Below are 48,161 nucleotides of genomic sequence, written 5' to 3'. Positions count from 1 at the left end.
TTCAAGCCAGTTAAAGCGCGCAGCAAGCGGTCTTGTGTCAGCACCCGTTCAATATCCAGCATTTGCTTATCCCATTTCTGCCTTCTATTCTTGCTTATTTCCCGACAAGTCTAATCTCAACATTGTGATCAATGATTTGATTTATCATGACAACAATTTTTTCACTATTGGTCTTTGTTTTATCGGGTCTGTGTGAGATTGGGGGCGGCTACCTGATTTGGTTATGGCTACGTGAAGGAAAAAGCATCTGGTTAGCAATGGTTGGCGCTATTTTGCTGACAACCTACGGATTTGTTGCAACGCTTCAACCCGCGAATTTTGGACGAGCCTATGCCGCTTATGGTGGTATCTTTATCATGCTGTCAATCCTTTGGGGATGGCGAATCGATAATGTTGCTCCCGATCGCTTGGATTGGGTTGGAGCGACCATTATCCTAGTGGGTGTCCTGATCATGATGTACGCTCCAAGAGTTTAAGACAGAAGATGGAAGAGTCACTAGGAGGGTAGTTTGAGGGGTAGTTCAACTTGAAACGTTGAACCTTGACCGATGACGCTCTTTACATGAAGATGCCCACTGTGAGCCTGAACAATCTGTTGAGCGATCGCTAACCCCAGTCCAGAGCCACCGCTGTCGACCGATCGCGCCGTATCAACCCGGTAAAAGCGATCGAAGATATAGGGTAAGTCCACTTCTGGAATTCCGATTCCGGTATCAATGACTTGAATCACGGCCCAACCTGGATGGGGAACAAGTCGCAACCGCACTGACCCACCTGTAGAAGTGTATTTACAAGCATTACTGAGCAAGTTTTCAATCACCTGCCTCAACAAATCAGGATCAGCCCAGACCTTAATCGCTTGTTCTGGCTGCTCATATTCAAGTTGAATGTCTTGTGCTTCTGCCAGTACCCGAAATTGGGGAACGATTTCCGCTAGAAATTGATTGAGGGTGAGCAGTTTGAACGACTCAGGCGCGAGCTTTCCCTGATGACGCGCTAGGAGCAACAGATTATTCACCAGAGAACCCATTGATTTAGCACTATCTACGATATTTTCTAGGGATGGCTGGAACCGGGAATCATCTGATGCAAGCATCAACCCTACCTGAGCATTGGTCAAGATGGCAGAAAGGGGCGATCGCAACTCGTGGGAGGCATCGGCTGTAAAGCGTTGAAGCTGTTGATAAGACTGCCGAATGGGCTGCATGGCAATTCCACTCAATAGCCAACCCGCTAAGCCAATCAACCCCAATGCGATCGGCACTGCCAGGGTTAGTGCAATCTGAAGCTCTTGCAACTGATTGTGGGTTTCTGTTAGGGGCGTTGCAACCTGAAGGTAGCCCAGCGTCCCTGTTCGCCCCTCAACAGGTAGCGTAATCTGGCGCAACCAGCGATGCTGCAACAAGGGATCAGCCGGTTGAATCGTTTGATAACCCGGAGAAGTATTGAGCTGATTGGCAGGGGCAGCCCCAAAGAAACGAACCAAGCGTCCTTGGGCGTTGTACCAACGCACATAGATCAAATCCTCAGCCAGTGGGTGAGAACCACTCCCTAGTAGAGGAACATTGGTTAAATCGACCGCAGTTTGATTCTGGCGAACATCGTAATGAACGCTCGCCGCCATAATCCGGGTTTTGTCGAGCAGCAAGCGATCGAGTGCCTCTCGTTTGTCTTTCGCCTCAATCTGGTAAATGACTCCTGCAAACAACACAAGAATACTACCCATTGAGAGGGTAAACCAGCGGGCTAGATTGCGACGACTCTGATTAAACACATTCTGCTGTGAATAGGATGGTGATTCCGATAAAAATTAATTCTCCGGAGGAGACAGCCGATACCCCATTCCATAAATACTCTCAACCCAATCACTGGCTTCTACAGATTGTAAGCGTTGACGAAGTTTACGAACTAAAACGGTAATCGCATTGCTATCAGGCTCTGTCCCCCATTCCCATACGGCTTGCTCAATCTGGTTGCGGCTCAAGATCTGGCGAGGGTGACGCATAAAGTGTTCTAGCAATTGAAACTCACGGCTGGAGAGGGTGATAGATTTACCCTGTCTTTCTACAGTTAGCGAATCAAGATGGAGGTACAGATCTTCTAAATTCAGCGTGTCTCCAACCCATAAGGGAGATCGCCGCCTCAACGCCCGCACGCGTGCCATAAACTCAATTAAGTCAATGGGCTTTACTAAGTAGTCATCGGCTCCTGCATCTAACCCAGTCACTTTTTCAGAAGTTGTATCTCTTGCCGTAATCATCAAAACGGGAGCCGTTTTTCCCAGGGCACGATAATGCTGACAAAGATTTACCCCGCTGACATGGGGCAACATCCAGTCCAGAACCAAAAGATCATAGTCCTTCTCAGATAAAAGCCACTGAGCCGTTTTTCCGTCTTTGATACCATCTACGCTATGCCCTGCTTGAGACAAAGCAATCTGGAGTGGAAGTAGTTGTTTCGGGTCGTCCTCTACTAGCAATATTTTCATTTTTCCGCCCAGCCTTTCGATGGCTTGCAGTTCTAGCATTGAGTTCTGAGATGAGATTACACATCTCCTTAAAGCTAGATTTTAAGCAGCAGAAGGCTGTATTACAGTCAGGGAAAACGCTATTGAGGAGCATCGATCGAGGGTGATCAAACGCTGGTTACAGGCATCAGGTGCAGAATTTTGGTTGCCCCTCCCAGTGGTAGCAATAGCATTCTGGCTTGGCTCCAGCATTTTGACGGCTCAAGAATTGCAGCAATCTCAGCCAACTGCAACGAAGCTTCAGGCAGATACTCAGCTTAAAGCAGTTGTGTCTGTGAATATCCTGCTGATCAATGCCGTCATTAACCGAAACCAGAATATTACTCAGGTGAAGGTCGAAACAGCCGATTCGGTTTTGAAACGGATGGAATTAGAACTCGCCACAACAGACCCTAGCCAAATTGAAGCAGCGATCGCCAATGAGCTTCAGTTGTCGCGTCAAGATGTGCGCCAGCTAGTCCGTTACGAGATCATTGAGTAAATCTACTTCTGCCTCAATAAAGGATTTTAGGGCTTGTCGCTGTAGACCGTGTTCTCAAACGGCGTAGACCATTCAAATCTAGATAGCTGAACCCAACCTTAGAGAAAAAGGGAAGTACACAAAACAGCAATGTCTCAATTGTTTGGTTGACCCAGCCCAAACCAGAAGGACCAATTAACCAGGCGATCGGGTAGCTAATCCAAAATACCGTGAAATAGGCAACGAGCTTTGTATAAAGGGTGGAAAACTCCATCCCCTGACCCCGAGTTTTTGCCCGCAACGGCACCCAAATTCCCCAAAGAACCACGAGAAACGCAACAACACCGCAGGTATACCAAACAAAGCGTGTTTCATCTGTGGTAGATAAATCTGCGATTAGCCCGCTCCCAATCACAATCACTTGCGTTCCCATCAGCCCAGCAATCAGAGTCCAATCTTTGGCAATGTGATGCATCGCTGTCCACGATAACGACAGCAGCAGTAGGGGAGTGGTTACGAACCAATCGATGTAGCGGGCATAGTGCGTGATTTGTCCTGCTATCTCAACTTTTCCCTGCCCCATTGCCATTGCCATGTAGGCGAGTCCCGACCAGATGGGAATAAAGGTCGCAACTAAATACTCATATTTGGGCACCCCGCATGGATTGCGACTGAGAGCCATGAAATAAAGTGCCCCGATCACCATCGCGGTGACATAGACCCAGTGAAATATTGCTTGCCAGTCCATACGCTACTCCAATTCGCTTGCCTCTTACTTTGAAAGCCAAATGTGATCGAAAAGTGAGTGGTTAGAATCGAGTGATCATATTTAGTTCACTTTTCTCATCGACGCTAGAGGTAATGAGAAACAGTCTTGGGGCTGTGTGATTACCGAGTTCGAGTAGAGAAAACACAATGGTTGAAACACTGGCGAAACATCCAACACAGGATCAATGGCACCATCTGTCGGTGAAAGAGGTTGTTCAATCTTTAGAAACTGACCCTGATACAGGTCTTTCCACTCAGGAAGCAAAGGAACGGCGCGATCGCTTTGGTGCTAACGAACTGACTGCCCAGAAAAGCCAGAGTGCCTGGGTTCGTTTTCTCCAGCAATTCAACCAACCGTTGCTCTACATACTTCTAGCAGCAGGCATCGTCACCGCTTTTCTGCACGAATGGATTGATGCTGGAGTGATCTTCGGAGTCACGATCATCAATGCCGTGATTGGCTTTATCCAGGAGTCAAAAGCTGAGAATGCGATCGCCGCTCTCGCAGAATCCGTCACAACGGAAGCAACCATCCTGCGGGATGGACAAAAACAGGTCATTTCTTCCAGTGAACTGGTGCCGGGAGATTTGGTGCTGCTGGCATCAGGGGATAAAGTCCCGGCAGATTTGCGTTTGATTGAAGTTTTTGACCTCCAAATCGATGAGTCAGGCTTAACCGGAGAGTCTGTTCCTGTTGAGAAAAGCCTCACCCCACTGCCGCCAGACACTCCTCTGGCAGAACAGGCAAACATGGCTTACACCGGAAGCTTAGTCACTTTTGGACGGGGGCAGGGATTGGTTGTCGCCATTGGTGACAAGACTGAAACTGGGCATTTGTCCCAGATGATGCAGCAGAGCCACAGCCTGGAAACCCCTTTAACCCGAAAAATCGATCGATTTAGCAAAACCCTGCTATACGTCGTTCTGGCTCTGGCAACATTAACCTTTGCGGTGGGAGTCGCCCAAGGTTTCTCCTGGGTTGAGGTCTTTAAAGCAGCCGTTGCGCTCGCCGTGAGTGCCATTCCTGAGGGTTTACCCGCAATCCTGACAGTAACCCTGGCGATTGGGGTTTCCCAGATGGCAAAGCATCATGCCATTATTCGCAAACTGCCAGCCGTTGAAACTTTGGGCAGTACCACCGTCATTTGTTCCGACAAAACCGGAACGCTCACCGAAAATCAGATGACGGTGCAGGAAATTTATGCCGGAGGGAAACTTTATCAGGTCAGTGGTGGCGGTTACGCGCCAGAGGGAGAGATCACACTCAAAGGACAGCCCATTGATTTAGCAGAAACGCCTGCTCTCTCTCAATGCCTGCAAGCAGGGCTACTATGCAACGACGCCCAAATTAAAGAGCAAGAGGGCAACTGGACAGTGGTGGGTAGCCCAACCGAGGGAGCCTTGGTAACGGCGGCTCGTAAGGCAGAGCTAATCCCAGAATCCCTGGCAGAAACCTTGCCGCGCAGGGCTACCCTATCGTTTGAATCTCAATTTCAGTACATGGCGACCTTACACAATCGCGGTTCCGAGCAGTTGATTTACGTCAAGGGTTCCATTGAGGCGATCCTCAAACGGTGTTACCAAATGGTCGATGCTGCGGGAAATTCAACCACCCTTGATGCAACTGCAATCGAACAAATGGTCGATCGCCTGGCAAACCAGGGGTTAAGAGTGCTGGCTTTGGCAGAGAAAACTGCTGTCCGATCCAAATCCTCCCTTGAACATTCCGACATTGAGCGAAACCTGGTCTTCCTCGGACTTCAAGGCATGATTGATCCACCTCGCTCAGAAGCGATTCAAGCCATTCGCTCCTGCCAGTCTGCCGGAATCCAGGTGAAGATGATCACGGGCGACCATGCCAAAACAGCTGCTGCAATTGCTCAGCGCATGGGAATCAATCAAACACCGGATGCACCCATCTTCACCGGACGAGAACTAGCGGATATGAGCGAGATGGAACTGGCAAACGCTGTTGAACAAAGCAATGTGTTTGCCAGGGTTGCCCCGGAACAAAAGCTCCGCCTGGTCAAAGCACTTCAGTCGAAAGGCGAAATTGTCGCCATGACCGGAGATGGCGTGAATGATGCGCCTGCCTTGAAACAGGCAGACATCGGAACTGCGATGGGAATTACCGGAACCGAAGTCTCGAAAGAAGCGGCAGATATGATCCTGACGAATGATAACTTCGCCTCCATTGAACGAGCCGTAGAAGAGGGGCGCACCGTTTATAAGAATTTGTTGCGGGCGATCGCCTTCATCCTACCGGTCAACGGGGGCGAATCGATGACGATTTTAATCGCGGTATTTTTAGCAAGCCCCCTGCCCATTCTTCCGGTGCAAATCCTCTGGCTGAACATGGTGGGTTCGATCGCGCTATCTGTGCCACTGGCATTCGAGCCCCCCTCCCCCGACGTGATGCAAAACCTGCCTCGCCCAACGAATGAACCGTTACTCTCTCGTCGTCTGATTACCCGCATTCTGGCAGTTTCCGTATTCAACTGGATTGTTATTTTTGGCACCTTTGAATGGATCATTCGGACAACGGGCAACGAAGCTCTGGCGCGGACAATGGCAATTCAGGCATTGGTAGCAGCCGAAGCGTTTTACCTCTTAAGCATCAGCCGATTTGTCCCAGCTATCATTGCCAAAATGCGTGGTCGAACAGAATCCTTTGGTTATGCAGTCCTATTTGGCATTGGCGCAGCATTCCTATTTCAAACGCTGTTTAGCCAATGGAACGTAATGAATCAACTATTTGACACAGCAACGTTGAATTTAAGTCAGGCTCTCCTGTGCATTGCGATCGGCTTACCCATGATTGGTTTAGCCACACTGCTAAGGCGATTCGCTCCCCTCAAGTAGTTGCCCCAAGAGAGACAGCAACGGGTTTCCGATACTCCCCTGACATTAGAAAAATTACGACTGAACCCTTATCGATTGAATAAATCATGAAGACTAACAACCTCAAACAAGCAATTGGTGTTTTTCCAAATCAGGAAAAAGCAGAACAAGCACTGCTTGAGCTACAAAGCGTCAATTTTCCAATGCACCAAATCTCCGTAGTGACCAAAAATTTAAACGCGACCAAGAATTTAGTAGACAAAGCAAATCAGCTATCCATCACTCGTATAGAGGGGACAAAAGCAGGAGCCGTACTAGGAAGTGTAGGAGTTGGATTAACGACACTAATGATTGGATTAGGAGTTTTATTAGTTCCTGGAGTAGGTCCAGCACTCGCACTTGATAGCATCCTGACAGCATTTTTAGGCAGCAGTGTTGCCTCTGCCGCAGGTGGGTTATACGGCGCATTTTTGGGATGCTTAGACCCTGAAAAGCAGGTCAAACTCTACAAAGAACAAGTTAAGCAGGGAGATTGTTTAGTCATCATAAAGGCAACAGAAACCCAAATTCTTTCTGTTGAACCAGTTCTTCGCCGTTGTAGCGTTCGATCGTGGCAGGTCTATGACCTTCCCTAAAAAAATAAAAGCCGTGTATTTTCTCCTTCAACTCGGGTCATGTAGGTCTTGCTCACCATCGGGGCTCCCTTTGGAATAAATCCTGGATAAACAGACCAACCAGCAGTGACATAGAAGGAGCACGGCTAACTCACCACGATCATCCAGAACGGTCGGAATGTCTCAGCACTAGGGTCGCCCAACACCCACCCTAGAATCCCTTTTCTACAGTGGTCAACAGCAGTCTACAACCAGATTTTGTTTTTTTAGCCAACAAAGGCCTCCAGTGCATCCAATTCACCGACTTCAGGAAGAGCTGGAAAGAACAGCAATCTGGCGCCTCCTGACCCCGACCTTCATTGTTGAACTAAGCCAAAGTCTAAGCGAAGAGAGCAATTCAAAGCATTCATTCATTCTTGCTCTCTCCCCACCTCGAGAATTTGTAGTATGCCCTTGACAGCCTGTATTACAAATATTACATTTGTAGCATAAGATGAGACACAGAACAGCCGAAAGGAGCTAACCCATGAATTCTCGCTCCCTCCCCAGCATCGGTCTTTTCTCGAAGTGGCTAGCGTTCCTCAAACCATCCTCCCCTGGTGCAGTTGCACCCCTTCGAGACAAAACCCTTGATCTAGAACATCTTGATCTGGAACATCAATCCGATCGCAGCTTAAAACACGATCGCGGCTTGAAACAGATTGAAGCCTTTCGCCATCTAGAGCAAATCTATCGTCTGGAACGGCGCAACTTCTTCTAATTTCTGCAATCACTGCTGCTAAAACCCAGCTCCGCGACCAAATGCTGATGTAGCTTAGTGGGTAGAGCAATCGCCTTATAAGCGATGCGGTACGGATCAGCTTCGCTGCGCGTAGGCAGGTTCGAGTCCTGTCATTAGCTTGGGTTTATCCCAGTTCACAATCATCGATAAGGACACGAAACTATGCCTTACGACAAGCTCAATTTATCAACTCCAGTGCCCGTTCTGTCTTGGGCAGGACATGAGTTGGGACATGATGAAATGAAAATGGCAAAGAACGTTGCCTCCTTGCCGTTTGTTCACAAGCACGTTGCCCTCATGCCCGATGTTCATCTGGGTAAGGGTGCATTGGTGGGGTCAGTGATCGCCACCAAAGATGCGATCGTCCCTGCTGCTGTGGGCGTGGATATTGGCTGCGGGATGTGTGCTGTAAAAACGCCTTATCATGCTGACCAGCTCGACGGGAAGCTGAAGCAGATTCGTCTGGACGTTGAAAAGCTGATTCCGGTTGGCTTTAACGAGAACAAGGACACTGACAAAGACGTGACCAACTGGCAGGGCTGGGGTGACTTCAAGGATTTGCATTCTGGGGTTCAACACCTGGATGGCAAAGCTTTGAAGCAGATGGGTAGCCTTGGCGGGGGCAACCACTTTATTGAACTGTGTCTGGATACCGAGGGACAGGTGTGGCTGATGCTGCATTCCGGTAGCCGCAACATCGGCAACATGCTGGCGCAGCGTCACATTGAAACGGCAAAAGAGCTGGCAAAGCTGGCTGGATTAAAGCTGCCTGATCCGGATCTGTCTCACTTTGTTCAGGGCACTTCTGAATTCGAGGCATACTGGCGCGATCTGCAATGGGCGCAAAACTATGCCCTGCGGAACCGGGAAGTGATGATGGCACGATTCAAGCGCGTTGTTGAAACGCATCTGGCAGGCGGTAAACCGTTTAAGCCCTCCATTCAGGTCAACTGCCACCACAACTACGCCGAGCGGGAAACTCATTTTGGCGAATCGGTGTATGTCACCCGTAAAGGGGCAGTGCGGGCGCGCCAAGAAGACTATGGCATTATCCCTGGCTCAATGGGTGCAAAGTCCTTCATCGTGAAGGGCAAGGGCTGTGCAGATGCTTTCTGCTCCTGCTCGCATGGGGCAGGTCGCCAAATGTCACGCAATAAGGCAAAACTGCACTTTACGCTGGACGATCTGATTCAGCAGACCGATGGGGTAGAGTGCCGCAAGGACGAAGGCGTGCTGGATGAAATTCCGAGTGCCTACAAACCGATCGAGCAGGTGATGGCGAACCAGAACGATCTGGTCGAAGTCGTTGCCACGCTGAAGCAGGTGATGTGCGTTAAAGGCTAGAGGTTGGAGGAGTCATAAAACTGCGATCTGCAGGATTGATTGGCTCTTCAATCCCTTCCTTGCAATCTTAGATACTCTTGCCTCCACCCCGTTTGAGCAGTGTCTTCCCATTACCCGATCGTTCAAAGATGTAACTGCAAATGCCAGCATCCATGCCGTTCGACACCGGGAGCTTGGACTACTCTACGTAGGCAAACATGCTATAGCCGCGAGCGGTTCTGGGATAGACACAAGGCTTTTCTCTGGTCTTAGAAGCTATTATCATCGCTGCTGCACAACCGCCCTATAATGCCAGATACCCTGTGAGGGGTAATGCAAACCGTTGGCACACCCCTACCTTCTAAGCAAAGCGACGAGCATCTTAGCCCGATCGCTGCCAAAATGTTCCTGGCAGCCCTACCCGAACACGTTCAGCAAGCATTGTTAGGTCATGCCTAGGAAACACAGTATCCGATCGAAATGGTACTGGAAATGGCGATCGCAGGCTTTCTGGACAGTGAAGCGATTACGTTTGCAGGCTGCCGCTCTGAATATACAGATCGCTAAAGGGCTAATTTGGCAATCCCACTTTGCGTAGGAGCTAATCGATCACTTGAGTCGGGTGACAGCCCAGATAATCTCAACAGTCCTGCCAAACTAGATCCAGGAGGCTTATTGTCCAAAAAGCCGTGGAGATAGCTTATTCAGTCGAGGCCTTACTGGAAACGACGTTAGCTAACTTCCTCGATCGCGAGGCTTTCAACTTCTCGGATTGCCAGCCCTACTATCGAGGAGAAATTGATATGCTGCTCAGCACCTATCAGCTTCGGTACCAGCGGCTTACCTTTTCCAACCGGGATCTATTGCCTACGTCTAGCCCTGATAAGACAGCTTAACTCCCTGCCCTATTCAGAATCAGGTATCTGGATGAGCGGCAGTTGCAGTTGCTCCATGTCCAGCACTCCTGGATTAATCTCTGCCCATGCCCTTGCTTCTGCTATAAGAATTGGATCACCAGACGCAAGATATTGCTGCATCTGGTCAATCTGCTGCTTCTGTTGAGCTTCAGAGCGGATGTGCTGCAGCCGCAATTGAGCCGATCGCCTTGCCTGCTGATACGCTTCCTGCTGTGCCTTCACCTGAAACAGAGCTTGCTGAATATACTCCACCCCAGTTGAACCGGAAGGAGCAAGAGCATTACCATCAGCCGATCGCCCTTCAGAACTAAAACAATGGCTAGAAGCCTTGTCCTGTCTATTATCACCGCCACCGTTAGGAAATAAGCTTGGAGAACTGAGCCAGTTAGATGCTGCTTCAGTGCAATCTAACTGGCTGTTCTCACTGAAGCAAGGGGGGTGCGGGGGGTTTTCCACAGGTTGATGACCTGCTCCCTCTTCCTGAGCAGATCCCAGTCCAAAATAATTGGGATGCCACAGGTCACGGTGGCGATAGAGCGATCCACCTCCAATGCCATATTGGAGCAGTGCCTGAAAACGAGCTGTTGGTCGAACAGGTAAACTACCCTTTTCAAGCAAATCTGCAATTGCTTGCTTAATACGGTCCCTTGTCACTGCTGACTGTCGCTGGTTCCAAGAAGGCAACTGGTCAATTGCGGTCGCCAGTTCTGGGGCTTGAAGTTCTAGCTTAGATTTGGAAATTCGAGAACCAAAATGAAAGTAATGGCTGTTTTCAATACATCGTGCCCATTCCTCAGCGCGGTGTTCAATCTCATGCTGATGCTGGCACCAATCTGTGTACCCAGGTAGGGATCGTGCAGTTACTACAATGTTATCCACTAATGCCTGTCCTTCTAACGGCTGACCACCTACTAGAAGGTGATGAAAAATATAGGACCGCATGGTAATGCGTCCTAGAAGGCGATTTGTTTGCCCTACTCCAGTCCAACCTTGCTCAATCTCAGCGTTTAGATCATTGATAAACTTTTCCACTTTGCCAGAAATTCCGTATTGGCGTCGCCTCGCCTGCTTCAGCACTCGCTTGATTGTGCTGGTATCCAAAGTATTCCGCTCTTGAACAAACTGCCACTGTCGAACGAAAGTTTGTGTATTACCCCAAACAGGCTGCCACTCAGTATTTAAGAGATAGGAACCAGCCTGTAGAGGCAGACGGTGAGCATTAAAGAGGCTATAGGTTCCATCCGTTGTGAAAGGCCTGGGATTCGGAAAAAGTTCAAGCTGCCCAGGCTGAAGTTTGAATCCAGCATTTTCCAGAAGACAAGCCAGGACAATAGCGACCTGCCAGGAACTCTGAGATCGCTGAAATGGGAAATAAAGGTGAAGTCCCCCGCTATAGCTAGAGGTACAGGCAAGATAACCGACAAGTCCCAGTGGTTCCAAGGCAGCAACAATGCGAGAAATAGCAAAGGGATCTCGACTGGGGTGATAAAGACTGGTCACGTCAATATCAACCAGAGCATACCGAGTTTCCGCACCAAAGCGCACACCATACAAAGAAGATCCTTGTCGAATCAGGCGATCGCTTAAGGGATGTCGACTCTCCGTCTTCCACTGGGGCTTTACACCTGGATCTGAATGCTCTGCCCAGATGTAGTCAAAACGATGTGGGAAAAGCATAAGAAATGCATCGTCCCACTCCTGAACATATTGAAATTCACGAGCTGCACTGACCATGATGACTCTCTTGAGAGCCAGGGCAAGCAGCAAATGCCTCTATTGATTCTCCAGCCTATAGCCAACACAAAACTCAGACTGCCACACCAAAGAAAAATGTGGTAGCCTTAGCAAGAAGGTAAATCAAAAGAATCTGAAACGATGGCAGTCGTTCCAGACTCGAACTAGAGAACCGGGTGTAGAGAGGCTTTGCGAGAGGCTCCGCCCCGGTTTTTTAGGTTTTCCAAGACAAAGCGTACCACTGCACTATAAGGATCTCAAGAGGCGAAATCTCAGTGTACGCGGGAGTTACAGGCCAACAATACGCGGGAGTTACAGGTCTTTTTAGGCAAAACCATACGCCGGAGTTACAGGGTAAAACCATACGCCGGAGTTACAGAGTCCTTCCAAAACCATACGCCGGAGTTACAGGGTAAAACCATACGCCGGAGTTACAGGCTTAAAAATAAGACTTTAATAAACTCAGTGCTTTCATAAGCTGTTTTCTACGACTTATACGTCGGAGTTACAGGGTAAAACCATACGCTGGAATTACAGACTGATTAAATCGTAGTACGGCGGATTTACAGGCGAAACCATACGCCGGAGTTACAGGCCTTTTCAGGCGAAACCATACGCCGGAGTTACAGGTTACTCCTGCAAAATCATACGCCGGAGTTACAGAGTAATTCCAGATTTAGCGGATTTTGTTTTCCTTCAGGCAAGAAACGCTAGTTCTGGGATATTGACAGATGCTTAAAAAATATGCCTTGCTGGACTACTTCGCTGGTAAAATTGCCAAACAACCCCAGACCGATCAGCAGGAGCTTATGGTAGAGAAGCAGGAAAACGGATCGTTCGCTGTTGATGGGCAACTCTTGATGGTGCTGCCTCGCGCAGGGGCATCTCTTAGAAACCCCGATGTCCAGCTACCAATCCTACGAGCCGATGAGGATGGGTACTACCTGGAGATGCGGGTTGAATCAGATTCTAATGACCCTAGTGAAGTGATACTGACTCGACGGGTACAGTTAGAAAACCTATCAGTGGAGGAATGGGAAGAACTAAAGCAGCAGTATGCCGATCTCGATCTACAGTCCTGTAGTGATGAAGGGATCAGTAATGGATTGGAGAAGATCCAGGATCGCAGAATCCAACGGTTATTCATGGCGCTGCTGACTTTCCTCAATCCCAGACAGGTCGCAATCGTGCTTTACCTATATCGATTAGCAGCTCACCAGGGTAACGGACGACTGGTTACGTTTCGATCGAATGACCTGCTAGAGTGCCTTGGCTACAAGCGTACCAAAGACGGTGGGTTCGCTTCAAAGGTGCGATCGCAGCTCAACCGCGATCTCGTCGCTCTGCACCGCACAGAACTTGTACTTGCCCAATCCCTTCGGAAGGGTAATCAGGTTGGTGCAAAGGTCATGATCAAGAGCGTGTTGCGAATCAAAGATTATGAAATTGATAACGTTCCACGCGACTTTGACTTATTGAAGGCTGCTGACTATACCTATGAATTAGCAGATGCCTACACAGTTGCTCTAGAATTCTTCGAGGGTCCAGGACGCACTGGAGATTATGTATTGTTTGCTAGCGATATTGACCTAAAGCAGAAGCTAGGAAACAATGCGAAGAACGACTATAAGACAAAGCTGTTGATTTACCTAGCTAGCCGGTTGAAGTGGGACTCCCCGCAGGACGGACAGTACCTCACGATTTCTAAACAATATCTGTTCAAGAATCTTGACCTGTTCGGGAGCAATACTGCACGCAACAACCAAATCTTCTGGCGTACTGTAGAGGAGTTGCAGCAGGAAGGCTATATCTTAGGGGCACAGGAGCTTCCTGGCAAAAGAAAGGCTGCAACAATTCAGTTTCAAATTAATCCTGAGAAGTTGAAAGCAAATGCAATTTGAGCTTAAGCTCAGTTCGGCAGAGCTGCGACAACGGCTTCACCTCCTCCTGTTCGCTAATTCAACTAGGAACTGATTCCTACAGGACTTGTGTTATGACTATCTGCTTATTCTTAAATTTGTCCAGTTAAGTTAACAGTACCTAAGGAAGTTGCGATCTCCACTGGAGCAAGGTTGGATAAAGAGTCTGAAAGCGTATCCAAGCATTGTCTAACTTGGGAGAAAAGGTATCTGGAAGGGTTGGGGGAGCCGTAATCCTTAATTGAGGAATCATGTGTTTATCGCCATAGGCTCCAATTCCTAGACCTGCTAGAATCGCGGCTCCTCGGGCTGAGGCTGCTGATACCGCAATGCTATAGAGTGGCACTTGTAGCACTGTCGCGAGCAGTTGTCTCCAAGCAGGTTCAAGGGTACCACCACCCGCCAGGCGAACGTGCGGAATAGACATATCAGGAGTCGTGGTTTGCGGGTAGCGCAACTCAGAAGGAAGCGCTTCCATTCCCTGCTTGATCGCAAAAGCAACTCCTTCCAGAGCAGCCCACATCAGGTGCGATCGCGTATGGTGTAATCCCAATCCGACCCAGGTACCCCGTGCGTGAGGATCAAGATGAGGCGTACGCTCCCCAGTAAGATAGGGCAAAAACGTCAGTCCTTCGCACCCAGGAGGAATGGAATCAGCGGCTTCATAGACCTCTGTCCAGCTTAAGCCCAGAATTCCTCGTACCCATTCCAGAGCCAGCCCGGCATTTTGAATCGCTGCTAACCGATACCATTGTCCGGGCAAAGCTGTACGAAAGAGATGGGTACGAAGGGAATCATCGGCATGGGGCTGAGCGAGCGGCGTAATAATTTGAGCTCCTGAACCAATTGTGAGCTGCACTGCTCTGGGGTCGAGCAGGCCACTACCCAGCATCGCTGCTGCGGTATCAGCAGCCCCCGCAACCACAGGAATTCCTGTCTCTAAACCCAAATGATGAGCAGCTTGAGCCGTTAGATGCCCTGTAATACGGTTGGAGGGAAAGAGGTCTGGAAGCCAGTCGGTGCGAAGATGCAATGCTTCCATCACCTCAAAAGCCCACTGATCCGATCGCACATTAAACAGTAAGGTTCCAGAGGCATCTGAGGGTTCTGCCCCGACTTCCGCTGTCATTCGGAAACGTAGCCAGTCTTTCGGCTGCAAAACCCAACGAGCGGCAGCATAGATGTTTGGTTCTTCTCGCTGCAACCACACGAGCGTTGGGCCAGCCATTCCCGCCGTAATCGGGTTGGCGAGTCGGTGCAGCAAGTCGGCAGGAAGCTGCTGATAGACTTCGAGCACATCGCTTGACCGCATATCTGCCCAAAGAATAGCAGGGCGCAAGGGTCGCCCCTCTTTATCGGCTAGCACAACCCCATGCATCTGGCCCGAAAGCCCGATCGCCTCAACAGGATACGAAGAATTCGCCATCGCCTGCCGCACTGCGATCGCTACAGCCTCCCACCATGCTTCCGGGTCTGTCTCTGCCCAACCTGGTTTTGGAGATTGCACCCCATAAGTCTGCGAAGATTCAGCCAATACAGTTCCAGCCTTATCCAATAACAAAGCTTTAACGGAACCTGTACCCAAATCAATTCCCAGCAGCATGGTAATTCTAAAGGTTTGTTGAAAGGGTTGAAGAACGGTTATGGGTTCGCTTCAGCAAGCGATCGCGATGCGGTTCGCAATCCTTGATCAATGAACTGACGCGCATGGCGAGCCAAATGCATCCCATCGCTCCAAAGATTGCGCCAGATCGCTAGCGTTGTGGAAAGATTGGGGGAAACTACTGCTGAGGAGAAGCTTTCAAAGGTAATGGTGCCCTGGTAATTGATCTCAGCTAGCGCATCAAACAGCGTCGGAAAGTCTATCGTGCCCGTGCCGAGGTAACCCCGGTGGCTTTCCCCGACATGCACGTAGCCTAGACGATCGCCAGCAGTTAATACCGGAGTGCGAAAACCCGACTCTTCAATGTTCATGTGATACGTGTCAAGGTGTACCACCACATTGTCCTCGCCGATCGCGTCAATCATTTCGATTGTTTGCTCGGCTGTATTGAGGAGGTTACTTTCATACCGATTGACGGTTTCTAAACCCAGCGTGATGCCATCTGCAGCAGCCTCCCTCGCTAAGCCACGCAACACATTAACGCAGTTTGCACGCCCTTCCCTTGTGGGCATTTGAGAATATTTGCCCAAAGCGCTATAGAGAATGCCCCCCAAATAGTTAGCACCAATGCCGCGAGCAACCTCCAAAGCTTGATGGAGAAGGCGATCGCCTGCCGCCACAATTGCTGGATCTACGCTTGAAATATCGGTATCAAAACTGAGACCTAGAGAGCAACCTGCCTGCAGCCCAACCGACTGGAGGACTTGCCGGGTCATGTCGATGTCGATCGTGGAAGGGTCGAGAACTGGGATTTCGATCAGATCAAACCCCGCAGCCTTGCTACTTTCGATCGCCCTTCGGCATTCCGCCTCGCTCCATCCTCCAACCCACACCAGCGCGTGGACACCAATTTGATTCATGATTGTTCCTCCTGTTGGGCTCCTGTAATCATCGCCACCAGCTCTTTGCCGCTAGTATTCTCAGTGCGTCGTCCCCCGACTAAATGACCACTGCGCATCACCCAAATCTGGTTTGAAAGGCGCATTACCTGATCGAAGTTATGGCTGATGAGCAACACTGCCAAACCATCATCTCGAAGCCGCAAAATCAATTCTTCAACGCGAGCGGTTTCGCGTACACCAAGGGCTGCGGTCGGTTCATCCATAATCACCAGGTGCGACCCCCAACTTGCAGCGCGGGAGATAGCAACTGCCTGTCGCTGGCCACCCGATAGACGCCGTACTCTGGCATTAATGCTGGGAATGTTAACCTCTAATCGACTGAGCATTTCAGCAGATCGACGCCGCATTGTCCGCTGGTCAAGAAATGCGAGCGGTCCAAACCGTTTAACCAACTCACGGTTCAAAAACAGATTCTGCCAAATGCTTAGGTCATTGCAAAGCGCCAGGTTTTGATAAACCGTTTCAATCCCTGTCCGTCGAGCATCTTCTGGGGAGGCAAAATGAACGGGTTTGCCATCGATGAGAATTTGTCCTGCGGTCGGCGTATGCACTCCTGAAATGCATTTGATTAATGTAGATTTTCCTGCCCCGTTGTCACCGACGATCGCCGTAATCTCGCCTTTGTAAGCCCAAATCGTAATATCTGTGATGGCATGAACATTGCCGAACCATTTGCTAACCCGATCGACATGCAAGAGTACGTTTGAAGAATTGGGTATTGTTGCGCTTGAGCTATTTCTAGTAGACGGGGAAAAGCCCCCATTTCTAGAAGGGGATGAGATGGAATTGGAAGGGTTCGAACCATCGCCTGATGGATGAATCGGTTCATCTAAACTCATTGTTGATACCTCATAAGCAAGGCGGCAAGAACAACGACAATCCCGACCGCCAGTGGCTGATAAAACTGGGAAACCGACAGCAACGTTAAACCATTAACAAGCGCTGTGAGCAACAACGCACCGATGACTGGACCCGCAACTGTGCCTCGTCCACCAAACAAACTGACACCCCCCAGCACCACAGCCGCCACAGAATTGAGCAGAAAGCTGGTATTCGAGGCAGGCTCTGCTGCGCCCACACGAGCAGTTAGCATAATACTGGCGATTCCTGCTAAGCAGCCGGAGATCATATAAGCCATAATTTTCATGCGATCGGTGTTAATTCCCGTTGCCCGTGCTGCTTCTGTATCTCCCCCTGTCGCCAGCAGATGAGTACCAAATCGGTTATGGAACAGCACAATATGCGCGATGATGGCAATAATGGCCGCCAAAATCACAAAATAGCTAATAACACCCAGACCGCCCGTCGCGAACCTCAATAGAAAAGGACTGGCAATTTGGACGGGCTTCCCATCGGATAGCACTAAGGCTGCGCCTGCCGCTGCACTAAGGGAGCCAAGGGTTACAATAAAATCGGTAATTTTGCCTTTAGCAATGACGAACCCATTAATTAGTCCTAGGAGAGCACCTGCCGCGATTGCCAACAAGCACGCCACTCCAATTCCCCAGCCGCGACTATAGGCTTGCCCAAGCACAACACTTCCTAGCGTCAAGATCGAAGCGACAGATAGATCGATTCCTCCAGTCAAAATGACGTAAGTTTGTCCAATCGTCAGCACGACGAGAATTGCTGCTGCGAGCAGAAGGGCTTGCACATTCCCCACCGTCAGGAATACGGGGGAAGCAATGCTAAAAACGATAATTAACAGAACTAGCGCGACGGCTGCTGTCCAATCTGCCCAGAAGCTAGGGTCTCGCAGTCGCCCCAAGGTTGGAGATATATGAGCCTGTGTCATGGCATACCTTCTACGATGTAGGGAAATCGCATCAATGGGCAATCGCAGGGGCATTTGAAGAAACACCCCTACGGCAAGAAATGGCGATCGCTGCTTCAGGCTTTACTGCCCCAGCAGATCGGCAAAGGGGTTTTCATAGTCAGAGAAGGGTTTGGGGAAACTTTGCAGCGCTTGATCTGCATTGCTCCTGTTCACCACGGCAACGGGGGCAGTCACGTCCTGTGGCAGGGTTTCACCCGCAATTGCTGCCCGACATGCGTCCATGCCCATTACTCCGATCGCATAAGGATACTGAGCAACCGTTGCTGACAACGTTCCCTGCTGCACTGCTTTAATGGCATCCTGGAGTCCGTCTACACTAATCACCTTCACTTGAGATTGTTGTCCCCCATCAGCGAGTGCTCGAACCACTCCTAATCCCATATCGTCATTCGCAACGAAGAATCCTTTCAAATCGGGGCGTGCCCGCAGAATGTCTCCAGCGGCGGTCAACGCTTTCTGCCGCTCCCAATCTGCGGAAACGGTTTGCACAATCCGAATGTTATTGGGAATGCCTTGTTGAAAGCCTTCCAGCCTAGCCTGACTAGTTGCATCTCCAGAAACACCGCCTATCAAAGCGACATCTCCACCATCCGGCAGCAATCTAGCCATTTCCTCAGCAGCCAATCTACCCGCACTCACGTTATCGGTGCCAATGTAAGTCGAGAGCTTCAGATTAGCTGTCTGTGCAGCCTCCTTACTGATCGGGCTATCAATGTTAACGATATGCTTGCCTGCATTAGCAACCTGAACAAGGGGCTGCACTAAGTTTGTTTGTGTGATGGGATTGATGATAAAACAGCCATAATTTTGCCCCGCCAATGCCTGCACTTTATCAGCCTGTCCTGTCGTGTCGTTTAAACTATTGGCTGCCTGCACTGTGACAGTCGTACCTGCGGTTTTTGCCTGATCTTCAATGCCCTGCTGCATTGTTTGGAAGAAGGGATTATCTAATCCTTTAATCACTGCAGCAACAGGTTGTGTGTTCCCTCCATTTTGATTGCTACTCTCATTACTGCTGTTATTGCGTTGAGGTCCACTACAGCCTGCAAGTGCCATCACCGCGACCAAAAGCACTGAAGCACTCCTCATGTCGCATCGTTTCTTGCCCACTTCCATGCCTCCTATCGTGAGACTATCCCTAGGGCAAACGCATCTTCATAAACAGAAACAAAGTTTGAATTTTATTCAGAATCTTCTCTAGATGTAGTGTCTATTAGAGAATGATGTCTAGAGAATATTCATTTACAAAATTGTAGTGCGTTTATCCTGGAAAACTTTATTTTTCTATCTTCTACGGAGGCATAAAACTGTGCGTCCACCTAAAGACTGACCTCAATGATGATTCAATGAACAAGAACGATAAACAAAAATAGCAAAGAAAGTAAAACGAGGATAGCAAAGAAAGTAAAACGAGGACGCGGAGATGGAGATATTGCGATCGTCACAGATGCACCCTCTGAGGTGAGTCGAGCCGAAGATAGCTTCGGCAGCCCATGACGCTAATGTTTCGCATCGTCGAATGCTCTTTTGCAGGATGTGCCACAGTTTCCGTCCGAAACAACACCCGCTCACCGCTCAGCACTACCGGGAACAGAAGCGCCAACGGATTTAAGATTGGCAAGAGATTGTTGGGTTGAAACCTGCCGCATAATCCTGTGATTCCAACTTACCAGGGACTATCTGCTTATTCTTAAATTTGTCTAGTTGAGTTGACAGTACTGCTGCAACTACATTGCACTCTGATTAGGCGATGTGGCACAGCTTATGGTTTATTGCTTCTATAATATCGCAGCTGCCTTTGGTTCTTAACCATCTAGGAATTCGCGCTTCTTTGGCTTCTAAGTGTTTTGACAATTTTTGTAAGGTTAAAAATCTAATCTTACAAAATCAGAATGATTTTTCAAATTTGCAAGTGCGGATGTAAAGTCTTCCCCGATCAGTTATTTTTGTAAGATAGACAAGCAAACATTACGAAAATAATGATGTTCTCTTCTCACCTCGAAGCCGAGAAGCAATGCCTTTTAAATTGCATCGAAGCAATTCGCAAAAGTGGGTCTGTAGCTCCAGCACATTATTTTCTCACAACAACAATGACGACTTCTAAGGCAGGCAAGACCTACTACTATGCTCGCCTAGTAAAGGAGGAAAGTGTGGGTAAGCAAACTGTTCGTTCTCTAGGGCGCATTGGTAGTAGCCAGCACCTTGCTTGGGAGCGATCGATCGCGCGACGGGATGCGATCGTTGAACTGGAGCAGCAGCTTAAGCTCTTGGATGAACTGATGCAAAGGCAGCAGGAGCGATCGCATCTAGTCGAGCGAGACTTTTCGGAGCCAGAGAAGGATTAATCTCAGTTTTACTTCCAGGATTCACGCTGCAATTGTCGCCTAGCGTTTTCCTAAGGATTTTGTAAGGTTTAAGTTCAAACGTTACAAAACCTTTATATAATGAGCTTAAGCACAATAGGAAAGCCTCAAGAGGTAAATCTCATACGAACGGCACTACGGTAATGTTGTACAGTGCTGACCCTTCAAGATTTGGTTGTGTCGCACAAATGATAAGGTGGGGAAGCTCAATTTTCTCTAGCCTCACCCTAAATGGCCTCCCAATCCTTGTTGAAGTGGAAACACTTCCTGCCCGAAATCATTGTATTGAAGCAATGAGTCTAATTCGCAAAGGACAAGTCAAGGGAATCAGCAAAGGGGACAGTGTGTCTTAAGTAGAATTGATTGAAGCACCCTTCAGAATTAGCGCTTAACGAAACGCGAACGAGATACTTTGTTTGTCACTAAGTTTGTCACTAAAAAGTATTTGCGACACAACTGCTCTGACAGTTTCGTTTATCTGACTCATTCATTTATCTGGCTCATTCAAAGTAGCGACGGAAGTAGTTACGATAGAGCTTGCATCGGGGCAGCGCAGTATTCCCTACCAATTTAACCAGACCCATACTGTCTAGTTTAAAGGCTTGTTCGGAGGGAAGCCGCACGGGGGTCTCGTGCAAAACAATGTCCCGAAATGCTTCCATTAAAAATGGATTACGTTCGAGATTGCTGAGGTGGCGACGCAGATGGTCTGCATAAATGCTGCCTGTTATGAAGGTCTCTTGCAGGAGTTGATCAAAGCTCAGAGTTTGGTGAGCGATCGCATACAGTGCCAATCGCACCAAAAACGGATGTCCTCCAATCAATTCCATTAAGGCTTGGATAGCTTCAGGAGAGAGTGCAAGACCATAACGCTGCACCAATTCCTCCACCTGAGGTGCCGTGAATTCTGGTAACTCGATCGGTAGCCCGACGTTAAACGGAGATTTGTTGATATCAAGCGGAATATAAACCTCTGTGGAATGCACGACAATCAGACGAATATTCTTCCAAATCTCTCGCCGTTTTGCTTCTTCATGGAGGGCACGCAATAGCCCAAAAAAATCATCAGCAATTTCGAGGTTTGCAAAGACGCGATCGACTTCATCTAATCCCAGGGCTAGGGGAGTGGAGAGAGACGGCAGCAAATACTGTTCAAAGTAGGCTTTGCAGCATTGGTTGCTGCCAATAACGGGAGCAAGTTGCCAGTGGCTTGCCAGTTGGTTAGGGTCAAGCAGTCCCAATTCTAAACTTACACTCGCACAGAACCACTGGAGAAACGTATCGGGGTTGGTCAGGCTGCGCTGATTAGCAAGCTGAAAGCTCAGGGGGATAGCCCGCGCTCCTTGCTGTTTTGCCTGATGAAGAATGCGAGCCATTAAGGAGGTTTTGCCCATTTGGCGGGGGGCTTTGATCCGAATGAGGGCCCCGGGTTGGGCGATCGCTTCGTAGCACAATGTCTCGATCGGAGGCCGCTGGATATAAAACTGCGATTCGAGATCGATTTGCCCACCGGGGATTTCAGGAGCTGCGCTGGGGAGAGGTGGAAGAGGTGATTGGTCAGCAGGCGTTGTTAGCTGTCTCCAAGATATGGCAAGCTCATGGTTAACTGAAAGAGTCATCCGCCGCTGTTCCAAAACCTCCAACAGAGCTGATGATAATCGGGTAAATGATTCAGATAGCTGCCATTGCCACGGTTGGCTGTCCTGCAAATAGCTCAGTAAATCAAACGGTAATCGCTGCATCCAGGGTAAGTTGAGCAATATCGGCAGAATTCCAGGCTGGCACCTTTTCGTCTGCAATTCCCTGGTAAGCTGAACGTTTGCTAGAGTTGCTTCACTAGCAATGGATTGTTCTGTTAACAGCAACAGCCAGTAATCCGAGAATTGCAGATTTTCGGCAGATAGCAAAGGCGTGGAGGGGGTCACCACTTGATGCCGAGTTTGGGCAAACGACTGCTGAAGCTGCGTGATCAGTTCAGCACAGCTTGCATCACCGCTAATCAAAATGGTTACAGTACTGTCCTGCCCGTTCAACTCTGGCTGAGTTTGTTCCGCGGGTGGTTCTGCTTCTAGGTCAGCGAGATCGCGCCAATCCCGCCCCAACGCTTGACAAAGTTCTACAAAATTAACGAAATCTACGGGTTTGCCATTGAGAAAATGACTGACCGTTGATTGGGCAATCTCAAGCTGCTCAGCAAGGAGCCGCTGGCTGGGAAATCCGTTTCGCAGCAGAGACAGCTTTATGTCAAAGATACAGGACTGACGGAGTTTGAGCGATCGCGGCATAGGCAGGGCAAAGGGGAGAACAAAACAGAATCTCAGCGTGTTGGCAATTTCAATTATGACGAATGGGACAAACCCCGATAGTATAGCCGTCACTTACCCGCTTCGGACGAACATCTAGGACGGCACAATTCTCCTTTTCCAATGTTTTGACGATCGCTGTTTTGGTGCAGGATAGGAGTCAAGCTCAATAAAGTCGATGAAAACTCGATTGCAACATAAAGTTTTCCTGCCTGAACTCACTAACCTCTCAACTTTCATAGGAGATAACCACAGATTCCCAGAATCTATTTCCCTCATTTCTTGTCTAACTAACTATGACAGCACATCCCAATCGAACGGTCGCTCACTATCCCTATTACCAGGCAGGCGGCACTTTACCCGAACAGGCTCCTACCTACGTCAGGCGGCAGGCTGACCTCGATTTGTATGAGGGGCTGAAGGCAGGTGAGTTTTGCTATGTGTTGAACTCGCGTCAGATGGGGAAATCCAGCCTTCAGGTACAGGTGATGAATCGTTTGCAGGCGGAGGGAATTGCCTGTGTTGCGATCGATATTTCTGACATTGGCAATCAGGTGTCTCTGGAGCAGTGGTACGGCGGCGTTGCCTACAAGCTGGTGAGCCAACTGGACCTGTTTAATGCTGCGGAGTTTATGACCTGGTGGCGCGATCGCAGTTCCCTCTCTCCGGTGCAGCGGCTAAGCCAACTCATTGAAGAGATTTTATTAAAACAGTCTCAGTCGATTGTGGTTTTCATTGATGAAATCGACAGCGTTCTCAGTTTTCGAGACTCACTCGATGATTTTTTTGTTCTGATTCGCGCCTGCTATAACAAGCGAGCACACCATGCTGCCTATCGTCGGCTCACCTTTGCGCTGCTAGGTGTTGCAACTCCTGGCGATCTGATTAGTGATATCAATCGCACCCCTTTTAACATTGGTAGAGCGATCGATTTGTATGGCTTTGTTGAACACGAAGCCCAAGTTTTAGCGGAAGGATTCAAAGGTGTTGTGCCCGATCCTGAGATAACGTTACGCGAAGTTTTACGATGGACGGATGGACAACCGTTTTTAACGCAAAGAGTCTGTCAATTAATTGTTCAGGAATGGAGTTGTGAACAGGCTGGACAGAATTGTATGACTCATTCTGTTGATGCTCTTATCAGGACGCGGATTATCGATCGTTGGGAAGCACAAGACTATCCCGAACACTTGAAAACAATTCGCGATCGCCTGCTTCGGAATGAGCATCGGGCAGGACGATTATTAGGGCTTTATCAGCAGATTTTGCTGTCTCCCAGTCAATCCATTCCTGCTGATGATTCGCCGGAGCAGATGGAGTTGAAGCTGTCGGGGCTGGTGGTGCAGCGTCAGGGCAGGCTATGGATTGCAAACCGGATTTACGCAACTGTGTTTGATCCAATCTGGGTCGGTGAGCAGCTTGACAAGCTGCGGATTTACAACGAGGCGATCGCTGCCTGGTTAAACTCCGATCGCCAGGATGATTCCCGCCTCCTGAGAGGACAAGCCTTGCGCGAGGCGGTAGATTGGTCAGCAGGTAAGAGTTTGAGCGATGAGGACTACCAGTTTTTAGCGGCGAGCCAGGCCGTTGAGAATCGCACGATTCAACTAGAGAAACTGGAAGCTCAGATTGGCTGGGATATCGAGAAACAGGAGAAAGAGAGCATTGCCAGAGCCAATCAAATCCTGACCCAAGCCAATCAAACGGCCAAACGACGGATTCGCATCGGATTAGTCGTGCTAGTGGCTTCAATTGTGGGAGCGGCGATCGCGGCTCTGTTTGCCCAGAATGCCCTGCAAAAACAGCAAACTGCCCTAGCAGGCACACGGCTGGAACGGCAGGGAATGACCGTTTTACGACAGTTTGAAACCTCTGAACTGGATGCTCTAGTTTCTGCGATGAAGGCTGGGCAGGCGCTAAACCAGTTGGTGAGGGGCAATCGTCCCTGGGCTGAGTATCCAGCGATCAGCCCCGTTCGAGCACTGCATCAGGTCTTGAGCCAGATTCGCGAACAGAATCGGGTAACAGGTTTTCCGGCTAACCTGGGGGCGGTGGAATTTAGTCCTGATGGAAAACTCGTTGCAGTAGCTTCTGCGTCTCCCTCCGCAGGAGTTCATGCTGCTGCTCAACTCTGGACAACTCAGGGAAAGCAGATTGCAACGTTGGGTGATCATGGTGGCACAGAACTGGAGATGGCGTTTAGCCCAGATGGTCAATTGCTCGCAACCTCCGGCTTTGACGGTAAAATTCGCGTCTGGGATCGACAGGGCGATTACCCCGAAGGGGGAACTGCTTTGCATCGTCTGCAAGAGTTTCAACAACCTCAAAATCGTCCGGTGTTCGGTCTGGCATTTAGTCCTGATAATGAGCGGCTGGCGGCGGCTAGTGTTGAGGCAGTCGATGTCTGGTCATCTCAGGGACGCTACCAGTTTAAGCTGGAGGGGTTTGAGGGCAATATTCATGCGGTGCAGTTCAGTCCAAATGGGCAATATTTAGCGGCGATCGATGAGCGGGGCAATGTAAAAATTGCATCCTATCGCGGTCAAACGTTAGCTAGCTTCAAAGCCTCTCCTCACTTGAAGATGCAGTGGAGTCCCAACAATCAGCATTTGCTAACGGTTGGGATGGACGGTATTGGTCAAGTGTGGACGTTGAGCGGCGATCGGTTTGGTGAAATCAAAATTCCGGGCAATGGCAATGTCGCACATTCACAGATCGCGGATGCTGAATTCCTCTCGAGCAACGAAATCGTAGCGATCACAATTAATGGAGACGTAACCTACTGGACACCTGAGGGAAAACAACAAACTCCCAGGGTTCCTGGTAACCGTTCCAAATCCCAAACCATTACGCCAGTGGAAGCGAATTTACATCTCAGTCCTCAGGGTAATCACCTTATCTTTAGCGATTTCTCTGGCAAGATTTACCTGGGTCAACAGCTTAAAGCGGTTAAGCCAATCGTCTCAATGATGCAAGGGCAGGGCAGAATTCTCAACGCCTGGTTTTCTCCAGAGGGTAATCGTCTGCTCACGTTTTCAAGCGCTGGAACGATTCAGGAATGGAACCTGCAATCGTTCAATTACTACCCACTACAGGGAACTTCGTCTGACTTTATGCCATCCACCGATGTCAACGGAGCAGCCGATCGCGTGATTGGTATCAGTGCCGAGGGCAAAGCCCAACTCTGGGATACCGCAGGACGGAGACTAACAACACTAGATACCTCCGGACAATCCTACCTGCAAACACAGTTCAGCCAGGATGGGCAGGTGATTGCGATCGCCGGACAGGAAGGGCTAATTCGCCTGTGGAATCCGCAGGGACAACTGCTGCAAGAACTGAAGGGTCGCCTTCCTTACGTCAGTTCCCTTGCCCTCAGCCGAGATGGAAGCCATATCGCCGCTGCGACCACCGACAACCAGATTCATCTCTGGAATCGTGAGGGAAAGGTGCTGCTACAAACTCGGCTCTCTTCTACGTCATCGATTAACGCACTGCGGATTAGCCCCAATGCAGAATGGATTGCAGCAGGACAAGCCGATGGCACTGGCACCCTAACAATCTGGTCTTCTAATGGGCAAAGACAAGCAAGCTTCAAAGCTCACGATCAAGCTCTGATCGCTCTGCAATTCAGCCCAGATAATCAACACCTAGTCACAACTGGCTTAGAAGGAACAATCAAAATCTGGACAGCTCAGGGACAGCTTGTTAAAACGCTAGAGCAAACCCAACCAGATGCCTACTCGATCGAATTCAGCCCCGATGGACAATACTTTGTGACCACAGGGATGAACGGCAATATCAAAGTCTGGAGCCGCCAGGGACAGCTCCTCAGCGATTTTACAGGACACACCGATTCTATCTTCAGAATTGCATTTAGCCCCGATCGCCGCAGCTTTGCCACCCTGGCTAGTACTGAGCTGCGATTGTGGACACTAGATGGACAGTTGCTGAGCGATATGAGTGTTTCTGAGGGCACACACAACATCAGCTTCAGCAAAGATGGTCAAACAATCTTCACCGTTGGAAATAACAATACGATCCATCACTGGCAAGTGCCTGAATTGCCAGGCCTATTAAAGCAGGGCTGCAATTGGTTATCTCCCTATTTCACCCATCATCCAGACTTGCGCGATACACTTCAATGTCCTTCCTAAATCTAAAAGCCATTCTGGAATTAATCTTACTGCTGATGAAGCCTAACTACTCAGTATGAGTTCCTAGAAAAATCGCAAAGCATTTCAAAAAGCCTCTCAAATGATGTATCTATGCTTTAGTGTAATTGCGAATAATGCTCTTCCATTTTCCATCTGAAACCACCGTAGAATCAGAGAGATCTGTCATGCAGCCCTGGATGGTGCCCATCATTGTCAGTTTGTTTGCTGCTGTACCTGCTGCCGCAGAAGCAATTCCAAATTTGTCTGCCTTGTCAGGGGATCATTCTGTCCCTACGATCGCCCAAGTCAGTCCTCAGTCAAGCCCTGCTGCTCAAGCCTGGGAGCTAATTCGGGCAGCCCGGCGCAATGCCGCCAATGGTCAAGTTGCTCAAGCGACAGAAGCCTTACTCCAGGCTGAACAAATCACCGCGCTCCTCTCCAATTCCGTTACCCTTGACCAATTCTTTGCCACCATTGCAGCAGAGTTAGCAAAACTGGGACAGTACGATTGGGCGATCGCTATCACCAACCGCATGAGCTATAACTCCCTGCCTTCATTAGGGTGCTGTGTGCCTGTAAGGACGGATGCGGAAGTTGCAATCGTCCAAGCTTATTTGAATGCCGGACAGATTAAGACAGCCCAGCAATTTGCCGAGAAAATTCAGTTTGCTCCATCCCGTGACCAAGCCTTAATTCCTGTGGTCTCTTATCTGGTTGAGCAAGGACAGGTCAGCGAGGCAATTGCCCTCAGCCAATCTATACAGGATTACGGCGACCAAGCACGCGATGCCATTCTCAAAAGCTATATCAACACCGATCGCTTCACAGATGCATTGGCATTCACAGAAAAGATCACAGACCCTAACGAAAAATCATCCCTGCTCTCAACCCTAGCGCGGTGGGCATGGCGCAGCGGCAAGACTGACCTGTCTTACCAGATTGCCAGTCAGATTCCAGAGCCAAGCAGCCGAGTTCAGCTCTGGATAGAAGTCGCTCTTGCCTATGCTAAAGCTGGAGCAAAAGAACGCGCCGTCAGCATTCTTTCCGAAGCCTATGAGCTAACCGAAATGCAGCCATCGCAGGTCTTCGCTCAGTGGGCAGGTCACTTCGCCCAGGTCGGAGCCTTCGATCGCGCTCTAGCTCTTACCAACAGCTTCACCGGGTATGAACAGGCTCATGCCAAAGTCATCATCGCCCGCGTCTACTCCGATGTTGGGCGGTATAACGAAGCGATCGCCCTTACGCAACAGGTGCCAGATGGAATCCTGCAACCCTTTGGCGATATGCCTGACCTGAAAGTAGAAGCCCTGCAACAGATCGTTCAGCAAGCGGCGAAAGCAAAACAGTATGATCGGGCAATGCAAGCTGCAAATGTCCTTCAGGAACAGGCTCGCGTCAATGCACTGCAAACGATCGCTCAACAGTACCGGCAGGTTAATCAACCTCAAGATGCGATCGCCATGCTAGATCAAGCTTTGGCTGTAGCTCGCACTGTGGATAAAATGACTATCTTTTACGATCGCAATACCTACGTCACCGTTTCTAACGCAGGATTGTTGCTAGAGATTGCTCAGGATTATCTGGCGTTCAATGAATCCGATCGAGCCAGGGCAGTGTTAAATGAGGCGCTTGAATCAGCTAAAACTCTAGAGGTTCAGAATCAAGATTCGGTGCGAGAACAGGTGCGGTATCTGGGAACGATTGCCCGATTATATGCCCAACTGCAACAGCGTGAGGAGGCACAAGCAGCGGCAGAAGGCGCGTTTAATCTGATCAGTCAATTTCCTGGAAGTGAGCGGTCGTCATCTTTCCCCTTCTGGACAGTAGTGCCGATGGCTGAAGTGGCTCAAATGTTTTTCCTTGCGGGGGATGAGGAAGAAGCGATGCAAATGCTGTCGGGTTTAAGGACAGTTAACAGCACCGCTACAGAACCATTGCAGCAGCTTAGAGGAATGGAGGCGATCGTCAAAGCCTATGCAACTATAGGCGCGGAACCGCAAATGCAGGAAACTGCAGAAGCCGCCTTGACCCTAGCACAAAGCCTGGAACCTGCTCAACAGGATTGGATGATTGGACGCATTGCAGTTGCAGCAGCATCTTCTGACCCAGCCTATGCCCTCCAGATTATCCAGAATCAGCCCCACCAAGCTGGATACATTTCCACGCTGGCTCAAATGGTGGTGAACTATCATGCCACAGGTCAAAACGCTCAGGCACAAGCCGTTGTCATTCGACTTCAGCAAATTGCGGAAACGATTCCTAATGATAGCCAGCGAGAACAAGCCTTGAATGATGCAGTTCGTTTTTATTTCGTGCTTTCGGGAGTCCAAAATCCATCTATCTCACAGTTGCTACAGGCGGGGCAAATCAACGCTGATCTTCAGTCTCCTAACTTGAAGGCTTATAACTGGTTCCTCATTGCTCAAGCCTATGCCTTTCAGGGGGAAACGAGCCGCGCTAACCAAGCCGCACAATTTTCGCGCGAGGCTGTAGAAACAATGCCCAATCGCTTCGAGCAACGGGAACTCCTCTGGCAAATGGTTGAAGAAGCTTTAAATGCCAAGGAGCCTGCTCTCGCAGTACAAATGGTAATGGGGTTTAACGAAGAATCTTATCGAACGATCGCGTTACAACAATTCAAAGTTTAACTCTCAAAGGAGTTAAAATGGCAGCGTGTTCAACCGTATGGGAATGGGAAGCAGAGAGTAGCGAACCCCCTAAAATAGGTTCTAAAACAATTGTGCTGGATGGAAGCGATCGCCCTCTTTGCATTATTGAAACGACAGAAGTAACACTCCGAGCATTTAATGAGGTGGACGCACAGTTTGCCTATGAAGAGGGTGAGGATGACCGTTCCCTGGAATCCTGGAGAGAGGAACATTGGAGGTATTTTTCACGGGGATTACCCCAAATCGGTAAGCAGCCCACTCCTCAAATGCTGCTGGTTTGCGAGCGGTTTCGTGTGGTTTACTCGTAGTCATCAGGATGCTGAAGAGCGATGTCATTTCCAGAACACTTTCTTCCCCAACAAACTGAACGACTGACGCTTCGGCGCTTTACTGAGACTGATCTCGATCGCTTCCTTGCCTACCGGCATGACCCTGAGGTTGCCCGCTTCCAAAGTTGGTCAATGCTATTAGAGAATGAGGCGATCGCTTTCATCAATGAAATGAGTACAGTTCCAATTGGAATTCCAGGGGAATGGTTTCAAATTGCGATCGCTCTCCAGCAATCCAATCTACTGATTGGTGATATTGGGATACAGGTAAGTGAGCACGATACAACAACAGTAGAAATTGGTTTTACGCTACATCGAGAAGAACAAGGTAATGGCTATGCAAAAGAAGCGATTCAAGCATTGCTTTGCTCATTATTCGAACCTGGAAATATTACGAAAGTCATTGGCATCACAGATAGCCGCAATCATCCATCAATTAATCTTCTGACACGATTAGGAATGAACTTAGTAAGCTCTGAGGAGGTTGTATTCAAGAATGAACTTTGTCTAGAGCAAACATTTGAGTTGAGGAAGAAAGGCTGGTTATTGCATACAGTCAATGAGTTAAAACCAGAGTATATTCTTGATGGTCGTCGCACCACCACACTGGAGGCATTCTACAACCAAGTGGAACAGATTTTGCTGGCAGGACAACCCTGGGATAAGAACCTCGATGGTTTCCATGCTGTACTTCGAGGTGATTATGGATGCTTACCTGATTCATTCCGATTAGTATGGCGAGAAGTAGACTATGCGAGAGCAGCTTTAGGTTATGACGAGACTGTTCGCCAACTGCTGCAACAGTTACGGGATTGTCCTCCTACTGCGTTAATTAAAACCGCCTGGGCACTACGAGCAGCCCTGAGAGAAAAGGGACCCACGGTTTTTGACTGGTTGGTGGAAGCGATAAACCGTTATCCAAACGTAGAGTTGGTGCTGGTCGAAACGGCGGATGATGTTGAGTAGCTACCGCTTGTAAGCGATGCGAAGCAGTTCCCCCTACGGGGTAATCGCGCCTAATCAATCCATTGCTGCTTATACAAATACTCCAGTACCCGTTGCGTAGCTGGAGCACATTGGTCTAAATCTATGTACCTCAGCCACGCGATCGCTTCAATTTCAGAATCTGCCATGATTTCACCCCTGTAGTCTGCCCCAAAGCAGCGCATCGTCACCTGAGTTGGTTCTGTGTAGCCATGAGCAACCTCCTGCACGACCATTACTTCTGTTAAGGTTTCAGCGATCAGGCTGACATTGAGTTCCTCTTGAACCTCTCGGCGCAATGCCTCCCAGTCAGACTCACCCTTCTCCCGTTTTCCACCGGGCAGATAGAGCACATCGTTGCCCGTTGTCCGGGCACATAAAACCTGTCTATCCCTGATGCAAATCCAGGCGACAACATCAATGATCGTGCTATTCATACTGACACATAGGATTTCAGCTTTGATAGAATATCGTGCGATCGCGTCCACAGAATGGAGCCTCCCTCATTAGGATCAAGGATATGGGTAGCCTGTGGCAAGTGAGCAGCGAGGGTTACGCTAAAATCGGGGGAGTGAACAGGACTGGTATCTAAACCGTCATACCAGAGGTCTACAGGAATCGTGATATTCTCCAACGCAAACGACCACGCACTCATCGCATTCACTGAATCGCGGACGTAACCTCCTCCCTGAGAAAATCCTTCCTGGAGGCAACGCTGGTATGCCTGAGTGAATGAATCACTCAAATACAAGGATCGATCGCACTCTGCGCTCACATCATTTGTACCCATCTCAAATGACTTCTATGAGTTGATGATTCAAAGCTTCAAGATTGATTCCGTAACGGTGAAACAAATCAGTCTGAATGGTCTTATCGGTATCAGCTAGCCGCATCAAACCCCATAAAAGATGTTCTGTGCCAATCGACTTCTTGCCCTGAAGCCGAACGACCTGTAAAGCAAGCTCCAGGACAAACTTGCTTTGTGAACTCAATTTGAGATTCTCACCTGGTTCAAAACTATGCTCATCAGTTATGGCTCTCAGTGTTGCACCATTCGCTTGCAGTAATTGAGCAGACGTTGCTGCTGGATCAGCCAATAAGCCAGCTAGCAAATGTTCTGGTTCAACCTGCGGTTCCTGCGAAGTTGTGCCCTGTGCCGACTGTTGCAACCGTAGGGCTTCGTTTCGAGCGAAGGTGATAGCATGAATTGCCTGTTCTGTGAACCGCTCAAACCCAAACTCAAAACCGAAGAAATTTTTGACTCGTTCAAATAATGTTTGCATTGAATTCTTTGCCTCAAAGATGAAAACGTCTTCGATCGAGACCTGAAACAAACTGGCAATTTTGAACGCCATATCCAAGCTTGGGTCGAACTTACCCGATTCAAACCCGTTGACCGCTTGACGGCTTACTTCTAGTTCTCTGGCGAGGTCGGCTTGTGACCATTGGCGTAATTGTCGAAGCTCTTTCAGCCGATTCTTCATCCTTTCGCCTATTTGCTGTCAAGTATTACTTTACATCCCTAAGAAACAACTTGTCAAGTACTACTTGACAACATCGGTTTAACAGCTAGCTTAACATTGTTGAAAACCCTGCTGTGCCTGACAACTCCTGCCTAAGCGATGGATTGAGGCAGCAGTGTTAAGGTGTGATTGATGTTTGGAATATAGCAATGAGCAATCCTGCTGATCCAACCGTCTTACAAATTGACGGTTTTACGATGCGTCCACTTCAATTCTTAGATTTGGAGGCGCTTGTATCCATCTGGGCTGATCCTGAAGTAACTCGCTTTTTGCCAAGTCGAGGCGTTTCAATTCCCAGAGAGAATGCAGAAAGGGCACTACAATCGTTCATTCATCACGATTAGGAATTGCTGCAGAACATACAGTTATCGATTTAGGTGCGGGTACAGGTAACTTTGCCATTCAATCTGCGCTTACAGGAGCTTCTGTTCATGCGGTTGATATCTCGAAAGCGATGCTCACTTATGCTCAAAACAAAGCCCAATAAGCAGGCGTTACCACGATCAAGTTTCATCAAGCAGGCTTTTTGAGCTGCAAGCATCCAGATCAATTAGCCGATTTCGTCGTCACCAAAAATGCACTTCACATTCTGCCCGATTTTTGGAAGATGACGGCTTTTTTGAGAATTGCCACGATGCTGAAGCCGAACGGTAAGTTTTATTTGCGAGATGTCATCCTCCCATTTGCACCCGCAGATTATGAATCGTCAATCAATAACTGAATCAAACAGGTTGCCAAATCAGACGGCGAAAGGTGGGCAACCAAAGACTTTGAGATACATGTACGTGAAGAGCATAGTACTTATGGATGGATCATCGAGGGAATACTAACGCGAGCAGGTTTTGAAATTGTTGAAGCGAATTACAACACACCAACCTATGCTGAATAGTTTTGTATCAAACCCAAAATCCTAGAATGACCAACTATATTTTTTAGCAGTTCTTACCTCAGTTAGCTGGCAATAACGCTCTTAATTTAGTACTTACGGTAATTACCAGGAGTCATGCCGGTTGCTTCTCGAAACGCCTTACCCAAGTGGCTCTGGCTATTAAATCCACACTGAAGCGCAACTTCTGCGATCGCCAATTGCGATGTTTTTAACAACTGCTTGGCTCGCTCCACTCGCTGTTGCAGCAAATATTGGTGTGGAGAGATTCCTGTAGACTGCTTGAATAAACGGCTGAAATGAAACTGACTCACCGACGCAACATCGGCAAGATGAACTAATTTGATGTCTTGGTCCAGATGGGCATGAATGTATTCTGAGACTTGTAGAAGTTTGCGATCGCCCAATCCTCCCTCGTACTGTGTGACACGAGGTTGATCGCTGGAATACTCCCGCAACAAGTGAGCTGCTAGCACATTAGCTAACGATTCAGCATAGAGCCGCCCAATTCCACCACCTCCTTTGTAGAGTTCTGCTTTTAGCAGCAGCAGAATTTGCTCTAATTGAGGATCGCGCACCCGAAATTCTGTCACCAGTTCCAGGCGATCAGGGTTAACTGCTGCTTCCTGGGCAACGGATTGCAGAAACTGGGCAGGCATTAGGACGTGGAGATAGTGATCATCCCCTTCGGCACGGTAGGATGCAGGGATGTCTGCCGGAGTAATGGAGATATCGCCTTTAGAGTAGAGTCCAGTGTAACAGCGATCGCCCACCATTTGATGAATGCGATGGGGACGAGGAGCCAAACAAAGCGCGATGGAATGCCCAACCCAGGCTTCTGGTAAATCGGTTCCCCCAGGCGGTTGCTGAAATTCCTCAACCAGCAGGGGTTGCCAGCCAAGCGATTCACTAGACATCACCGGGATGGGAATGTCTGATTTAGGTAGAGAGGTGCTACTAACCTGGGATGCTTTTGCCATAAGAGTTTTGAGTCATTCCAAAACTGACAGCAAGATTTTGACAAACGGGCAAAATTCAAGTATTCCAGGGCTTGTAGATTCCCTTAATGTGTCATTGTAATCGATTTTTTAACAAGGTGTTATCCAAGGCAATCAGGAGAAGTAGCGTGGAAAAGCGAATCTTAATTGCAAGTTGGCTATTTTTGATTGGTTCTAGCCTGTTTCTCATTGATTCAATGTTTGAGGCTGCTCAACATTTTTCATTTATGTCTCTGCTGCACTTATCGGAGGGCGTTCTATTTCTGATTGGTTCTATCTTCTTCATGCCATCTTCTTCAAGTTCTTCTCCATCTCTCCCAAAAACTGTCTGCAATAACCATTCAGAAACTCAAGGAAAACTCGAACTCGTGGCGACAGATTACGCTGATGAGTAAACAGCGCATGAACTGCAAGACCAGGAAATGATTGATTGGGAAACAGCAGAATTAGTTGCTCTTGATCAACTTCTTGTTTCACTTGAAAACCAAGTAAGCGAGTGATACCTAAGCCTGCGATCGCTCAACCGTAAGTCAATCTGGATCTCTGGATATTGGGCTAAAAATTCTGGAATCGATTGCATGAGCAACCACTGCCCAAAATCCAACGATGTACTGACGGTCAGCTTGCCGCGTGGCTTGCCTTTGGAAATGACCAGATCATGGGCTTCGTCGAGTTCTCTCAGTAAGCGGGACACCCGTTCGTAATAAGCCGCTCCCTCTGCGGTTAAGCTAAGCGATCGCGTTGTACGGTGCAGCAGTCTTACCCCTAATCGGTCTTCTAACTTGGCAACTCGCTTGCTGATGGCGGAGGGAGTAGTGTCGAGCGATTGGGCAGCCGCACTGAAGCTATTGCACTCTACGCTTTCGACAAAGGCGATCAGTTCGGGAAGTTGATTGAGAACATTCAGCATTTATTCCGGTCAAGCACAAATGTTTTGCCAAAATACTGCTTTTTCTTCTAGTGAGGCAAAGGATATTTTGATGAAAGTGTAACAAAGGATAAAGCAATGAGTTCCAAGCAAGTTGTCATTGTCACCGCAGCAAGTCGTGGCATTGGGGCAGGTTGTGCGCGAGAATTAGCCGCTCAAGGGTATGCTGTCTCGTTGTTTGCGCGATCCCCTAGCATCCTGGATTTAGCACAAGAATTAGGTGGGATTGCTGTTCAGGGTTCTCTATCCAACGCTCAGGATTTGGAAAATTTAGTACAAACAACGCTGAACCAGTTTGGGCGAATTGATGCAGTAGTGAACAGCTTTGGTGATCCACCCCGACCTGACTTGTTAGAGATTTCTGATGATCTGTGGTTGGAGAACTTTGAGATGTTGTTTTTGAGCGTGGTGCGATTAGCTCGTCTGGTGACAGAGCCAATGCGTCAGCAAGGCGGTGGTGCGATCGTTAATATTTCTGCCTGTGACTCTCAAGAACCCTCCATTGGAACACCATTTAGCGGCACACTGCGAGCGGCAATGGAAGGATTTACCAAGCTGTATGCTCAACGCTATCGGGGCGACCATATCCGCATGAATTGTGTTGCCCCTTACTTTGTGGTAGATAGCCTGGAGGAATTAGCGGGATGGGATGTTCCCAGTGATTTGATGTGGGGTCGTCCGGCAACCTATGCGGAACTGGCAAAAACTGTTGCATTTCTCATTTCAGATGATGCCAAATTCATTTCAGGAACGACGTTGAAAGTTGATGAGGCGCGATCGGCTGCAATTTAGTGATTAGAGAAGTGGGGAGATTTCATCATGACGGATATCAAAATCCAAAAGAACGATCTTCTAGTTGAAGTACGCGAGTTTTTTAAGTTAGCGGTTCCCCTTGCCAGTGCTCAAGTTGCTCAATCTGCGACCGGCTTTGCTGATACCGTCATGATGGGGAGAATGGGAGCCGATGTCTTAGCGGCTGGAGGGCTGGCAGCCATTACATTTCTTTGCATCATGATGACTGCGAGTGGTGTTGCGATGGGAGTCAGTCCACTGATTGCGGAAGCATTTGGAGCGGGGCAAAAAACGCGCGTTGAGCAAATTGCGCGTCAGGGATTGTGGTTGTCCGTATTGGTGGCGATTCCCACGATGCTGTTCACCGGACATCTGGATATCCTTTTGAGCCGTACAGGACAAACCGAAACTACTGTTCAGCTTGCCAATATTTATTTGGATATTATGCTGTGGGGATTGTTTCCAGCCATCGGTTTTGCGGCACTGCGGGCAACTGTTTCAGCCTTGTCTCAAGCCCGTCCGATTATGCTCATTGTTGTATCAGGAACCGCCTTCAACATCGTCTGGAATTATATTCTCGGCTTTGGTAAATTCGGCTTTCCCAAGATGGGAATCGCAGGATTAGCGTTAGCCAGCGTAATTACGCTGTGGGGAATGTTCCTGGCTTTAGCCCTGTATATTTCAACAAACGAGAATTTAAAGCACTACCGCATTTTTCAAGAACTGCATCGGGTCAAACCCTACATCCTGAAGGAGCTAGCCTGGGTGGGTGTACCGATCGGGTTGTTCTCTGGACTTGAAACAGGCTTTTTTATGGTGATTACCTTCTGGATAGGATTGTTAGGTATTGAAGTGTTAGCTGCCCACCAGATAGTATTTCAAACGATCGTTGTTGTGTTTATGGTTCCCTTAGGTATCTCTTATGCAACAACGGTACGAGTTGGGCAGTGGTTAGGACGACGCGATTGCACAGGCATTCAACAAGCAGCATTGGTGAGTATGAGCGTCACTACAATCTTTATGATTGCTGTATCAAGTGCATTTCTCTTCTTTCCTAAATTTATTATTGGTCTTTACATCGACATTACCAATCCAGTGAATGCAAACATTGTTGCGCTTGCACTTCCGCTATTGATGATTGCAGCGATCGCACAAGTTCTCGACGGCTTTCAAAAAGCAGTTTATGGCTCTCTTCAGGGACTACAGGACACGCAAATTCCAATGTTGCTGAATGTGTTGGGATACTGGGGAATTGGTTTATCAGTGGGCTATGTATTAGGCTTTCAGTTGCAGATGGGAAGTGTAGGCTTGTGGATTGGGCAATCGGTGGCGATCGCCGTTGTCGCAGGGCTATTCACTTGGCGGTTCTGGCAATTGATGAACCATCAAAAGCTTTCCCGAGCGCCGCAACGCTAGAAGCTCAGACTGACGGATACCAACAGGTTTGAGTGGTCTTAGGGCTGCAATTCTTTCAACTGGTAGGCATTGATTCGAGCAGTTTAGTAAGAATTTGCAAAAACCGATTTCCAAACGCTGTGGAGAATATTCCACACAGCAACACAAACATGGCCGAACCCATGTAATGAATGAAGTGAACGGCTTCCGGTGTAAAGTACATGAAATAGGAGAGAGGAACTAGGATCAAGAAAGATCCCAGGAGCGAACCCAATAAAAATTGAGTAGCTCTACTCCGCCAGGTTTGAAGGTTGGGTTGGTTGTGTTCAGGTTGCATAATTGGGTCTACAACTCAAGCTGTGTCTATTCTAGAGTAAGACCAGGCAAAGCATCCGTCCTCAACAGTCCTGAGACTCCTAAGATTTCAGGAGTTGTTTCCAGTGATGTTCCGTACTGTCATTGGCTGGAAACAAACACTCAATCCTCAGTTCTTGCAGGGTAATGTCGTAGGGGGTGCCGAGGGTGGCGATCGTTGAAAAAAACTCTAATTCTAGATTCCCTCGTTTGAGATGAACAGTCAGCAGCATGGCATTTTGAGTTGTTCGAGTGAAAGGCTGCCAAACCTCAGCAATGCCCGGATAACTCATTAATTCGTTCAGTAATGTTTTAGATTGTTCACTTTCTCCCTCAGCAATTGTCTCTCGGTGCAGGCGCTGTAGCAAATGCACTGAAAAATCGTCCCAGTTAATGACAAATGGACGAAACCCTTGAGGATGAAACATCGCCCGCATCAGGTTAACTTTTCCATCCCGGTAGAAGCGGGCTTGCAGTTCTTCTGGGGCAATGAAAGCATTCAGTAGTCGATTGGCAGCATGGTTGGTCAGCAGTAGATTCCAGTAGCGATCGACCACAATGGCCGGATAGGGTTCCTGTTGTCGCAGCATGAAGTCGATCGCTTTACGGATAGAAGCCATTTCAGGAGCCGATAGATCAGTCTCGGCGTGAATGGGTGTAAATCCTGCGGCAGTCAGCATCAAGTTTTGCTGTCTCAACGGAATCTCCAGCACCTCCGCCAGTTGCAACACCATCTCTCGGCTGGGTTTGGCTCGTCCCGATTCAAGAAAACTAATATGGCGTTGGGAGACCTGGCTGGTCACAGCTAAATCAAGCTGGCTAAATCCTCGCTGGCTACGCCATTGCTTCAGAAGCAGTCCAAACGAGTCGAGGGTCGGATTTGAGGCATTGGTGCGCTGTTGCATCACAAAGTTTGCAAAAGATGAGTTTGATTACCTGGCAGGTAATTGCTTTGATTATTTCCCTATTCCATCATGAAAGCACACCGATTAAGGATAAACATCATGTTGAAGACAACAAACCTCCCAATGACGCGCACGTTCAGCAGTATCAAAGTTTTGTATCTGATACTGACCATTGCCGGTTCAATTGAACCCTGGTTCTGGCTCCTGCAAGATCCGTCAGCATTGCTTTCTCCCTCATTTTTCCTGCAACAAGCGTTTGCGAATAACATTGCAGCAGGGTTAACAACGGATTTATTGATTTCTGCGATCGCCTTCTTCTGCTTTGTATGGATTGAATTGAAGCGGTTAAACATATCACGCGCCTGGATCATTCTGTATATTGGATTGACCTTCGGCGTTGGGCTTTCCTGTTCTCTTCCCTTCTTCCTGTACCGCCGAGAACAACATTTAGAGCGCACTGTTTGAGATTATTTGAGATGAGGCATTCCTGAGTTTAGAGCCAATAGCAGGCACGATTAGAACACCCGCTTCTGAGATTGAACCTGATTTAGGTCCAGGTCTGGTTTTCGATACGATGAGCGGCATCATGCTGTATGCCATGATTTTCCAGCCAACATCTGAGTTCTGGGAGGCTTATGTGCGTCGTTCTTTAAAGCTAGTTCTCCGGTAACCTAATCCCTTCGCTGAATAGCTGCCAAAATAAATGCGATCGCTTCTTCAGTGTGTTCTTCAACCATCTCTGGACTGAGGCGATCGAGGTCTGGCGTGAGATGCTTCCAATTTTCATGAACCGTGAAATAAAACCAGCAAACGCTTAAGATGTGGGTCAATGCCAAGAATGGCTTGAGCGGACGGAAGTAACCTTCTGCAGTACCGCGCTCTAACACGTTCAAGAGATACCCGTGCAGGGTTAGCACATTACACTCCTTAAAGTACGCCCCCTGATTTTGGCTCGATTCCTGAAACCATAGCATTTGTCGCTGAGGATTTGCTGCTTCGTTGGCGATCGCAATGCGAATGATTTGCTTCAGCGCCTCTTCGGGAGACAGTGCATCAAACTTTTGTTGCGCCAGGATTTCTTGAACTTCGTCTACAGGACGCTGGAGAACTGCTTTGTACAGATTCTCTTTGTTCTCAAAGTAATAGTGCAAGGTTGCAGATGTGACCTGAGCAGCTTGGGCGATCGCACTCATCCGTGCGCCTTTCAAGCCGTGATGGGCAAACTCTTGTTCGGCAGCATCTAGAATTTGCTGCTGTGTTGCCTCAGCATCTCGCACTGGACGCACTGATTTTGCTGTTCGCTTTCCTGCTCGATTCACAGCCTTAATTCATGACTATCGGTTCAAAGCCATCTTAGCAAAGACTAGGCATTGCCAAATTGACGCTCAGATGAGCTTTTGATAGACTTACTAATTAATTAGTAAGTTAAGGGTTGACGATTATGGAGCAATTACAAGGTTCTCCGTGGCTGTTGGCGCATCGTTCTATGCTGAAGCTGAATCAACCTCGGAAGTTTTCCTTGTTGGGGCAAGATTATGTCCTCTGGCAAGATTCTCAGGGCACAATTACTGCCCTCCCCAACGCCTGCCCTCACATGGGAGCAATGCTTTCAGAGGGGTGGTGCATCACTCAATCCGATGGCAGTAGTGCCATTGCCTGTCCGTTTCATGCCCTAGAGTTCGATCGTAAGGGTTGCACGGTATTACCGGGCTCTAATAAACAAACAAAATCTTTGCTGTCACCGCTTGAATTGGTAATTCAAGGGGATTTGATCTGGACTTATGGGGGTTATGAGCCGAAGATCCCAATTCCAGATTTAATGAACACGATTGCAACTGAGTATGAGTTTATTGGCGTAACAGGTGAGCGCAGCATACCGACGGATATTCTGAGTTTGTTGCTAAATATGCATGACTACAATCACCAGAATGGTACCCACCGGGAGTTATTTGAGATTGAGGAAGTGCAGGTCAAGCAGTTTATTGATCAGGGTTTACATTCTCACGCTTATCTGGCGCAACCCAGGAAACAAGCGACCTGGCGTGAAATCCTCAAAAATCCAGCTCAACTCGCATTACCCAAGGTTTTAGAAGCGCATCTAGAGAATTACTTTCCGTTCATGGGTGTGATGCATGGCGACAATCAACTTTTGAGTTTGAAGGAATGCCACTTTTATTTGCCTGAATCGGTAGAGCGATCGCGTGTGTTTGTGCTGATGTATATGCAGGCACGCTCCCCAATTGCTCATTTACTAAAGAGAAACTTACTGAAGTTGATTGATGTCGTTGTAGAACAGGATGCCAGAATTCTCAGCCGGATCTATCCCAATACGCCTCAACGAATCAGATTGAACAACGAGGTCGGAATGGATTGGGTACGGCGCAACTTTGAGAGTTTTCCGCAAGTTGTAGAACCTAATCTTTTTAGATAAACACTCAATTACGTCAAAGATTAACCACTACTCAGGATGCTGCAAGTTTATTACTGAATTTTGCAATTCGTGCCACCAGTTCCGCACGTGATGAAATCTCTAGTTTGCGAAACATTCGCTTCAATGCTTGCTTCACCGTGTGTTCAGTAATCCATAGGGCTGCACCAATCTGAGCATTGGTAAGTCCTTGAGCAACTAATTCGGCAATTTGCATTTCCCGTAGAGTCAGACGATCCTCCACAGAAGACGTTGCATTACTGCTAGCCAGTTCGGAAATAATAGGTTTTGAACGCAGTTCTGCAAGCCGTGTCGAGAGATGAAGACATAGCGCACTCAAATCTGCTAGATCGTCTGCATTAAATGCGGGAGCATCGCGATGGCGGGTAAAAGCAATTCCGCCCACTAACTGCCCCTGATTGACAATCGGACCTGCCATGACATGTCCATGATCGGCGCGAGGACAAATCGATTGCCATACTCCATGGGGCAAGATCATTTCCTCGTGAACCGTCGAATGGCGTTGAACTAGATAACGCAACACAGGGTTGTAATCAAGTGATAATGCTAGTTTCAGCATTAATGGCGAATTTTCATCGACAGTAGGAAGCTGGTCTAAAAAACTTAACCCCCAACGTGTAGCGGCAAAGTACTCACCAAGTTTTGCCATCATCGCTCCTCTTAGCTCAGCTTCATCTTGTGCTGTTGCGATCGCTTGAAACAAGGGCTGCAAAGGAATTTCCATTATGTCTATCCAGCTTGTCAGGGAGCCAATACAGCAAAGTGTACTCGATCGAGGTCTAGTCTACAGTTGATTGCCAGTTTAATTTAATTTCAAGGTTGCTACAAACCCCTTGATTCATTCTCAATGAGCAAACAGATCTATGGCTCCCTCTACACCTTCATTCGATGCGATCGCCAAGTCAACACCAGAAGATACTCCAGCTTCTCTAAAACCCGCTATCACGAGCTTTTATGCCATTACCGTTCTGTTTAACCTTTGTTTGGTGGCTCAGGTGTTAACAGTTGGGTTGGCTTATTTCGATAACCCTGCCTGGTGGAATAATCATGTCTGGCTTGTACGAGGTTACAGTGGATTATCTTTGGTTCTTCTAGTTTGGGTGTATTGGATTCCCATGTCCCCAAGAATCCGAATGCTAACCCTCAGCCTACCGATTTTGTTAGGATTGCAATTTCTAACGATTCACACGCAACTCTCGCTACCAATTTCCCTAGCCATTTTTCATCCTCTACTCGGATTCTCCCTGTTCTCTGCTTCAACAACGCTGGTTCATCGGGTAGGGCACATTGTCTTTCCTAAAAAAGATAACAACACAACAACTTAGGAGAGATTCATGACCTCTAAAACTGATTCACAGGTTGTTGTAGACACGCAATGGCTGGGCGATCGCCTCCATGCTCCCAAGGTGAGAATTGTCGAAGTTGAAATGACTCCAGACCATTACAAAGAAGCTCACATTCCAGGTGCAGTTTTCTGGAATATCCTGACTGATTTGCTTCTGCCAAACTTAGGCCAAAATCTGGATGTCAATCACATTGAACGATTGCTCTCGCGATCGGGCATCACTAACGAAACAACCGTAGTTGCCTATGGCAGCTATCCTGGAACCGGAGCCTGGATATTTTGGTTGCTAAAGCTATTTGGACATGCTGATGTGCGAGTGCTGGATGGAGGACATCAAAAATGGATGGCAGAAGGTCGTCCTGTGGCCACAGAGTTCTCAACCTTTGCACCCGTTGAATATCAAGCAAAACCTTTGGACACGAATTTGCGAGTACTGGCTGATGAGATGCGAACTGTGATCGATCGCCCCAACCAAGTCATTTTGGATGTCCGCACGATGCAGGAGTACCAAGGTGAGTACTTCTTAATGAAACCGCCTGAAGGAACAGAACGAGCCGGACACATTCCCGGAGCCATTCACCTGGAACATACCCTCACACTCAATGAGGATGGAACCTTTAAATCGATGAGTGAGTTGCAGGAACTCTTTACTAGTAGAGGGATTACACCGGATAAGGAGATTTTTCCCTACTGTGCGATTGGTGGGCGATCGGCTTACACCTGGTTTATTTTGAAGTATTTGCTGGGCTATCCCAATGTTCGCAACTATGACGGTTCATGGAATGAGTGGAGCCGTTTACCGGATGCGTTAATTGAGAAGTGACTTTATGTTCGTTTTACAGATGTCGTTAACTAAAAATGTTCTGAGATGAGTTCCATAAGCCTTTTATCCAGGGAGCTAAGCACATGAACGTTAAAGCTGGTGCTAAGTCCGTTCTGAAGCTGATTGTGATTGCCAGTCTTGTTTCTACTGCAATTTACTTCACTGATAATTACCGATTCATTGAAAATTATTCTCAACCTGGCTGGATTACTTGTTAAGGACAAACGATCGGTAACGTTTGCATTCCCTTAAGCAGCAATTCCAAAGATCGCTTCGATAAATTTCACTTGAGACACACTATCTCCTTGGTCGATTCCTTTTACTTGTCCTTTGCGAATCATCCTCATCGCTTCAGTCCCGCTCAACGTTCTTCTTGCACTATTGAACGACTTGAACCCCATCCTAAGCTTCACGATGCACTGGATGTTTCGATGATCCTGCTCAACGATGTTATTCAAATATTTACTCTGCCTTAATTGGGTCCCTTGGTCGACCCTTGCGGTAACTGCGAAGTAGATCGTCTCTTCTGCTTTGAGAGCATCTATTGCTGCTGGGGAAGCGGCATTCTTGTCCACTGTAATGACTCGTGGAAATTGAGTGTGCTGACCTTTGAGCACCTTACGGAAAAATCGTGCTGCTGCCTTGCCATCGCGCTTTGTACTCAGCATAAAGTCAAGGGTATTCCCCTCCAAATCAACAGCAAGGGTATAGATACTTCCACTCACCCTTGATATGGATATACGTCTCGTCCGCCCTCCACGAGTCGTTTATTAACTTTGGGTGGGGTCGAATGCGTTTGTCCAGCTCTAGGGCATACTTCAGCACCCAACGATTGATCGTCGAATGATCGACTTCCACGCCCCGCTCCTGCATCATCTCCTCTGAGTCTCGATAGCTCAAGGCATCGCGCCAATACCACCGCACATTGAGCAGGATGATTTCAGGCAGAAAGTGCCGCCCTTTGAACAGAGCAGGAGTAGACATCAAAGGGCAAGAAGACACAACAGGGCTTGTCTGCCTTACCATTGACCAGTTTTTGTGACACAACCCCTGATTCTGCCTTCTCTACCCACACCCGTGTGGGTACGATACTCTACTTAACCAAGCCAACGTCGCTTTAATTCCTCCTTCCATACCCAGCTATTAGAAATTAGAAAATTTTTTAGATACTGTCGTGGGAAAAGTAAAATTCTTGATCTAATCAATTCGTTTTCCAGTAGGATTGAGGACATTCACTCGCCAGTGTTAGATATGGCAGTAATCACTTCAATCTTCAATCAAGCAGGAGGCGTAGCGAAATCAACGCTAACGCTGAACTTAGGATATACCCTCTCTCAAGCAGGGCAAAGAGTTTTATTAGTTGATTTTGATCCTCAAGGCAGTCTCACCGTTTTTCTGGGATTTGAGCCTTGGGACTTGCCCGTGACTGTGTACGACACGCTGATGGGAAATTACAGCAGCAAGGAAGCTCTGAGCGCAATTCTTGAGCAGGCGATCGTCTCTGCTCACAATATGGATCTTCTTCCTGCCAATCGACGGCTCGGTAAAGCAGAACTTGAACTGTTCACCGCTATGAATCGAGAGCGCAAGCTGGCAACGATGTTAGAACCATTGCGCGATCGCTATGACTGGATTCTGATTGACTGCCCACCAAGTTTAGGGCTACTCAGTGTATCTGCGCTGACCGCTTCTAATGGAGTGCTAGTTCCGGTTGAAACCGAGTATAAATCCTGGGTTGGGACTGACTTACTGCTGGAGACGATCGCTCTGGTCAGACGTGAGATCAATCCAGACTTGAGTATTTTTGGCTTCATTCCTACAAAGCACGCGAAAACGAAAAGTCAGCATCAGCGAGTTCTCAAAGCAATGCGGGAACAGCTTGCGACGGTTGGGACTGTATTTGACCCCATTCCAAATGCGACTGCCTTTGCGGATGCCTCAGAAGCCGGACAACCTTTGGTGGTCTATGATCGCCGGCATGTTGCTTCGCAATCGATTCAGAATCTTGCAAATTCGCTTCTTGCTACCCACACCCGTGTGGGTAAGAGTAAAGCAGCAAAAGCTCAACCTGCCCGTCGATAAAAAATCCTGCCCCATCTTCTCGTTAAACAACTCTCGTTAAATAGTCACGATGGTTAAAGCTGCAAAATCTGAACGTCCCTACCGAGAGCTTCGATCGCTCGGTGGCTTGTCTTCTCTTTATGATGTTTCTCCCGCTCCTGCTTCTGCTCCGGTTTTAGCACCGGATGAGTGTCAAGTTCCGCTTAATCAAATTCAGCGCAGCAATAAGAATCCGCGTAAATCTTTTAATGCTGCAAAAATGGCCCAGCTTACCGCTTCAGTGCAGAAGTACGGTGTGCTGGAAGCTGTTCTGCTCAAGCCACTTCCGGCAGCACAGGAACCATTCCGGTATGAGTTAGTATTCGGCGAACGGCGTTACCTAGCAGCAGAGGCAGCAGGGCTGAGTGAAATCCGTGCCCGTATTCTGACATCGGAAGAGGTGCAGCAGTGGAAGGAAGTTGACATTGCTCAGATCCGATTAATTGAAAACTTGAACCGTGAAGACCTCAATGCAGTTGAGGAGACTCATGCGATCGTTGAATTGCTGGCACTCCAGCTTCAAGTTCCAGCGCCGGAAATTCCGCGGCTGCTATACCGACTGCACCAGCAGCACCGTAAACGCAGAGGTGAAGAGAACCATGCTTCCCACACGGGTGTGGGTATGGTCCCGCTGACCTCACTGAACGAACAACTTTCCCAGTGGATGAACAACAGCGATGATGCAGTGATGTTCGAGCGAGTTCTGTGGGAGGTTGAGTACGCTTTTGAGGGATTGGGACGATTTAGTTGGCAGTCTTTTGTTCAGCATCGACTGCCTCTCCTGAATTTGCCTCTGGACGTACAAAATGCGATTCGAGCTGGGCAGCTACCTTATAGTGCAGGCAAGTTGATGGCTCGAATTACGGATAAAGATCAGCGCCAGGTATTACTGGAGCAGGCGACTGCCTCTAGCTGGACAAGGGAGCAAATTGCAGAAGCAGTGCGATCGTATCTTGAACCAAAATCTAGTCACTCTGCACAAGATTCAGACCCAACTACAAAATTCCAGGAGACACTGCAAACCACAATGAGCAAACTCAGGAAAGCAAAGCTCACACCCAAAAAATGTGCAGAAGCCGAAAAACTGCTCCAGCAGCTTCTGGCGATCGTTGAGTCGGATAGTAATAGTTGATAGTGTGGCAATTGCAGGAATTCGTCCTCCCTGTTCGGGTTTCAGTGCTCTAACTCGACGCAACAAAGCGTAACCATCCTCGTCGGGCATCCCAATGTCACTAATCAAGATATCTGGCAGGGGTGAGGATTGAGTCAGCGCCAAGATTGCTTCGTTTGCTGATGCTACAGCGATGACTTCTGCCCCACTCAATTCAAGCATATGGCTCAGTAACTCTCGCATATCCGCGTCATCATCCACAATCAGTATTCCCAATCCATCGAGCCGAGGGGAGCCGTCAAACGGCACACTGCCTCCGCTCACAGGATGTACCCGTTCTGGTTCCATCGCTGTCGAAATCATTGCCATTAGGGGCAGCTTTACAGTAAACGTAGCGCCCTGTCCTTCTCCTGGACTTTCAGCCTGCACCGTCCCCCCCCTACAATTCCACTAATTGACGGACGATCGTTAAACCTAACCCTAACCCACTAACAGACCGGGTTGTAGAACCATCCGCCTGACGAAACCGATCGAAGACGTAGGGCAGGAATTCAGCACTAATGCCTTGACCGTTATCCACCACCACGATTTCAATATCAGAATTAATGCGTTGCAGGCAAACCTGAACTCGTCCTTGTTGCGGAGTGAACTTGATCGCATTGCTCACAAATTCCAGACGACCTGCTGTAACCGCTCAGGATCTCCCAACACAGGACCCGAAGTTGGATCAAGCGCCGTTTGTAGCTGGATGTTTTTGGCATTTGCAGCAGGGCGCACCGTATTAATTGCTGCTTCAATCACTGGCAATAGCTGGACGGTTTGCACGTTGAGGCGAATCTTGCCCGTAATGATGCGGGAAATATCAAGCAGATCATTAATCAACTGCCCTTGAGACCTGGCGTTGCGCTCGATCGTTTCTAACGCCCGATGCAGCCTTGCTTCGTTTACCTTCGTTGTCTGTAAGAGGTGAGACCAGCCCAGGATGGCATTTGCGGGGTTCGTAGCTCATGAGAAACGGTCGATAAGAACTCGTCCTTTAATCGATTTAGCCGCTCAGCCTCTGCACGTGCTTGTTGCTCTTGCACCAGCAGTTGAGCACGCGCTTCTTCCGCTCGTTGGCGCAGCCGGATCTCTTTTGCCAATTCATCAATCTTTTTGTTCAGTAGGATGAATCGAGTGCTGGCTGATTCGCTATTGTGCAAACGCAGCAGAATGAGGGCAGGCGATTTGGGTGACCAGGGTTGGAGGTCAGCCCCTTCACAACGACACAAGCAAGTCTTCCCTTCATTACAGCAAATTTCATGTGAATAGACCACAGTGATTGAACCAACCAATGGCGTCATCTTCAGTAATGAACTGAACTGCTTCCGTCATCGCTTGGTCGAGGGCTTGATCGGTGCGAGCCGCTTTTGAGCGAAGAAACTGCTTGAGTTTCGACCAACAGAGTTCAATCGGAGATAG

The 48,161-nt window shown here is 48.5% G+C and carries 46 protein-coding genes, 1 tRNA gene and 4 pseudogenes; 26 read left to right on the top strand and 25 right to left on the bottom strand.

Annotated elements, in window-relative coordinates:
• The first annotated feature begins 146 nt into the window (after window positions 1-146).
• Window positions 147-476, top strand: coding sequence for a YnfA family protein (locus tag NDI45_RS23785; protein WP_190790758.1), 330 nt, complete (start codon window positions 147-149; stop codon window positions 474-476).
• Window positions 477-496: 20 nt separating this feature from the next.
• Here the strand turns inward: NDI45_RS23785 and NDI45_RS23780 are convergent, their stop codons facing one another.
• Entirely contained in the window at window positions 497-1,774 is a 1,278-nt protein-coding gene (locus NDI45_RS23780) for an ATP-binding protein (RefSeq protein ID WP_190790757.1), read from the bottom strand.
• A 36-nt stretch (window positions 1,775-1,810) separates the two neighbouring features.
• Window positions 1,811-2,488, bottom strand: coding sequence for a response regulator transcription factor (locus tag NDI45_RS23775; RefSeq protein ID WP_190790756.1), 678 nt, complete (start codon window positions 2,486-2,488; stop codon window positions 1,811-1,813).
• A 142-nt stretch (window positions 2,489-2,630) separates the two neighbouring features.
• Between NDI45_RS23775 and NDI45_RS23770 the strand changes: the two genes are divergently transcribed.
• Window positions 2,631-3,008: a hypothetical protein gene (locus NDI45_RS23770; protein ID WP_348249140.1), complete on the top strand. Its 378-nt coding sequence runs from the start codon at window positions 2,631-2,633 to the stop codon at window positions 3,006-3,008.
• A gap of 13 nt (window positions 3,009-3,021) precedes the next feature.
• Here NDI45_RS23770 and NDI45_RS23765 read toward each other — a convergent pair whose 3' ends face one another.
• On the bottom strand, window positions 3,022-3,735 hold the full coding sequence (locus NDI45_RS23765; RefSeq protein WP_190790755.1) for a bacteriorhodopsin: 714 nt from the start codon (window positions 3,733-3,735) through the stop codon (window positions 3,022-3,024).
• Window positions 3,736-3,902: 167 nt separating this feature from the next.
• On the opposite strand from NDI45_RS23765, the gene NDI45_RS23760 reads away from it, so the two are divergent.
• Window positions 3,903-6,617: a cation-transporting P-type ATPase gene (locus NDI45_RS23760; protein ID WP_348249139.1), complete on the top strand. Its 2,715-nt coding sequence runs from the start codon at window positions 3,903-3,905 to the stop codon at window positions 6,615-6,617.
• An 86-nt stretch (window positions 6,618-6,703) separates the two neighbouring features.
• Window positions 6,704-7,231, top strand: a complete 528-nt coding sequence (locus NDI45_RS23755) for a general stress protein (protein WP_348249138.1) — start codon at window positions 6,704-6,706, stop codon at window positions 7,229-7,231.
• Between the two features lie 8 nt (window positions 7,232-7,239).
• On the opposite strand, the pseudogene NDI45_RS23750 reads toward NDI45_RS23755, so the two are convergent.
• Window positions 7,240-7,524: pseudogene (locus NDI45_RS23750) on the bottom strand (IS1 family transposase); the annotation flags it as partial.
• Between the two features lie 212 nt (window positions 7,525-7,736).
• On the opposite strand from NDI45_RS23750, the gene NDI45_RS23745 reads away from it, so the two are divergent.
• From NDI45_RS23745 to NDI45_RS23725, 5 genes are all read left to right on the top strand, one after another.
• The gene (locus NDI45_RS23745) at window positions 7,737-7,970 is read left to right on the top strand and encodes a hypothetical protein (protein WP_190790752.1); all 234 of its coding nucleotides are present in this window, start codon (window positions 7,737-7,739) and stop codon (window positions 7,968-7,970) included.
• A 43-nt stretch (window positions 7,971-8,013) separates the two neighbouring features.
• Window positions 8,014-8,110, top strand: a tRNA-Ile gene (locus tag NDI45_RS23740).
• A gap of 43 nt (window positions 8,111-8,153) precedes the next feature.
• On the top strand, window positions 8,154-9,335 hold the full coding sequence (locus NDI45_RS23735) for an RtcB family protein (RefSeq protein WP_190790751.1): 1,182 nt from the start codon (window positions 8,154-8,156) through the stop codon (window positions 9,333-9,335).
• A 312-nt stretch (window positions 9,336-9,647) separates the two neighbouring features.
• Complete coding sequence (locus NDI45_RS23730; RefSeq protein WP_277879055.1) at window positions 9,648-9,773, top strand: hypothetical protein; 126 nt, start codon at window positions 9,648-9,650, stop codon at window positions 9,771-9,773.
• Window positions 9,766-9,912 carry a hypothetical protein gene (locus NDI45_RS23725; RefSeq protein ID WP_190790765.1) on the top strand — a complete coding sequence of 49 codons (147 nt, stop codon included), beginning with the start codon at window positions 9,766-9,768 and terminating at the stop codon, window positions 9,910-9,912. Before NDI45_RS23730 ends, NDI45_RS23725 begins: the two co-directional genes overlap by 8 nt.
• A gap of 307 nt (window positions 9,913-10,219) precedes the next feature.
• Here NDI45_RS23725 and NDI45_RS23720 read toward each other — a convergent pair whose 3' ends face one another.
• On the bottom strand, window positions 10,220-11,965 hold the full coding sequence (locus tag NDI45_RS23720) for a hypothetical protein (protein WP_190793959.1): 1,746 nt from the start codon (window positions 11,963-11,965) through the stop codon (window positions 10,220-10,222).
• Between the two features lie 809 nt (window positions 11,966-12,774).
• Here NDI45_RS23720 and NDI45_RS23715 point away from each other — a divergent pair.
• Window positions 12,775-13,866, top strand: coding sequence for a hypothetical protein (locus NDI45_RS23715; protein WP_348249141.1), 1,092 nt, complete (start codon window positions 12,775-12,777; stop codon window positions 13,864-13,866).
• Window positions 13,867-14,005: 139 nt separating this feature from the next.
• Here NDI45_RS23715 and xylB read toward each other — a convergent pair whose 3' ends face one another.
• The 6 genes from xylB to NDI45_RS23685 form a co-directional block, all read right to left on the bottom strand.
• The gene (xylB, locus tag NDI45_RS23710) at window positions 14,006-15,487 is read right to left on the bottom strand and encodes a xylulokinase (RefSeq protein WP_190790926.1); all 1,482 of its coding nucleotides are present in this window, start codon (window positions 15,485-15,487) and stop codon (window positions 14,006-14,008) included.
• Between the two features lie 38 nt (window positions 15,488-15,525).
• On the bottom strand, window positions 15,526-16,407 hold the full coding sequence (locus NDI45_RS23705) for a sugar phosphate isomerase/epimerase family protein (RefSeq protein ID WP_190790927.1): 882 nt from the start codon (window positions 16,405-16,407) through the stop codon (window positions 15,526-15,528).
• Entirely contained in the window at window positions 16,404-17,144 is a 741-nt protein-coding gene (locus tag NDI45_RS23700) for an ATP-binding cassette domain-containing protein (RefSeq protein WP_199296426.1), read from the bottom strand. The genes NDI45_RS23705 and NDI45_RS23700 overlap by 4 nt, the downstream gene beginning before the upstream one ends.
• 140 nt (window positions 17,145-17,284) lie before the next feature.
• Complete coding sequence (locus tag NDI45_RS23695; protein ID WP_348249137.1) at window positions 17,285-18,244, bottom strand: ABC transporter permease; 960 nt, start codon at window positions 18,242-18,244, stop codon at window positions 17,285-17,287.
• 102 nt (window positions 18,245-18,346) lie between these two features.
• Window positions 18,347-19,375 carry a substrate-binding domain-containing protein gene (locus NDI45_RS23690; protein ID WP_348249136.1) on the bottom strand — a complete coding sequence of 343 codons (1,029 nt, stop codon included), beginning with the start codon at window positions 19,373-19,375 and terminating at the stop codon, window positions 18,347-18,349.
• Window positions 19,376-19,727: 352 nt separating this feature from the next.
• Window positions 19,728-19,889: a hypothetical protein gene (locus NDI45_RS23685; protein ID WP_348249135.1), complete on the bottom strand. Its 162-nt coding sequence runs from the start codon at window positions 19,887-19,889 to the stop codon at window positions 19,728-19,730.
• Window positions 19,890-20,376: 487 nt separating this feature from the next.
• Here NDI45_RS23685 and NDI45_RS23680 point away from each other — a divergent pair, with 487 nt between their 5' ends.
• A complete protein-coding gene (locus NDI45_RS23680) occupies window positions 20,377-20,631 on the top strand; it encodes a hypothetical protein (protein WP_348249134.1) in 255 nt (84 codons plus the stop codon).
• 518 nt (window positions 20,632-21,149) lie between these two features.
• Here NDI45_RS23680 and NDI45_RS23675 read toward each other — a convergent pair.
• Complete coding sequence (locus NDI45_RS23675; RefSeq protein WP_348249133.1) at window positions 21,150-22,934, bottom strand: AAA-like domain-containing protein; 1,785 nt, start codon at window positions 22,932-22,934, stop codon at window positions 21,150-21,152.
• Window positions 22,935-23,248: 314 nt separating this feature from the next.
• On the opposite strand from NDI45_RS23675, the gene NDI45_RS23670 reads away from it, so the two are divergent.
• From NDI45_RS23670 to NDI45_RS23655, 4 genes are all read left to right on the top strand, one after another.
• Window positions 23,249-27,109 carry an AAA-like domain-containing protein gene (locus NDI45_RS23670; RefSeq protein WP_348249132.1) on the top strand — a complete coding sequence of 1,287 codons (3,861 nt, stop codon included), beginning with the start codon at window positions 23,249-23,251 and terminating at the stop codon, window positions 27,107-27,109.
• Window positions 27,110-27,294: 185 nt separating this feature from the next.
• Complete coding sequence (locus NDI45_RS23665) at window positions 27,295-29,757, top strand: hypothetical protein (protein WP_348249131.1); 2,463 nt, start codon at window positions 27,295-27,297, stop codon at window positions 29,755-29,757.
• Between the two features lie 17 nt (window positions 29,758-29,774).
• The gene (locus NDI45_RS23660; RefSeq protein WP_190792004.1) at window positions 29,775-30,086 is read left to right on the top strand and encodes an ASCH domain-containing protein; all 312 of its coding nucleotides are present in this window, start codon (window positions 29,775-29,777) and stop codon (window positions 30,084-30,086) included.
• A 21-nt stretch (window positions 30,087-30,107) separates the two neighbouring features.
• A complete protein-coding gene (locus tag NDI45_RS23655; RefSeq protein WP_190792005.1) occupies window positions 30,108-31,073 on the top strand; it encodes a GNAT family N-acetyltransferase in 966 nt (321 codons plus the stop codon).
• 50 nt (window positions 31,074-31,123) lie between these two features.
• On the opposite strand, the gene NDI45_RS23650 is transcribed toward NDI45_RS23655, so the two are convergent.
• Genes NDI45_RS23650 through NDI45_RS23640 form a run of 3 tightly spaced genes read right to left on the bottom strand, consistent with a single transcriptional unit; the run spans window position 31,124 to window position 32,575 of the window.
• Entirely contained in the window at window positions 31,124-31,528 is a 405-nt protein-coding gene (locus NDI45_RS23650; protein WP_348249130.1) for an NUDIX domain-containing protein, read from the bottom strand.
• Complete coding sequence (locus NDI45_RS23645) at window positions 31,525-31,881, bottom strand: hypothetical protein (RefSeq protein WP_348249129.1); 357 nt, start codon at window positions 31,879-31,881, stop codon at window positions 31,525-31,527. The genes NDI45_RS23650 and NDI45_RS23645 overlap by 4 nt, the downstream gene beginning before the upstream one ends.
• Window position 31,882: 1 nt before the next feature.
• Complete coding sequence (locus NDI45_RS23640; protein ID WP_348249128.1) at window positions 31,883-32,575, bottom strand: helix-turn-helix domain-containing protein; 693 nt, start codon at window positions 32,573-32,575, stop codon at window positions 31,883-31,885.
• 164 nt (window positions 32,576-32,739) lie between these two features.
• Between NDI45_RS23640 and NDI45_RS23635 the strand changes: the two genes are divergently transcribed.
• Together NDI45_RS23635 and NDI45_RS23630 are read left to right on the top strand one after the other, a co-directional pair.
• Window positions 32,740-32,958, top strand: coding sequence for a hypothetical protein (locus tag NDI45_RS23635; RefSeq protein WP_348249127.1), 219 nt, complete (start codon window positions 32,740-32,742; stop codon window positions 32,956-32,958).
• Window positions 32,937-33,335, top strand: a pseudogene (locus NDI45_RS23630) (class I SAM-dependent methyltransferase). The gene NDI45_RS23635 and the pseudogene NDI45_RS23630 overlap by 22 nt, the downstream one beginning before the upstream one ends.
• Window positions 33,336-33,589: 254 nt before the next feature.
• Here NDI45_RS23630 and NDI45_RS23625 read toward each other — a convergent pair.
• Window positions 33,590-34,480 carry a helix-turn-helix domain-containing protein gene (locus tag NDI45_RS23625; RefSeq protein ID WP_190792009.1) on the bottom strand — a complete coding sequence of 297 codons (891 nt, stop codon included), beginning with the start codon at window positions 34,478-34,480 and terminating at the stop codon, window positions 33,590-33,592.
• A gap of 146 nt (window positions 34,481-34,626) precedes the next feature.
• Between NDI45_RS23625 and NDI45_RS23620 the strand changes: the two genes are divergently transcribed.
• Window positions 34,627-34,893: a hypothetical protein gene (locus NDI45_RS23620; protein ID WP_199296549.1), complete on the top strand. Its 267-nt coding sequence runs from the start codon at window positions 34,627-34,629 to the stop codon at window positions 34,891-34,893.
• A 65-nt stretch (window positions 34,894-34,958) separates the two neighbouring features.
• Here NDI45_RS23620 and NDI45_RS23615 read toward each other — a convergent pair whose 3' ends face one another.
• Window positions 34,959-35,408: a LysR family transcriptional regulator gene (locus tag NDI45_RS23615; RefSeq protein WP_190792011.1), complete on the bottom strand. Its 450-nt coding sequence runs from the start codon at window positions 35,406-35,408 to the stop codon at window positions 34,959-34,961.
• A gap of 96 nt (window positions 35,409-35,504) precedes the next feature.
• Here NDI45_RS23615 and NDI45_RS23610 point away from each other — a divergent pair, with 96 nt between their 5' ends.
• On the top strand, window positions 35,505-36,218 hold the full coding sequence (locus tag NDI45_RS23610; RefSeq protein WP_190792012.1) for an SDR family oxidoreductase: 714 nt from the start codon (window positions 35,505-35,507) through the stop codon (window positions 36,216-36,218).
• 27 nt (window positions 36,219-36,245) lie between these two features.
• The gene (locus tag NDI45_RS23605; protein WP_348249126.1) at window positions 36,246-37,634 is read left to right on the top strand and encodes an MATE family efflux transporter; all 1,389 of its coding nucleotides are present in this window, start codon (window positions 36,246-36,248) and stop codon (window positions 37,632-37,634) included.
• Window positions 37,635-38,029: 395 nt separating this feature from the next.
• Here NDI45_RS23605 and NDI45_RS23600 read toward each other — a convergent pair whose 3' ends face one another.
• The gene (locus tag NDI45_RS23600; protein ID WP_348249125.1) at window positions 38,030-38,872 is read right to left on the bottom strand and encodes a helix-turn-helix domain-containing protein; all 843 of its coding nucleotides are present in this window, start codon (window positions 38,870-38,872) and stop codon (window positions 38,030-38,032) included.
• A gap of 69 nt (window positions 38,873-38,941) precedes the next feature.
• Between NDI45_RS23600 and NDI45_RS23595 the strand changes: the two genes are divergently transcribed.
• Complete coding sequence (locus NDI45_RS23595) at window positions 38,942-39,337, top strand: DUF2834 domain-containing protein (protein WP_199296506.1); 396 nt, start codon at window positions 38,942-38,944, stop codon at window positions 39,335-39,337.
• 206 nt (window positions 39,338-39,543) lie between these two features.
• On the opposite strand, the gene NDI45_RS23590 is transcribed toward NDI45_RS23595, so the two are convergent.
• Window positions 39,544-40,191 carry a TetR family transcriptional regulator gene (locus NDI45_RS23590; RefSeq protein WP_190791590.1) on the bottom strand — a complete coding sequence of 216 codons (648 nt, stop codon included), beginning with the start codon at window positions 40,189-40,191 and terminating at the stop codon, window positions 39,544-39,546.
• Between the two features lie 122 nt (window positions 40,192-40,313).
• Here NDI45_RS23590 and NDI45_RS23585 point away from each other — a divergent pair, with 122 nt between their 5' ends.
• Window positions 40,314-41,303: a Rieske 2Fe-2S domain-containing protein gene (locus NDI45_RS23585; RefSeq protein WP_190791591.1), complete on the top strand. Its 990-nt coding sequence runs from the start codon at window positions 40,314-40,316 to the stop codon at window positions 41,301-41,303.
• A 31-nt stretch (window positions 41,304-41,334) separates the two neighbouring features.
• Here NDI45_RS23585 and NDI45_RS23580 read toward each other — a convergent pair whose 3' ends face one another.
• Window positions 41,335-42,045 (bottom strand): LuxR C-terminal-related transcriptional regulator, encoded by a 711-nt coding sequence (locus NDI45_RS23580; protein ID WP_348249124.1) that lies wholly within the window; start codon window positions 42,043-42,045, stop codon window positions 41,335-41,337.
• A 139-nt stretch (window positions 42,046-42,184) separates the two neighbouring features.
• Between NDI45_RS23580 and NDI45_RS23575 the strand changes: the two genes are divergently transcribed.
• Window positions 42,185-42,646 carry a DUF6220 domain-containing protein gene (locus tag NDI45_RS23575; protein ID WP_348249123.1) on the top strand — a complete coding sequence of 154 codons (462 nt, stop codon included), beginning with the start codon at window positions 42,185-42,187 and terminating at the stop codon, window positions 42,644-42,646.
• A 9-nt stretch (window positions 42,647-42,655) separates the two neighbouring features.
• A complete protein-coding gene (locus NDI45_RS23570) occupies window positions 42,656-43,489 on the top strand; it encodes a sulfurtransferase (RefSeq protein WP_348249122.1) in 834 nt (277 codons plus the stop codon).
• 248 nt (window positions 43,490-43,737) lie between these two features.
• On the opposite strand, the gene NDI45_RS23565 is transcribed toward NDI45_RS23570, so the two are convergent.
• Window positions 43,738-44,473 (bottom strand): IS6 family transposase gene (locus NDI45_RS23565; protein WP_242067261.1). Its coding sequence is split into 2 segments (ribosomal slippage): window positions 43,738-44,193 and window positions 44,195-44,473, totalling 735 coding nucleotides; the frame shifts between segments, so codons are not numbered across the junction.
• A 267-nt stretch (window positions 44,474-44,740) separates the two neighbouring features.
• Between NDI45_RS23565 and NDI45_RS23560 the strand changes: the two genes are divergently transcribed.
• The gene (locus tag NDI45_RS23560; RefSeq protein WP_190791357.1) at window positions 44,741-45,571 is read left to right on the top strand and encodes an AAA family ATPase; all 831 of its coding nucleotides are present in this window, start codon (window positions 44,741-44,743) and stop codon (window positions 45,569-45,571) included.
• Between the two features lie 49 nt (window positions 45,572-45,620).
• A complete protein-coding gene (locus NDI45_RS23555) occupies window positions 45,621-46,721 on the top strand; it encodes a ParB/RepB/Spo0J family partition protein (protein ID WP_348249121.1) in 1,101 nt (366 codons plus the stop codon).
• Between the two features lie 93 nt (window positions 46,722-46,814).
• Here the strand turns inward: NDI45_RS23555 and NDI45_RS23550 are convergent.
• The 4 genes and pseudogenes from NDI45_RS23550 to NDI45_RS23535 form a co-directional block, all read right to left on the bottom strand.
• Window positions 46,815-46,922 (bottom strand): annotated as a pseudogene (locus NDI45_RS23550) (hypothetical protein); the annotation flags it as partial.
• Between the two features lie 217 nt (window positions 46,923-47,139).
• Complete coding sequence (locus NDI45_RS23545; protein WP_348249120.1) at window positions 47,140-47,367, bottom strand: ATP-binding protein; 228 nt, start codon at window positions 47,365-47,367, stop codon at window positions 47,140-47,142.
• Window positions 47,364-47,582, bottom strand: a complete 219-nt coding sequence (locus NDI45_RS23540; RefSeq protein WP_348249119.1) for a hypothetical protein — start codon at window positions 47,580-47,582, stop codon at window positions 47,364-47,366. Before NDI45_RS23540 ends, NDI45_RS23545 begins: the two co-directional genes overlap by 4 nt.
• 21 nt (window positions 47,583-47,603) lie before the next feature.
• Window positions 47,604-47,681: pseudogene (locus NDI45_RS23535) on the bottom strand (hypothetical protein); the annotation flags it as partial.
• Between the last annotated feature and the right edge of the window lie 480 nt (window positions 47,682-48,161).

The organism is Leptolyngbya sp. GB1-A1 (assembly GCF_039962475.1).
Classification (GTDB): domain Bacteria; phylum Cyanobacteriota; class Cyanobacteriia; order Elainellales; family Elainellaceae; genus Leptolyngbya_A.
Note: the sequence above shows the minus strand (reverse complement) of the source record. Positions and strands in the feature narration are given on the sequence as shown.

Bases quoted from the DNA above. Each gene is read 5' to 3' on its own strand.
- NDI45_RS23755 (WP_348249138.1), top strand. From the start codon at position 6,704: ATGAAGACTAACAACCTCAAACAAGCAATTGGTGTTTTTCCAAATCAG.
- NDI45_RS23670 (WP_348249132.1), top strand. From the start codon at position 23,249: ATGACAGCACATCCCAATCGAACGGTCGCTCACTATCCCTATTACCAG.
- NDI45_RS23695 (WP_348249137.1), bottom strand. From the start codon at position 18,244: ATGACACAGGCTCATATATCTCCAACCTTGGGGCGACTGCGAGACCCT.
- NDI45_RS23715 (WP_348249141.1), top strand. From the start codon at position 12,775: ATGGTAGAGAAGCAGGAAAACGGATCGTTCGCTGTTGATGGGCAACTC.
- NDI45_RS23570 (WP_348249122.1), top strand. From the start codon at position 42,656: ATGACCTCTAAAACTGATTCACAGGTTGTTGTAGACACGCAATGGCTG.
- NDI45_RS23585 (WP_190791591.1), top strand. From the start codon at position 40,314: ATGGAGCAATTACAAGGTTCTCCGTGGCTGTTGGCGCATCGTTCTATG.
- NDI45_RS23675 (WP_348249133.1), bottom strand. From the start codon at position 22,934: ATGCCGCGATCGCTCAAACTCCGTCAGTCCTGTATCTTTGACATAAAG.
- NDI45_RS23600 (WP_348249125.1), bottom strand. From the start codon at position 38,872: ATGCAACAGCGCACCAATGCCTCAAATCCGACCCTCGACTCGTTTGGA.
- NDI45_RS23665 (WP_348249131.1), top strand. From the start codon at position 27,295: ATGCAGCCCTGGATGGTGCCCATCATTGTCAGTTTGTTTGCTGCTGTA.
- NDI45_RS23725 (WP_190790765.1), top strand. From the start codon at position 9,766: ATGCCTAGGAAACACAGTATCCGATCGAAATGGTACTGGAAATGGCGA.
- NDI45_RS23580 (WP_348249124.1), bottom strand. From the start codon at position 42,045: ATGGAAATTCCTTTGCAGCCCTTGTTTCAAGCGATCGCAACAGCACAA.
- NDI45_RS23775 (WP_190790756.1), bottom strand. From the start codon at position 2,488: ATGAAAATATTGCTAGTAGAGGACGACCCGAAACAACTACTTCCACTC.
- NDI45_RS23605 (WP_348249126.1), top strand. From the start codon at position 36,246: ATGACGGATATCAAAATCCAAAAGAACGATCTTCTAGTTGAAGTACGC.
- NDI45_RS23705 (WP_190790927.1), bottom strand. From the start codon at position 16,407: ATGAATCAAATTGGTGTCCACGCGCTGGTGTGGGTTGGAGGATGGAGC.
- NDI45_RS23560 (WP_190791357.1), top strand. From the start codon at position 44,741: ATGGCAGTAATCACTTCAATCTTCAATCAAGCAGGAGGCGTAGCGAAA.
- NDI45_RS23645 (WP_348249129.1), bottom strand. From the start codon at position 31,881: ATGGGTACAAATGATGTGAGCGCAGAGTGCGATCGATCCTTGTATTTG.
- NDI45_RS23680 (WP_348249134.1), top strand. From the start codon at position 20,377: ATGACGACTTCTAAGGCAGGCAAGACCTACTACTATGCTCGCCTAGTA.
- NDI45_RS23730 (WP_277879055.1), top strand. From the start codon at position 9,648: ATGCAAACCGTTGGCACACCCCTACCTTCTAAGCAAAGCGACGAGCAT.
- NDI45_RS23765 (WP_190790755.1), bottom strand. From the start codon at position 3,735: ATGGACTGGCAAGCAATATTTCACTGGGTCTATGTCACCGCGATGGTG.
- NDI45_RS23660 (WP_190792004.1), top strand. From the start codon at position 29,775: ATGGCAGCGTGTTCAACCGTATGGGAATGGGAAGCAGAGAGTAGCGAA.
- NDI45_RS23595 (WP_199296506.1), top strand. From the start codon at position 38,942: ATGAAAGCACACCGATTAAGGATAAACATCATGTTGAAGACAACAAAC.
- NDI45_RS23615 (WP_190792011.1), bottom strand. From the start codon at position 35,408: ATGCTGAATGTTCTCAATCAACTTCCCGAACTGATCGCCTTTGTCGAA.
- NDI45_RS23640 (WP_348249128.1), bottom strand. From the start codon at position 32,575: ATGAAGAATCGGCTGAAAGAGCTTCGACAATTACGCCAATGGTCACAA.
- NDI45_RS23555 (WP_348249121.1), top strand. From the start codon at position 45,621: ATGGTTAAAGCTGCAAAATCTGAACGTCCCTACCGAGAGCTTCGATCG.
- xylB (WP_190790926.1), bottom strand. From the start codon at position 15,487: ATGCTGCTGGGAATTGATTTGGGTACAGGTTCCGTTAAAGCTTTGTTA.
- NDI45_RS23655 (WP_190792005.1), top strand. From the start codon at position 30,108: ATGTCATTTCCAGAACACTTTCTTCCCCAACAAACTGAACGACTGACG.
- NDI45_RS23575 (WP_348249123.1), top strand. From the start codon at position 42,185: ATGGCTCCCTCTACACCTTCATTCGATGCGATCGCCAAGTCAACACCA.
- NDI45_RS23735 (WP_190790751.1), top strand. From the start codon at position 8,154: ATGCCTTACGACAAGCTCAATTTATCAACTCCAGTGCCCGTTCTGTCT.
- NDI45_RS23625 (WP_190792009.1), bottom strand. From the start codon at position 34,480: ATGGCAAAAGCATCCCAGGTTAGTAGCACCTCTCTACCTAAATCAGAC.
- NDI45_RS23650 (WP_348249130.1), bottom strand. From the start codon at position 31,528: ATGAATAGCACGATCATTGATGTTGTCGCCTGGATTTGCATCAGGGAT.
- NDI45_RS23760 (WP_348249139.1), top strand. From the start codon at position 3,903: ATGGTTGAAACACTGGCGAAACATCCAACACAGGATCAATGGCACCAT.
- NDI45_RS23610 (WP_190792012.1), top strand. From the start codon at position 35,505: ATGAGTTCCAAGCAAGTTGTCATTGTCACCGCAGCAAGTCGTGGCATT.
- NDI45_RS23690 (WP_348249136.1), bottom strand. From the start codon at position 19,375: ATGAGGAGTGCTTCAGTGCTTTTGGTCGCGGTGATGGCACTTGCAGGC.
- NDI45_RS23745 (WP_190790752.1), top strand. From the start codon at position 7,737: ATGAATTCTCGCTCCCTCCCCAGCATCGGTCTTTTCTCGAAGTGGCTA.
- NDI45_RS23720 (WP_190793959.1), bottom strand. From the start codon at position 11,965: ATGGTCAGTGCAGCTCGTGAATTTCAATATGTTCAGGAGTGGGACGAT.
- NDI45_RS23785 (WP_190790758.1), top strand. From the start codon at position 147: ATGACAACAATTTTTTCACTATTGGTCTTTGTTTTATCGGGTCTGTGT.